This is a genomic window from Streptomyces sp. bgisy100 (assembly GCF_057709105.1).
Window position 1 is genome coordinate 228,168 of the sequence record NZ_JBYITE010000002.1, and the last position, 54,815, is coordinate 282,982.

Annotated in this window: 53 protein-coding genes and 4 pseudogenes (1 of these 57 only partly in view); 30 read left to right on the forward strand and 27 right to left on the reverse strand. The window is 72.5% G+C overall.

Annotated elements, in window-relative coordinates:
* On the reverse strand, positions 1-968 hold the 5' portion of the coding sequence (gene argC / locus AC3EQ1_RS02510) for an N-acetyl-gamma-glutamyl-phosphate reductase (protein WP_432092554.1). 61 nt of this gene lie to the left of the window's left edge; only the first 968 of its 1,029 coding nucleotides appear in the window; it begins with the start codon at positions 966-968; its stop codon lies off the left edge, out of view.
* 370 nt (positions 969-1,338) lie between these two features.
* On the opposite strand from argC, the gene AC3EQ1_RS02515 reads away from it, so the two are divergent.
* Positions 1,339-2,244 (forward strand): GNAT family N-acetyltransferase, encoded by a 906-nt coding sequence (locus AC3EQ1_RS02515; RefSeq protein WP_432092555.1) that lies wholly within the window; start codon positions 1,339-1,341, stop codon positions 2,242-2,244.
* Positions 2,245-2,587: 343 nt separating this feature from the next.
* Here the strand turns inward: AC3EQ1_RS02515 and AC3EQ1_RS02520 are convergent, their stop codons facing one another.
* Positions 2,588-2,959, reverse strand: coding sequence for a VOC family protein (locus tag AC3EQ1_RS02520; protein ID WP_432092556.1), 372 nt, complete (start codon positions 2,957-2,959; stop codon positions 2,588-2,590).
* Positions 2,960-3,040: 81 nt separating this feature from the next.
* Here AC3EQ1_RS02520 and AC3EQ1_RS02525 point away from each other — a divergent pair, with 81 nt between their 5' ends.
* The 4 genes from AC3EQ1_RS02525 (at position 3,041) to AC3EQ1_RS02540 (ending at position 6,964) form a co-directional block, all read left to right on the forward strand.
* On the forward strand, positions 3,041-3,520 hold the full coding sequence (locus AC3EQ1_RS02525) for a MarR family winged helix-turn-helix transcriptional regulator (protein WP_432092557.1): 480 nt from the start codon (positions 3,041-3,043) through the stop codon (positions 3,518-3,520).
* A 74-nt stretch (positions 3,521-3,594) separates the two neighbouring features.
* The gene (locus tag AC3EQ1_RS02530; RefSeq protein ID WP_432092558.1) at positions 3,595-4,338 is read left to right on the forward strand and encodes a VOC family protein; all 744 of its coding nucleotides are present in this window, start codon (positions 3,595-3,597) and stop codon (positions 4,336-4,338) included.
* Between the two features lie 188 nt (positions 4,339-4,526).
* Positions 4,527-5,972 (forward strand): glyceraldehyde-3-phosphate dehydrogenase, encoded by a 1,446-nt coding sequence (locus tag AC3EQ1_RS02535; protein WP_432092559.1) that lies wholly within the window; start codon positions 4,527-4,529, stop codon positions 5,970-5,972.
* 383 nt (positions 5,973-6,355) lie between these two features.
* On the forward strand, positions 6,356-6,964 hold the full coding sequence (locus AC3EQ1_RS02540; RefSeq protein WP_432092560.1) for a GOLPH3/VPS74 family protein: 609 nt from the start codon (positions 6,356-6,358) through the stop codon (positions 6,962-6,964).
* 13 nt (positions 6,965-6,977) lie between these two features.
* On the opposite strand, the gene AC3EQ1_RS02545 is transcribed toward AC3EQ1_RS02540, so the two are convergent.
* The gene (locus tag AC3EQ1_RS02545; RefSeq protein ID WP_432092561.1) at positions 6,978-7,286 is read right to left on the reverse strand and encodes an AzlD domain-containing protein; all 309 of its coding nucleotides are present in this window, start codon (positions 7,284-7,286) and stop codon (positions 6,978-6,980) included.
* On the reverse strand, positions 7,283-8,038 hold the full coding sequence (locus AC3EQ1_RS02550; protein WP_432092562.1) for an AzlC family ABC transporter permease: 756 nt from the start codon (positions 8,036-8,038) through the stop codon (positions 7,283-7,285). The genes AC3EQ1_RS02545 and AC3EQ1_RS02550 overlap by 4 nt, the downstream gene beginning before the upstream one ends.
* A gap of 49 nt (positions 8,039-8,087) precedes the next feature.
* Between AC3EQ1_RS02550 and AC3EQ1_RS02555 the strand changes: the two genes are divergently transcribed.
* Positions 8,088-8,651, forward strand: coding sequence for a helix-turn-helix domain-containing protein (locus AC3EQ1_RS02555; RefSeq protein WP_432092563.1), 564 nt, complete (start codon positions 8,088-8,090; stop codon positions 8,649-8,651).
* 34 nt (positions 8,652-8,685) lie between these two features.
* On the opposite strand, the gene AC3EQ1_RS02560 is transcribed toward AC3EQ1_RS02555, so the two are convergent.
* Positions 8,686-8,994 carry a DUF4326 domain-containing protein gene (locus AC3EQ1_RS02560; RefSeq protein ID WP_432092564.1) on the reverse strand — a complete coding sequence of 103 codons (309 nt, stop codon included), beginning with the start codon at positions 8,992-8,994 and terminating at the stop codon, positions 8,686-8,688.
* Between the two features lie 202 nt (positions 8,995-9,196).
* Here AC3EQ1_RS02560 and AC3EQ1_RS02565 point away from each other — a divergent pair, with 202 nt between their 5' ends.
* Both AC3EQ1_RS02565 and AC3EQ1_RS02570 read left to right on the forward strand, forming a co-directional pair.
* Positions 9,197-9,580, forward strand: a complete 384-nt coding sequence (locus AC3EQ1_RS02565; RefSeq protein ID WP_432092565.1) for an ArsR/SmtB family transcription factor — start codon at positions 9,197-9,199, stop codon at positions 9,578-9,580.
* Complete coding sequence (locus tag AC3EQ1_RS02570; protein ID WP_432092566.1) at positions 9,577-10,476, forward strand: SRPBCC family protein; 900 nt, start codon at positions 9,577-9,579, stop codon at positions 10,474-10,476. The genes AC3EQ1_RS02565 and AC3EQ1_RS02570 overlap by 4 nt, the downstream gene beginning before the upstream one ends.
* A gap of 254 nt (positions 10,477-10,730) precedes the next feature.
* Here AC3EQ1_RS02570 and AC3EQ1_RS02575 read toward each other — a convergent pair whose 3' ends face one another.
* On the reverse strand, positions 10,731-12,185 hold the full coding sequence (locus AC3EQ1_RS02575) for an aminotransferase-like domain-containing protein (RefSeq protein ID WP_432092567.1): 1,455 nt from the start codon (positions 12,183-12,185) through the stop codon (positions 10,731-10,733).
* On the opposite strand from AC3EQ1_RS02575, the gene AC3EQ1_RS02580 reads away from it, so the two are divergent.
* On the forward strand, positions 12,184-13,080 hold the full coding sequence (locus AC3EQ1_RS02580) for a DMT family transporter (protein WP_432092568.1): 897 nt from the start codon (positions 12,184-12,186) through the stop codon (positions 13,078-13,080). The genes AC3EQ1_RS02575 and AC3EQ1_RS02580 overlap by 2 nt on opposite strands.
* Before the next feature lie 155 nt (positions 13,081-13,235).
* Positions 13,236-13,442 carry a DUF1918 domain-containing protein gene (locus AC3EQ1_RS02585; RefSeq protein ID WP_432092569.1) on the forward strand — a complete coding sequence of 69 codons (207 nt, stop codon included), beginning with the start codon at positions 13,236-13,238 and terminating at the stop codon, positions 13,440-13,442.
* A 20-nt stretch (positions 13,443-13,462) separates the two neighbouring features.
* On the opposite strand, the gene AC3EQ1_RS02590 is transcribed toward AC3EQ1_RS02585, so the two are convergent.
* Positions 13,463-14,731, reverse strand: coding sequence for a glycoside hydrolase family 10-like protein (locus AC3EQ1_RS02590; RefSeq protein ID WP_432092570.1), 1,269 nt, complete (start codon positions 14,729-14,731; stop codon positions 13,463-13,465).
* A gap of 179 nt (positions 14,732-14,910) precedes the next feature.
* Here AC3EQ1_RS02590 and AC3EQ1_RS02595 point away from each other — a divergent pair, with 179 nt between their 5' ends.
* The 3 genes and pseudogenes from AC3EQ1_RS02595 to AC3EQ1_RS02605 all read left to right on the forward strand — a co-directional run bounded on the left by AC3EQ1_RS02595 (position 14,911) and on the right by AC3EQ1_RS02605 (position 17,703).
* On the forward strand, positions 14,911-15,771 hold the full coding sequence (locus tag AC3EQ1_RS02595) for a 3-hydroxybutyryl-CoA dehydrogenase (RefSeq protein WP_432092571.1): 861 nt from the start codon (positions 14,911-14,913) through the stop codon (positions 15,769-15,771).
* A 594-nt stretch (positions 15,772-16,365) separates the two neighbouring features.
* Positions 16,366-16,629: pseudogene (locus AC3EQ1_RS02600) on the forward strand (IS481 family transposase); the annotation flags it as partial.
* A gap of 90 nt (positions 16,630-16,719) precedes the next feature.
* A complete protein-coding gene (locus tag AC3EQ1_RS02605; RefSeq protein WP_432092633.1) occupies positions 16,720-17,703 on the forward strand; it encodes a BtrH N-terminal domain-containing protein in 984 nt (327 codons plus the stop codon).
* Positions 17,704-17,779: 76 nt separating this feature from the next.
* Here the strand turns inward: AC3EQ1_RS02605 and AC3EQ1_RS02610 are convergent, their stop codons facing one another.
* Positions 17,780-17,953: a hypothetical protein gene (locus tag AC3EQ1_RS02610; protein WP_432092572.1), complete on the reverse strand. Its 174-nt coding sequence runs from the start codon at positions 17,951-17,953 to the stop codon at positions 17,780-17,782.
* A gap of 127 nt (positions 17,954-18,080) precedes the next feature.
* On the opposite strand from AC3EQ1_RS02610, the gene AC3EQ1_RS02615 reads away from it, so the two are divergent.
* Positions 18,081-18,296, forward strand: a complete 216-nt coding sequence (locus AC3EQ1_RS02615) for a hypothetical protein (protein WP_432092573.1) — start codon at positions 18,081-18,083, stop codon at positions 18,294-18,296.
* 417 nt (positions 18,297-18,713) lie between these two features.
* Positions 18,714-19,121 (forward strand): annotated as a pseudogene (locus tag AC3EQ1_RS02620) (YihY/virulence factor BrkB family protein); the annotation flags it as partial.
* A gap of 551 nt (positions 19,122-19,672) precedes the next feature.
* Here the strand turns inward: AC3EQ1_RS02620 and AC3EQ1_RS02625 are convergent.
* Positions 19,673-20,302, reverse strand: coding sequence for a winged helix-turn-helix transcriptional regulator (locus AC3EQ1_RS02625; protein WP_432092574.1), 630 nt, complete (start codon positions 20,300-20,302; stop codon positions 19,673-19,675).
* Positions 20,303-20,383: 81 nt separating this feature from the next.
* Here AC3EQ1_RS02625 and AC3EQ1_RS02630 point away from each other — a divergent pair, with 81 nt between their 5' ends.
* Positions 20,384-21,136 carry an MBL fold metallo-hydrolase gene (locus AC3EQ1_RS02630; RefSeq protein ID WP_386680108.1) on the forward strand — a complete coding sequence of 251 codons (753 nt, stop codon included), beginning with the start codon at positions 20,384-20,386 and terminating at the stop codon, positions 21,134-21,136.
* A 23-nt stretch (positions 21,137-21,159) separates the two neighbouring features.
* A complete protein-coding gene (locus AC3EQ1_RS02635) occupies positions 21,160-21,804 on the forward strand; it encodes an NAD(P)-dependent oxidoreductase (RefSeq protein ID WP_432092575.1) in 645 nt (214 codons plus the stop codon).
* Positions 21,805-21,958: 154 nt separating this feature from the next.
* Here the strand turns inward: AC3EQ1_RS02635 and AC3EQ1_RS02640 are convergent, their stop codons facing one another.
* Entirely contained in the window at positions 21,959-22,804 is an 846-nt protein-coding gene (locus AC3EQ1_RS02640; protein WP_432092576.1) for a helix-turn-helix transcriptional regulator, read from the reverse strand.
* A gap of 139 nt (positions 22,805-22,943) precedes the next feature.
* Here AC3EQ1_RS02640 and AC3EQ1_RS02645 point away from each other — a divergent pair, with 139 nt between their 5' ends.
* From AC3EQ1_RS02645 to AC3EQ1_RS02675, 7 genes and pseudogenes are all read left to right on the forward strand, one after another.
* Positions 22,944-23,207: an Atu4866 domain-containing protein gene (locus AC3EQ1_RS02645; RefSeq protein WP_076972001.1), complete on the forward strand. Its 264-nt coding sequence runs from the start codon at positions 22,944-22,946 to the stop codon at positions 23,205-23,207.
* 145 nt (positions 23,208-23,352) lie between these two features.
* Positions 23,353-24,111, forward strand: a complete 759-nt coding sequence (locus AC3EQ1_RS02650; protein ID WP_432092577.1) for an SDR family NAD(P)-dependent oxidoreductase — start codon at positions 23,353-23,355, stop codon at positions 24,109-24,111.
* A gap of 103 nt (positions 24,112-24,214) precedes the next feature.
* Positions 24,215-24,328: pseudogene (locus AC3EQ1_RS02655) on the forward strand (3-hydroxyacyl-CoA dehydrogenase family protein); the annotation flags it as partial.
* Positions 24,329-24,872: 544 nt separating this feature from the next.
* Positions 24,873-27,122 (forward strand): protein kinase domain-containing protein, encoded by a 2,250-nt coding sequence (locus AC3EQ1_RS02660; RefSeq protein ID WP_432092578.1) that lies wholly within the window; start codon positions 24,873-24,875, stop codon positions 27,120-27,122.
* A gap of 83 nt (positions 27,123-27,205) precedes the next feature.
* A pseudogene (locus tag AC3EQ1_RS02665) lies at positions 27,206-27,327 on the forward strand (VOC family protein); the annotation flags it as partial.
* 208 nt (positions 27,328-27,535) lie between these two features.
* Positions 27,536-28,579: an SGNH/GDSL hydrolase family protein gene (locus tag AC3EQ1_RS02670; protein WP_432092579.1), complete on the forward strand. Its 1,044-nt coding sequence runs from the start codon at positions 27,536-27,538 to the stop codon at positions 28,577-28,579.
* A gap of 188 nt (positions 28,580-28,767) precedes the next feature.
* Positions 28,768-29,424, forward strand: a complete 657-nt coding sequence (locus tag AC3EQ1_RS02675) for a DinB family protein (protein WP_432092580.1) — start codon at positions 28,768-28,770, stop codon at positions 29,422-29,424.
* A gap of 131 nt (positions 29,425-29,555) precedes the next feature.
* On the opposite strand, the gene AC3EQ1_RS02680 is transcribed toward AC3EQ1_RS02675, so the two are convergent.
* Positions 29,556-30,587 (reverse strand): AraC family transcriptional regulator, encoded by a 1,032-nt coding sequence (locus tag AC3EQ1_RS02680; RefSeq protein WP_432092581.1) that lies wholly within the window; start codon positions 30,585-30,587, stop codon positions 29,556-29,558.
* 159 nt (positions 30,588-30,746) lie between these two features.
* On the opposite strand from AC3EQ1_RS02680, the gene AC3EQ1_RS02685 reads away from it, so the two are divergent.
* The 3 genes from AC3EQ1_RS02685 to AC3EQ1_RS02695 are packed head-to-tail and all read left to right on the forward strand — an operon-like array spanning position 30,747 to position 33,697.
* Positions 30,747-32,159 (forward strand): MFS transporter, encoded by a 1,413-nt coding sequence (locus tag AC3EQ1_RS02685; RefSeq protein ID WP_432092582.1) that lies wholly within the window; start codon positions 30,747-30,749, stop codon positions 32,157-32,159.
* Positions 32,156-32,575, forward strand: coding sequence for a carboxymuconolactone decarboxylase family protein (locus tag AC3EQ1_RS02690; RefSeq protein WP_432092583.1), 420 nt, complete (start codon positions 32,156-32,158; stop codon positions 32,573-32,575). Before AC3EQ1_RS02685 ends, AC3EQ1_RS02690 begins: the two co-directional genes overlap by 4 nt.
* Before the next feature lie 42 nt (positions 32,576-32,617).
* Positions 32,618-33,697, forward strand: coding sequence for a beta-keto acid cleavage family enzyme (locus AC3EQ1_RS02695; protein ID WP_432092584.1), 1,080 nt, complete (start codon positions 32,618-32,620; stop codon positions 33,695-33,697).
* 709 nt (positions 33,698-34,406) lie between these two features.
* Here the strand turns inward: AC3EQ1_RS02695 and AC3EQ1_RS02700 are convergent.
* A complete protein-coding gene (locus AC3EQ1_RS02700) occupies positions 34,407-35,105 on the reverse strand; it encodes an NADPH-dependent F420 reductase (protein ID WP_432092585.1) in 699 nt (232 codons plus the stop codon).
* A gap of 65 nt (positions 35,106-35,170) precedes the next feature.
* Here AC3EQ1_RS02700 and AC3EQ1_RS02705 point away from each other — a divergent pair, with 65 nt between their 5' ends.
* The gene (locus AC3EQ1_RS02705; protein WP_388848517.1) at positions 35,171-35,545 is read left to right on the forward strand and encodes a winged helix-turn-helix transcriptional regulator; all 375 of its coding nucleotides are present in this window, start codon (positions 35,171-35,173) and stop codon (positions 35,543-35,545) included.
* A gap of 421 nt (positions 35,546-35,966) precedes the next feature.
* Positions 35,967-36,224: a hypothetical protein gene (locus tag AC3EQ1_RS02710; RefSeq protein WP_432092586.1), complete on the forward strand. Its 258-nt coding sequence runs from the start codon at positions 35,967-35,969 to the stop codon at positions 36,222-36,224.
* A gap of 113 nt (positions 36,225-36,337) precedes the next feature.
* Here AC3EQ1_RS02710 and AC3EQ1_RS02715 read toward each other — a convergent pair whose 3' ends face one another.
* From AC3EQ1_RS02715 to infC, 11 genes are all read right to left on the reverse strand, one after another.
* Positions 36,338-36,868, reverse strand: a complete 531-nt coding sequence (locus tag AC3EQ1_RS02715; protein ID WP_432092587.1) for an NUDIX domain-containing protein — start codon at positions 36,866-36,868, stop codon at positions 36,338-36,340.
* 64 nt (positions 36,869-36,932) lie between these two features.
* Positions 36,933-38,270, reverse strand: coding sequence for an NsdA family TPR-like regulatory protein (locus AC3EQ1_RS02720; protein WP_432092588.1), 1,338 nt, complete (start codon positions 38,268-38,270; stop codon positions 36,933-36,935).
* Positions 38,271-38,403: 133 nt separating this feature from the next.
* Complete coding sequence (locus tag AC3EQ1_RS02725) at positions 38,404-39,033, reverse strand: hypothetical protein (RefSeq protein WP_432092589.1); 630 nt, start codon at positions 39,031-39,033, stop codon at positions 38,404-38,406.
* A 326-nt stretch (positions 39,034-39,359) separates the two neighbouring features.
* Entirely contained in the window at positions 39,360-40,772 is a 1,413-nt protein-coding gene (locus tag AC3EQ1_RS02730; RefSeq protein WP_432092590.1) for a PP2C family protein-serine/threonine phosphatase, read from the reverse strand.
* Between the two features lie 398 nt (positions 40,773-41,170).
* A complete protein-coding gene (pheT, locus tag AC3EQ1_RS02735; RefSeq protein WP_432092591.1) occupies positions 41,171-43,696 on the reverse strand; it encodes a phenylalanine--tRNA ligase subunit beta in 2,526 nt (841 codons plus the stop codon).
* On the reverse strand, positions 43,696-44,829 hold the full coding sequence (pheS, locus tag AC3EQ1_RS02740) for a phenylalanine--tRNA ligase subunit alpha (protein WP_432092592.1): 1,134 nt from the start codon (positions 44,827-44,829) through the stop codon (positions 43,696-43,698). The genes pheT and pheS overlap by 1 nt, the downstream gene beginning before the upstream one ends.
* A 150-nt stretch (positions 44,830-44,979) precedes the next feature.
* The gene (locus tag AC3EQ1_RS02745; RefSeq protein WP_432092593.1) at positions 44,980-46,134 is read right to left on the reverse strand and encodes a sensor histidine kinase; all 1,155 of its coding nucleotides are present in this window, start codon (positions 46,132-46,134) and stop codon (positions 44,980-44,982) included.
* A 37-nt stretch (positions 46,135-46,171) separates the two neighbouring features.
* A complete protein-coding gene (locus AC3EQ1_RS02750) occupies positions 46,172-47,026 on the reverse strand; it encodes a TrmH family RNA methyltransferase (RefSeq protein WP_432092594.1) in 855 nt (284 codons plus the stop codon).
* A gap of 118 nt (positions 47,027-47,144) precedes the next feature.
* Positions 47,145-47,528 (reverse strand): 50S ribosomal protein L20, encoded by a 384-nt coding sequence (gene rplT / locus AC3EQ1_RS02755; protein WP_351514516.1) that lies wholly within the window; start codon positions 47,526-47,528, stop codon positions 47,145-47,147.
* A gap of 116 nt (positions 47,529-47,644) precedes the next feature.
* Positions 47,645-47,839 carry a 50S ribosomal protein L35 gene (gene rpmI / locus AC3EQ1_RS02760; protein WP_014175142.1) on the reverse strand — a complete coding sequence of 65 codons (195 nt, stop codon included), beginning with the start codon at positions 47,837-47,839 and terminating at the stop codon, positions 47,645-47,647.
* A gap of 125 nt (positions 47,840-47,964) precedes the next feature.
* Positions 47,965-48,612: a translation initiation factor IF-3 gene (infC, locus tag AC3EQ1_RS02765; RefSeq protein WP_388849266.1), complete on the reverse strand. Its 648-nt coding sequence runs from the start codon at positions 48,610-48,612 to the stop codon at positions 47,965-47,967.
* Between the two features lie 354 nt (positions 48,613-48,966).
* On the opposite strand from infC, the gene AC3EQ1_RS02770 reads away from it, so the two are divergent.
* Positions 48,967-49,353 carry a DUF1844 domain-containing protein gene (locus AC3EQ1_RS02770; protein ID WP_351514520.1) on the forward strand — a complete coding sequence of 129 codons (387 nt, stop codon included), beginning with the start codon at positions 48,967-48,969 and terminating at the stop codon, positions 49,351-49,353.
* Between the two features lie 155 nt (positions 49,354-49,508).
* Here AC3EQ1_RS02770 and AC3EQ1_RS02775 read toward each other — a convergent pair whose 3' ends face one another.
* From AC3EQ1_RS02775 to AC3EQ1_RS02790, 4 genes are all read right to left on the reverse strand, one after another.
* A complete protein-coding gene (locus AC3EQ1_RS02775) occupies positions 49,509-50,276 on the reverse strand; it encodes an MIP family channel protein (RefSeq protein WP_432092595.1) in 768 nt (255 codons plus the stop codon).
* Positions 50,277-50,333: 57 nt separating this feature from the next.
* Positions 50,334-51,074 (reverse strand): SseB family protein, encoded by a 741-nt coding sequence (locus AC3EQ1_RS02780; RefSeq protein WP_432092596.1) that lies wholly within the window; start codon positions 51,072-51,074, stop codon positions 50,334-50,336.
* A 22-nt stretch (positions 51,075-51,096) separates the two neighbouring features.
* Positions 51,097-52,326 carry a type VII secretion-associated serine protease mycosin gene (gene mycP / locus AC3EQ1_RS02785; RefSeq protein WP_432092634.1) on the reverse strand — a complete coding sequence of 410 codons (1,230 nt, stop codon included), beginning with the start codon at positions 52,324-52,326 and terminating at the stop codon, positions 51,097-51,099.
* Between the two features lie 140 nt (positions 52,327-52,466).
* Entirely contained in the window at positions 52,467-53,207 is a 741-nt protein-coding gene (locus AC3EQ1_RS02790; RefSeq protein ID WP_432092635.1) for a hypothetical protein, read from the reverse strand.
* Positions 53,208-54,815: the final 1,608 nt, after the last annotated feature.

Genomic DNA, 54,815 nt, shown 5'->3' on the forward strand with positions numbered 1-54,815 from the left:
ATGCTCTGCACCGCGCCGCCCGCGGTGCCCTTCGTCAGGTTGTCGATGGCCCCGATGACGACCACGCGGCCCGCCGCGGCGTCCAGGGCGACCTGGAGCTGCGCCGCGTTGGAGCCGTACACCGCGGCGGTCGACGGCCACTGGCCCTCCGGCAGCAGGTGCACAAACGGTTCGTCGGCGAGCGCCTTCGCATACGCCTCGCGCAGCTGCGCCTCGGTCGTGCCGGGCTTCGCCTTCGCCGTACAGGTGGCGAGGATGCCGCGGGGCATCGGCGCGAGGGTCGGGGTGAAGGACACCGAGACCGGCTCACCGGCCGCCGCGGAGAGGTTCTGGATCATTTCGGGGGTGTGCCGGTGGACGCCGCCGACCCCGTACGGGCTCATGGAGCCCATGACCTCGCTGCCCAGCAGATGGGGCTTGGGCGCCTTGCCCGCGCCGGAGGTGCCGGACGCGGCGACGATCACGGCCTCCGGCTCGACGAGCCCGGCCGCGTACGCCGGGAAGAGCGCGAGGGAGACGGCGGTCGGATAGCAGCCGGGGACCGCGATGCGGCGGGTGCCACGCAGCGCGGCGCGGGCGCCGGGGAGCTCGGGGAGGCCGTAGGGCCAGGTGCCCGCGTGCGGGGAGCCGTAGAACTTCTCCCAGTCCGCCGCGTCCGCGAGCCGGAAGTCCGCGCCCACGTCGATGATCAGCGCCTCGTCGCCGAGCTGCTCGGCGACGGCGGCGGACTGCCCGTGCGGCAGCGCCAGAAAGACCACGTCATGACCGGCGAGGGTGTCCCCGGTGGTCGGCTCCAGCACCCGGTCGGCGAGCGGCAGCAGGTGCGGCTGGACGGCGCCGAGCCGCTGACCTGCGTTGGAGTTCGCCGTCAGGGCGCCGATCTCGATCTGCGGGTGCCCGAGCAGAAGGCGCAGGAGTTCCCCTCCCGCGTATCCGCTCGCTCCGGCCACCGCTGCCCGCACTGCCATCGAAACCTCCTCATCGATGGCATGACTATACGGAACGCGGCAGCTTTATGCAATGAATATGCGATGACCCCTCGGGGCCGGGGGCCGCCATCACACCCGCTGGGAATTGTCGGCCAAAGCGTCAGGCCCACATCAGGAGCAATGCGAGGGTGGACCGCCGCCTTGCAGGTCTCGCTGGTCTTCTCGTAGCGGGCGCGATGCCGCGCCATTGCTGGAGTCGGCTGAAGCACCGTTCCACCACGTTGCGCGGGTGGGGCCACTCGGCCACAACCGCCCCTGAGCGAGAACCCGTTGCTCGATCCCGGTGACCATGATGAGGATGGGCGGCAGCACAGACCGGCCATCCCCCTTCACCAGGAGTCTCCGAGCCATGCCGTTACTCACGGAGGTCGCCCTACGGCCCTACGGCCCCGCGGACGAGTCCGCGGCTCTGGATTTGATCAACGCCGACCGGATGCCGGGGCAACCACGGGCTACGGCCGCCATGCTCGCCGAGGCTCTCGTCGGCCGCTCCCGGGCCGACATCGACTGGTGGGCCGAGCTCGACGCACCGAGGACGGACGTGGCCACGGGCCCCGGCGGGGAGGTGCTCGGCATCGTCTCCTACGCCTTGCGGCGCCAGGACGACACCGGGCTGATCCTGTGGGCACACTGCCACGAGAACCCGGTGGTCGCCCGCGCGTTGATCGACCATGCCACGAGCGCCTTCGCCCCCCGCGCCGTGGACGCCTTCCACCTCACCTCGGCACTGACGCTCGGCCTGGAGGCGCTACCGGTGGGGTACCGTCCGGCCACCCGCACGGCGCTGGAGCGGTCCGGGTTCGTGGGCGAGCGGCGATGGCGCTACCTGCACCGGGGACTGCCGGCCCCAGAGCTGCCGCGCGCCGACGGCGTGACCGTCGGGCCGGGAACGGACGATGACCCGTTCTCCCGCTATCTGATCGCTCGGGAGGCGGGGGCGGTCACGGCGGAGGCGCTGATCGGCACCTGGGACGGTTGCGGCGCCCTGTGGTGGATCGGCGTGGAGGAGCATGCGCGCGCTCGCGGGCTCGGCCGTCGGCTCCTGGGCAGCGCCCTGGAAACGCTCGGGGATCTGGGCGCGACGCAGGTGATCCTGCTTCTCGACGACGCCGACGAGGCCACCGCCCAGGAGGTGCAGGACCGCACTGCCGCCGGCGCACTCTACGACCGGGCAGGGTTCGCCGAGACCGACCTGCTCCACGCCTACACACGCCCGGCCATCAGGACACCCGCGGGCCTGGCACCGACTTCATGACACAGCCCTCAGGACCGCGTCGCCCTCCCGCACCCGTCCCCAGCGGGCCCGCCCCGCCGGACCGGCGCGCTGCGGTCGTACGGGTCGGCCTCCGCGCCGACCCCCGTCCGCCCGGCGGTCCGCGCCGAAGGGCGCGGTGACGTAGCCCATGGGGGGGAGAGGGTCGTTCTTCTCGCTCGGGGCCCGGAAGGCGGTCCGCAGAAGGTGTTGGACGCCCTTGGGTGCTGGCAGCGAGGCAGGCCGAACCGTGCGGGCGCGCTCCCCGTCCCGACCGCCCAGGCGAAGCGCCCAGCCGAACCGGGCGTGACCGAGCGTTCGCCCGAGGGGAGGGCGGCGGTTCCGGTCAGCCGCCGTGCGCGGTGAGCACGTACCCCTCCGGACCCTCGAAGGAGAACTTCGGCCCGAAGGGACTGTCCGCCATCGGCTCGAGGATCTTGACGCCGGCGGCGACGAGCCGGTCATGGAGCCGATGGGCGTCCGGAGTCCGGAACCAGAGCACCACACCGAGTCCCGGCCGCGGGACATCGGCGAGGTCGACACCCGGAAGGAGCTCGCGGACGGCGAACGGGGTCGGCTCGGTGTCGAACACGACCGCATGCGGGGGCGAGACCGCGGCCCGGCGCAGCCCCAGGTGCTGCTCACAGAAGGACGCCGCGGCTTCCAGGTCGTGGACCTGCAGGGCGACGAAGTCGGGGCCGTCGATGGCGAATGACACGAGCTTCCCTCACTCTTCTATGTCAGGACTTTGACATAGGGGAGCCTAGGGCGCCGGGCTCGACTATGTCAAAATATTGACATGAACGAGAGTGTGCCGACGGAGCCGTTCCGTCCCGCGGACGACGTCACCCACCACGTGGGGTATCTGCTCAAGCGCGCCCAGGCCGCCCTGCGCGGCGCCATGGACAAGGTTCTGCGCGAGCACGGGCTGACCGTGCCGCAGTACGCCACCCTCGAACTGCTGGCCCTGCACCCCGGCATGTCGAACGCCGACCTCGCCCGCGCGACCTTCGTCAGCCGGCAGTCCGGGAATGTCGTCCTGCGGGGATTGCAGGACGCGGGACTGCTCACCCGCCCCGCCACCGCCGATCACGGCCGGGCCCGGCCCGCCCGGCTCACCGAAGAGGGCCACACGCGTCTCGCCGCGGTCCAGGCCGCCGTGTACGCCGTCGAAGAACGCATGGTCGAAGCGATCCCGCCCCAGCGCGTGGCGACGCTCCTCACCGACCTCGACCGCATCGCAGCCGCTCTGGAGGACCGACCCGCCGAGCCGGCGTGACGGAGCCCGGAAGTTGATCTCTGTTCGGCGATATCGCCCGCGTCGCCGCAGGGCGGCTGCATAAGATCGCCGGCATGGCTCTGCGACCTGTTCAGGTGAACATCAAGGCTCTTGACGACTCGGCCGTCGGCCGGTTCTGGGCGGAGGCGCTCGGCTGGGGTGTTTCCAGCGAGGGTCCCGGAGTGACCAATGTCGAACCCGGCGACGGCTACGTCTGGCCGGACCCGGTCGCCGTCTGCATCGACGTCGTCGCCGTCCCGGAACCCAAGACGCCGACGAAGAACCGTGTGCACCTCGATCTCGCCACCACCTCCCCGACCCATCAGGCGGAGCTGGTCGCGCGCCTGAAGGCGCTCGGCGCGACGCCCGTCCACGTGGGCCAGGGCGACGTGCCGTGGACGGTCCTCGCCGACCCGGAGGGCAACGAGTTCTGTGTGCTGGAGCCTCGGGAGCTCTACCGGGACACCGGGCCGATCGCCCGGGTGATGGTCGACTGCGTGGATCCGCGGGACATGGCCCGGTTCTGGGGCGAGGCGACGGACTGGAGCCTGCACGAGGTCACCGACGACCATGCGGTGCTGCGGTCCGCCAAGGGGGTCGGCCCGTATCTCGAGTTCCTCCGCGCGCCCGGCGCGAAGACCGTGCCGGACCGCGCCCATATCGACCTGCTGCCGTACCCCGGTGACGACCAGGAGGCGGAGGTGACCCGGCTGCGGGCCCTCGGCGCCACCGACCTCGACCTCGGCCAGGGCGACGTCTCGTGGCGGTGCCTGTCCGACCCGGAGGGCCACGAGTTCTGCGTCCTCGGCCGGTCCTGACGCGGAGCTTCGACGACCGGGAGCCGGTCCCGGCTCCCCCGGCCGCGCCGCACCGGCCCCGATCGCGGCATCCCACCCGCCCCCACCTGCACCCCGGCCCCGCGGCACCCACCCCCGCGGCACCGCGTGACGGCCCCGGATAGCGTGGCGCTAGCATATGAGCACCGCCTAGCTCGAAAGATACGCCTGTGACTGTCAACGAGGACTCGTTCACCAACTGGAAAAACCGCGAGGAGATCGCGGAGTCGATGATCCCGATCATCGGGAAGCTGCACCGGGAACGGGACATCACGGTCCTGCTCCACAGCCGCTCCTTGGTGAACAAGTCGGTGGTCAGCATCCTCAAGACCCACCGATTCGCCCGTCAGATAGCCGGCGTGGAACTCTCGGTCACCGACACCCTGCCGTTCCTCCAGGCGCTGACCGCGCTCGATCTCGGCCCCTCCCAGATCGACCTCGGCCTGCTCGCCGAGACCTACCGGGCCGACGACCGCGGTCTGACGGTGGAGGAGTTCACCGCCGAGGCCGTCGCCGGTGCCACGGGCGCCAACAGGATCGAGCGCCGCGAGCCGCGCGATGTCGTGCTCTACGGCTTCGGCCGCATCGGCCGCCTCGTCGCCCGCCTCCTCATCGAGAAGGCCGGCTCCGGCAACGGCCTGCGGCTGCGCGCCATCGTCGTCCGCGGGGGCGGCGAGCAGGACATCGTCAAGCGCGCCTCGCTGCTGCGCCGCGACTCCATCCACGGCCAGTTCCAGGGCACGATCACCGTTGACGAGGCGAACAGCACGATCGTCGCCAACGGCAACGAGATCAAGGTGATCTACGCCAACGACCCGTCCGAGGTCGACTACACGGCGTACGGCATCAACAACGCCATCCTCATCGACAACACGGGCAAGTGGCGCGACCGCGCCGGCCTGTCGACGCACCTGCGTCCCGGTATCGACAAGGTCGTCCTGACCGCCCCGGGCAAGGGCGACGTCCCGAACATCGTGCACGGCGTCAACCACGACACGATCAAGCCGGACGAGCAGATCCTGTCCTGCGCCTCCTGCACCACCAACGCGATCGTCCCGCCGCTGAAGGCGATGGCGGACGAGTACGGCGTGCTGCGCGGCCACGTGGAGACCGTCCACTCGTTCACCAACGACCAGAACCTGCTGGACAATTACCACAAGGCCGACCGTCGCGGCCGGTCCGCGCCGCTCAACATGGTCATCACCGAGACCGGCGCCGCCTCCGCCGTCGCCAAGGCGCTGCCCGACCTCGACGCGCCGATCACCGGCAGCTCGATCCGGGTCCCGGTGCCGGATGTCTCGATCGCGATCCTCAGCCTGCGGCTCGGGCGCGAGACCACCCGCCAGGAGGTCCTCGACCACCTGCGCGACGTCTCGCTGACCTCGCCGCTGAAGCGCCAGATCGACTTCACCACGGCCCCCGACGCGGTCTCCAGCGACTTCATCGGCTCGCGCCACGCCTCGATCGTGGACGCCGGCGCCACCAAGGTCGACGGCGACAACGCGATCCTCTACCTCTGGTACGACAACGAGTTCGGCTACTCCTGCCAGGTCATCCGCGTGGTGCAGCACGTGTCCGGTGTGGAGTACCCGACCTTCCCCGTCCCGGAGGTCTGATCGGGCACCCTGCTCTCCACCGCCGCGGACAAAGCCGCGGACGAAGCGGTGGATGAGCAGCCAACTGCTGTACGCGCCAGGGCCGCAGCCGGGATGTTCCGGCTGCGGCCCCGGCCGTTCCGCGGGCGCCGACGGCTGCCGGACGGCTCCCCCCGGCCGGCCGCGATGAACGGGCCCGGGCACGGAGCCGCCCTCGTAAGGAGCGGCGCGGCGCACCCCGGAGCTGTCGGGCCGGGGCACGGGCGGAGGCCGGCCCGGTGCGGTATGGCAGGTGTCACCCGTGCTCCGTAGGCTCGGAGAAGCAGCAGGGGGCTCGGTGCCCCCGGGTGCCGGACCGCAGGCGGCGACGCGCCGCCACCGCCGCCTCCGACGGGGAGTCTTCGATGACCACACCGCGCGACCTCTCGATCGCCGCCATGGACGAGGAGCCTCGCCGCCCCGTAGAACAGGGCGACCTGTCGCTGGCGCTCGCGGGAGCCGAGGTGATCGACCTGCTCGGAGCGGGGGCCGTCACCCTGGACGACGACCGCATCGTGCCGGGCGGCCACCGGCCGGCCCTGGCCGACCGGCTGCTGGACGAGGCGGCGGACTCGCTTGTCCGGGAGGCGCCGTACGAGTCGGTCGACGACTGGCTGTGGCGCCGGGGGCGCGGTCTGCACGCCGCCTATGTGGCCGCCCTGGAAGCGGACGGGCAGCTCACCCGGGAGCGCCGCCGCGGGCTGTCGTTCCGGGCCGGCCGGACGCTGGCGGCCGACACCCCCGAGCACCGGCAGGCGACGGAGCGCTGGGCCTCCGACGAGCCCGTCCTCGCCGCCCTCGGGGCAGCGCTCGGAATCCGCGACGAGCCGGCCGAGGACTCCCTGAGCACGGCCGACGAGGCAGTGGTGACCGTGCTGGCCGGCGTCCACGACGCCCTGCGGGAGCTGGAGGCGGTACGGCAGCGGCGGGCCATCGAGGACGCGGCGTTCGACAACGTCTGGCGCGGCCCGTGACGTGAACGGCCCCTCAGGACACGCCGAACCAGCGGAGCACCGCGGTGGTGGCCGCCGCCGCGACCACGGCGGCCAGGAAGGGCGCCCGCCGCAGCGCGAGCGCGCCGCCCACCAGGACCCCGGCCGGCCTGGCCCACCCGGCGAGGCTCTGTCCGTCGGCGACGGCCGAGGTCGCGACGAGGGCGAAGAGCAGCACGGTGGCGGACACCGTCAGCATCCGCCGGGCCCGTTCGGACGGTTCGAACCGACCGTGCGACAGCGGTCCGGCCATGCGGAGCGCGTACGTTCCGACGGCCAGCACCAGGACGGCCCATGGCGTCATGCCCGGCTCACCTCCTTCGATCCGTCTCCCGTGCCGGGCTCGTCCCCTGTGCCGGACCCGTCCCCCGTGCCGGAACGGACGAGCACCATCAGGCCCGTCAGCGCCAGCAGCACCGGTACCCCCGGCGGCAGGAAGGGCGTACCGGCCAGGGCCACCACCGCGCCGACCAGCGCCGCGCCGCGGGCCACCGGATCGCGCAGCGCCGGGAGCACCAGCGCCAGCAGGACCACGGGCGAGGCGGCGTCCAGACCGAGGGCGGCCGGGTCGCCGACCACCCCGCCGGCCAGCACCCCCAGCACCGTGCCGAGGTTCCAGACCAGGAACATCAGGATTCCGCAGGTGAGGTAGACGGCCCTGCGGCGTGCCGGGTCGCGCTCCGCCATGACGAAGGCCACGGATTCGTCGATCAGCAGATGGGAGGCGGACCACCGCCCGAGCCGGCGCAGGTCCAGCACATCGGCGACCGCGAATCCGTACGGCAGGAGCCGGGCGTTGAGCACCAGCCCCATGACCACGGCGGCCACCGCTCCCCCGCCGCCCAGCACCACACCGAGCGCCGCGAACTGGGCGCCACCGGCGAACACCGCCAGGGACATGACCACCGGGACCCAGGGCGGCTCGCCTCCGGAGACGGCCAGCGCGCCGAAGGACACCCCGACCACCCCGTCGGCCAGACACACCAGCCCGATGTCACGCAGGAGCGGGGGTTCGAGTATTCGCCAGAACGAACGCATGGCCGATATGGTGAACACCTGGCAGACTGTTCGTCAAGCCGAACGCAGCGACCGATGGAGCGAACAGATGGTGGAGCAGGCCCCCCGCCCCCCGCTGGACAAGATCGCGGCGGCGATCCGCCGGGAGCGCGGGCGCACCGGACTGTCCCTGTCCGAGCTGGCCAAACGGGCCGGCATCGCCAAGTCCACGCTCTCCCACCTGGAGTCCGGCACCGGCAATCCCAGCGTGGAGACGCTGTGGGCGCTGAGCGTCACCCTGGACGTGCCGTTCAGCCGGCTCGTCGATCCGCCGCGCCCGCGGGTGACGGTGCTGCGCCACGGCGAGGGCGTCGCCGTACCGTCCGAGCGGTCCGACTACGTGGCCACGCTGCTGTCGTCCTGCCCGCCGAACGCGCGCCGCGATCTGTACCTGGTACGTGTGGAGCCCGGCGTTCCACGCAGCTCGGACCCGCACATGCCGGGCACGATGGAGCATGCGGTCATCTGCTCCGGGCGAGCGCTCATCGGCCCCGACGACGACCCCGTCGAGCTGGGGCCGGGCGACTACATGGCCTACCCCGGCGATGTGCCGCACCTCTGCCGGGCCCTCGAACCCGGCACCTCCCTGCTGCTCGCGATGGAGCACAGCTGACAACACCGCTGATCACCGGATCGCCCGCGGTGCGTCACTCCGCGTCGGCGAGCTCCGCGATGACCTGGGCGTGGCAGGGCAGCGGGACGCACCAGCACCCCAGCCTGCGGCCCCGCAGTTCCGGGAGCAGGGCGAGGAGGTCGGGGCGTTCCAGGAGGTAGGCCCGGTACTGCTCGAGGACCTCCTCCCGGGTGCCGTCCGGCCCCGGACGGAAGGGGCTCGCCAGCGGTGACCCCTCCAGGTGCCAGCCGCCGCGGTGCATCGCGCGGCCGACGTACACCACGTCCGCGTAGTCGGGGTCGTCCCGGTGGCCCTTGAGATTGACGACGGTGGTCCTGCGCATATCCCCATCCTCCGGCCTCCGCCCGCGCGGAGCAGCGCCAGGCGGACGCAGCGGGGGCGGCGGGCGCTCGGACCGCCGTCGCCGCCCCGCCTCACCCCTCGCCTCGTGCGGCCGACCGGACGACCGGCCTGCGGGAAGGCGGCACGGCGCCTGGACCATGCATTCCCTTGCGGCTATATAACCAGGGAAGTATGTTCGAGAGGTGTCCCCGCCCTTCGATGTCCTCGCCGAACCGGCCCGTCGGCAGATCCTCGATCTGCTTCTGGACCGTCCCCGCCTGGTCGGGGAGCTGACCGAACACCTCGGGCTGAGTCAGCCCGGCACCTCGAAGCATCTGCGGGTGCTGCGCGAGGCAGGGCTGGTACGGGTCCGCGCCGAGGCCCAGCGCCGCTGGTACGAGCTGTGTCCGGAGCCGCTGGCGGAGCTGGACGCCTGGCTCGCTCCGTACCGGCGCCTGTGGGCGGAGCGGCTCGACGCCCTGGAGCGGCATCTCGACACCATGCCGGACGAGCCGGGGGACGCCCCGCCCGGCGCCGGCCCGCCCGGCGGTCACCGGCCGGGCCACGACCGGAAGGAGCAGTCATGAACGAGACCCTCACCACGGCGGACGGGCGCCCGGCGCTGCGTATCGAGCGGCGGCTCGCCCACCCGCCCGGGAAGGTGTGGCGCGCCCTGACCGAACCGGAACACCTCAGCCGGTGGTACCCGTTCACCGCCACCGAACTCGATCTGCGCCTCGGCGGCCTGATCGCATTCGACGACGGCCGGGGCACCGTCATGGACGCGGTGATCACCGAACTGGACCCGCCGCGGCGCTTCGCCTTCAGCCAGCGCGCACCCGAGGGGATGGCCCGGGAGAGCGAGGACCTGGTGCGCTTCGAGCTCCACCCGGAGGGAGAGGGCTGTGTGCTGGTCTTCACCCATGTCTTCGACGACCGGTTCGCGGCGGCGAGCTACGCCAGCGGCTGGCAGGTCTGTCTCGACGCCCTGAGCGCCGAGCTGGACGGCGCCCCTCCGGAAGTGCGCCGTCCCAGCGCCGAGTCGCACGACGCGTACATCGAACGCTTCGGCCTGGACGCGGGCTCCGCCGAGGAGACCGCCGACGGCTGGCAGGTACGTTTCGAACGCCAGCTGACCCGGCCCGCCGAGACCGTGTGGACGCTGCTGACCGGCGGGAGCCGAACGGACGCCCCGGAGCCGGCCGTCGGCGGCCCGGTACCGCGGGGGTTCACCGCCGAGGACATCCCGCCGGGCGAGGTCACCGCGGCCGAGCGGCCGGCCGTCCTCGTGTACACCTGGCAGTCGGCGGGCCGCACGGCCGGCCGGGTCCGCTGGGACCTCTCGCCGGGCACCGGTCACGGTGCCCGGCTGGTGCTGACCCAGACCGGGCCGGAGGAGGCGGACACCGAGCGCGGCACCGCCCTGGCCGCCTGGCGCCGCCGCATCGCCGAACTGGCGGCGCAGTTGCGCGAACTGCCCTGACCACCACGGAACCGACCGCCACGGAACCGCGCCCAGACGGAACCGGCCCCGGACCCGACCGGCCCCGACGGAACCGCCCCGGGACCCGACCGGCCACGACGGAACCGACCGGACCGGCCTCGCGCGGCCGACCACCGGGCCGGGCACCGGGGTGCGGCCGGCCACCGGCGGGGCGAGCGGCGAAAGGCCCGCACCCGGTGCCGGGCTCGCGTCACCAACCGGCTCCGCACCGCCGGTGCGAGAGGCGCCCGGTGTCAGACCGCCGCCTCCGCGCACGCCGTACGGAGCCGGGTCACCCCTTCGGCGATCTCGGCCGGGCCGGCCACCCCGGCGAAGCTCAGCCGCAGCCGGGGCGCCGGTGGCTCCGCGGCGTAGTACGGCCTGCCCGGCGCCACGGCGACCCCGGCGCGCAGCGCGGCGCCGGTGACCGCACCCTCCTCCGTGCCGTCGGGCAGCCGCGGCCACAGGTGGTAGCCGCCGGAGGGGACGTGGTCCACGGTGAGGCCCGGCAGTCGGCGGCGGAGTTCGGCGGCCATCACGTCCCGCCGGGAGCGGAGTTCGGCGGCGACGGTCCGCAGGTGACGGCTCCAGGACGGGGCGCCGACGAGTTCCAGGGCCGCCTCCTGGAGCGGCCGGGGGACGAAGAAGCTGTCGACCACCTGGATCGCCCGCAGCCGGGACTGCACCGGGCCCCGCGCGGCGAGCGCGCCGACGCGCAGGCTGGGTGAGGCCACCTTGGTCAGCGACCGGAGGTGGACCACGACGCCGTCCGGGTCCTCCGCGGCGAGTGGGGGCGGCAGCGGTCCGGCGTCCTCGTGGGCCAGCCGGCGCGCGAAGTCGTCCTCCACCACGAAGGCGCCCGCTTCACGCGCCACCCGCAGCACCTCGGCCCGGCGCGGCGGGGACAGCACGGCGCCGGTGGGGTTCTGGAAGAGCGGCTGGCAGACGAAGGCCCGGGCGCCGGTGGCCCGGAAGGCCTCCGCGAGCAGATCGGTCCGCACCCCCTCGGTGTCCACCGGCACCGGCACCGGGCGCAGCCCCGAGGCCAGCGCCACGGCGAGCATCCCGGGGTAGGTGGGCGACTCGACGAGCACGGGCGCACCGGGCGGGGCCAGCGCGCGCAGCGCCGTGGTGAGGGCGCTCTGGCCGCCGGCCGTGACCAGGACGTCCGAGGCGCCGATGGGGCCGCCGGGGCCGCCGATCTCACGCGCGAACCACTCCCGCAGGTCGGCCAGCCCCTCCACCGGTGGGCGGCCCCACGCCCCGGGTCGGCGGCCGGCCCGGGCCAGGGCGGCGGCCAGTGCGCGCTCCGGCTGCAGGGCGGGGTGCAGATAGCCGCTGTTGAACTCGATGGCGCCGGCCGGGGGTGTCGCGAGGGTGGCGAGCACTCCCGAGGCGTCCACGGCCCGGGGCACGGGTTCTCCGGAGGCCGCCGCGGATTCGGCGCTGAGCGAGAGCTCCTGCCAGGAGGTGTCCCCCGGCTGCGGGGGCCGGTCGGGCGTCCGGGCGCGGAAGGCCCCGGCCCCCGGACGGGTGACGACGAGCCCCTCGGCGGCCAGGACCGCCAGGGCCCGGGCCACCGTCACCGGGCTCACCCGGAACCGGTCCACCAGGGCGCGACTGGAGGGCAGCTTCTCACCGGGCGAGTAGCGGTTGACCTCGTCCCGCAGGTTTCTGGCCAGGTCGGCCACACTGCTACGCTCTTGCATGACAGCACAGGATAGCGCTACTGCCCCGTTGACGATAGCGGCCGGGAGCGGAACCGCCCTCGCGGCGCTCGGCGTGGGCGCCTTCTCCCTCACCTTCCCGGCGACCGCCTGGGCGCTGGAGGGCCTCGGCCCGTGGACCGTGACGACGCTCCGCGTCACGCTCGCCGCCCTCATCGCGGGCGGCAGCCTCCTCGCGCTCCGCGTTCCGTTCCCCGAGCGCCGTCACGTGGCCGGGCTGCTCGTCGTGGCGGCGGGCGTCGTCATCGGCTTTCCGCTGCTGACCACGCTCGCCCTGCAGACCTCGTCGACCTCGCACTCCGCCGTCGTCGTGGGGCTGCTCCCGCTCACCACGGCCGCCTGCTCGGCCGTGCGCACCGGCACACGGCCCTCCCGCACCTTCTGGGCGGCCGCCCTCGCCGGAGCGGCCGTCGTGATCGGGTACGCGCTGCTGCAGAGCGGCGGCACCCCGACCAGCGGCGACCTCTACCTCTTCGCGGCGCTCCTGGTGTGCGCGGCGGGCTACGCCGAGGGCGGCCGGCTGGCCCGGCACCTCCCCGGGTGGCAGGTCATCGGCTGGGCCCTCGTCCTGTGCCTGCCGCTCGCCGCGCCGGTCGCGGCGGTGGCCGTCTCCGTGGAACCCGTCCGGCTCACCGCACACGCCGTCACCGGGGTGCTCTGGCTCGCCGTGGGCTCCCAGTTCCTCGGCTTGGTGGTCTGGTACCGCGGCATGGCCGAGATCGGCGTGGCCCGGGCCAGTCAGCTGCAGCTGGCCCAGCCCCTGCTCACCCTGGTCTGGGCCGTGCTGCTGCTGGGCGAACACCTCACCCCCGCCGCCCTGCTCACCGCACTCGCCGTACTGGTGTGCATCGCGGTCACCCAGCGCGCGAGGAGCTGAACTCCGCACACGCAGGGAGGCCCCGCCCGCGCGGAGATGCTCCCCGCACAGGGATGCAGGGCGCGCTCCCGCCCGTAGACTTGACGGCACGAAGCGCCGCATTCCGAGCATTCCGCCCCGCAGGCGCGCCCCTCCCCGCACTGGAGGTCCCGTAGATGGAAGCCAAGAAAGGCGACATGCTGGTCGTGCACGGCCGGACCGTCGGGCATCACGACCGGGAAGCGAAGATCGTCGAAGTCCTGGGCGACCACGGCGAGCCGCCGTACCGGGTGCGCTTCGAGGACGACGGCAAGGAGTGCCTGGTCTCCCCCGGCCCCGACTCGGTCGTACGGCACAAGGGCGCGCCCCACCCGGGCCGCTGAGCCTCCCCGCGCCCGCCGGCTCAGCCCGGCGGGCGCACCGGTGCGGGATAGTGGTCGGCGACCACCCGGGCCATCGCCCCGATCCGGTCGACGGCCACTTCCTTGCCGGAGAAGAACACATGGCCGCGCACCTGCGGCCAGTCCCGGTCGAAGGTGAGGTGCCGGGACAGTTCGGCCGGGTCCTGCCAGGGCGCGGGCTGCGCCGGGTCGCCCGCCTTGTAGAGGGCCTCGCCGATGTAGAGGTCCACTCCGGTTCCGTCGACGGTCGCCGACCACCAGGGGACGAGCTTCGCGTAGTCGGCCGCGGCGAAGCCGATGTTCCAGTAGACCTGCGGCACCACGTAGTCGATCCAGCCCGCGCGGACCCACCGGCGGGTGTCGGCGTACAGATCGTCGTAGGTCTGCACCCCGGCCCGGGTGTCGGAGCCGGCCGGGTCGGTGGCGCGGTTGCGCCAGACGGCGAACGGACTGATGCCGAACCGGGTGCGGGGCCTGAGCCGTTTGATCCGTAAGGCGGTCTCCAGGACCAGGCGGTCGATGTTGTGGCGGCGCCAGGCGGCCCGGTCGGGGAAGCCCGCGCCGTACCGTTCCCAGGCCGCGTCGTCGTCGAAGACCTGGCCGGCGACGGGGTAGGGGTAGAAGTAGTCGTCCCAGTGCACGGCGTCGACGGCGCAGTGCCGTACCGCGTGCAGCATCGCGTCCTGCACGAAGCGCCGGACCTGGGGCAGTCCCGGGTTGTAGTAGAGCTTGCCGCCGTAGGGCACGACCCACTCCGGGTGGACCCGCGCGGGGTGGGTGGGGACGAGCCGGGTCGGGTCGGTGTGGTTGGCGATCCGGTAGGGGTTGAACCAGGCGTGCAGCTCCAGGCCGCGCCGGTGGGCCTCGTACACCGCGAAGCGCAGCGGGTCCCAGCCGGGGTCCCGGCCCTGCTGCCCGGTGAGGTACTGGGACCAGGGCTCGTAGGGGGACGGCCAGAGGGCGTCCGCGGTGGGCCGGACCTGGAGGACGACGGCGTTCAGCCGCCGCTGGACGGCGACGTCCAGGTAGCCGGTCAGTTCGACCTGCTGCTGGGCGGCGGTCAGGCCCGGCCGGGACGGCCAGTCCCGGTTGGCGACGGTCGCCAGCCACATGCCCCGGAACTGGCGGCCCGGGCGGCCCGCCGCCCCGGTGCGGCGCTGCGGACGGTGACCGGGGCCGATGGCGTACGCGGTGGAGCTGCCCGCGGTGAGCAGCGCGGACAACGATCCGGCGGAGACTGCGGTGAACCCTCTTCGGGTGATACGCGGCATTTGTCGCCCCCTGTTGAATGGGTACGTCCCGTCGTACGAGCTCAGCATGCCCGCCCCGGCCCGCTCGGCACAGGAGGGCGCGGAGTAACGTCTGAGGCCGAGGCGGGCGCCCGGACCTGTGACGAGGGCCGGGAGCAGGGGACGCCGGCCGGCCGAAGAAGAACAGCGAAAGGCACGATGTGACCGACATCGAACGCGTCGGAGTGGTGGGCTGCGGCCAGATGGGCGCAGGCATCGCGGAGGTGTGCGCCCGCTCGGGACTGGACGTCATGGTCGCCGAGACCACGGGCGAAGCCCTGGAGATAGGCCGCACCCGCTTGACGAACTCCCTGGGCAAGGCCGCCGAGCGCGGCAAGATGACCGAGGAGGAGCGCGACGCGGCGCTGGACCGGCTGAGCTTCACCACCGACCTGGGGGAGTTCGCCGACCGGGACCTGGTCATCGAGGCCGTCGTCGAGAACGAGCAGGTCAAGACCGAGATCTTCCAGGTTCTCGATCAGGTGGTGACCCGCCCGGACGCGATCCTCGCCTCCAACACCTCCTCGATCCCACTGGTGAAGCTGGCCGTCGCCACCTCGCGGCCGGACCACGTCATCGGGATCCACTTCTTCAACCCGGCGCCCGTGCAGAAACTGGTCGAGCTGATCCCGGCACTGACCACGAGCGACGAGACCATCAAGCGGGCCGAGGAGCTCGTCACGGGCGTGCTGGGCAAGCACGCGATCCGCGCCCAGGACCGGTCGGGCTTCGTGGTCAACGCCCTGCTCATCCCGTACCTGCTCTCCGCGATCCGGATGTTCGAGTCGGGCATCGCCAGCCGCGAGGACATCGACAACGGCATGGAGATGGGCTGTGCCCACCCGATGGGCCCGCTGAAGCTCTCCGACCTGATCGGCCTGGACACCGTGGCCTCCGTCGCGGACTCGATGTACGAGGAGTACAAGGAGCCGCTGTACGCCGCTCCCCCGCTGCTCGCGCGGATGGTGGACGCGGGCCGGCTGGGCCGGAAGTCCGGCTCGGGCTTCTACCCCTACGGGTAGTCCGGCGACGCAGCCAACCGGCGCTGTTCAAGGGCGACTTCACCCAGGACAGCGCCTACGGCGGCGCCGCGTGCGGGTGGCCGTACGGTGCTGCCGAGCCCCCGTCCGCGCGTCCTCGCGCGGCGGGGCACGCTCGGCGCGGGATACGACTCGGCGAGCGTCGTCCACTGGCAGAAAACCGGCTCTGACCTGGAGATTTGAGTCTTTCAGAGCTGTCAGGGCCTTGCCCTCCTACTCAGCGGAAAGTCCCTGAAAAGTCCCTGAGACAGAGCCGAAAGTCCCCGAGAAATCCCTGGGGAGTGCCTGGTTCGGAGCGGCCCGACCAGGGTGGTCGAGCCTGCATCGGCCGTGCAGGCGACGAGACTCGAATCCGCGATCTAGGTGTATTGATCACGAGCGTTGTCAACAGCTGGCTCGGTTTGATCTATGGCGAAGACCTCCGGTGTGGTGGAGGTGTCTAGGCTTCACCACAACGGAGGTCTTCGCGTCCCACCGTAATGCCCGGCTGACCGTTCATGGCAGGCGGCTGCTGGTCCAACGTGTCTGTTCGGGACGTCCCGTCGCGCACGTCGCCGCCGAACTGGGTGTCTCCCGAACGCCTTCTTCGCCGCCCACGGCATCACCGTCGAACGCGTCCTGACCGACAACGGCGCCTGCTACAAGTCCAAGCTGTTCACCCAGACCCTCACCGCTGCCGGCATCACCCACAAGAAGATCCGGCCCTACCAGACCAACACCGAGCGGACCCAGGCCCTGACAGACTTCCTCCACACCTACAACCACCACCGCTGCCACACCGCACTCGACGGACACCCGCCCATCAGCCGCGTCAACAACCCTGCGGGTCAATACAGGTAGGCCCCTGTCCGACGGATCTTGTCTGGGAAGCGGTGGTCTGGCATGCCCATCTGCGACGTTGTCGTCAGGTGAGGGAGGAGAATGAGCAGCATGACCATGGTGAAGGACATCGATGTCCGCGGTATGCAGCACTGCGAGACTACGACGCTGGGCGTGCTGCTGCGGCATGAGGGACTCGACTTGTCCGAGCCCATGCTGTTCGGGCTCGGCTCCGGGCTTTCCTTCGTCTACTGGGACAGCAAAGGCATGGATTTTCCCTTCCTGGGAGGCCGGGTCAAGCCGTTCGAACTCACCCGGAACCTGGCCGCCGCACTCGGGCTTGGGCTGCTGGTCGAGGAGACCGCCTCCCCGCGCAAGGCATGGCAGAACGTGGCGGCATCCATCGACGCCGGTCGGCCGGTCGGCCTTCAGCTCGACAGCTACCACCTGGACTACTTCAGCACCAGGGTGCACTTCGGCGGGCACGTCGTGGCCATGTACGGCTACGACGAACAGGACGCGTACCTGGTGGACACAACCCCGCAGGGCGGAGCCGTCTCCACCAGCCTCGCCAGTCTGGCCAGGGCCAGAGCCGAGCGCGGCCCCATGACCGCCAAGCACCGCTCCTTCACCATCACAGCGCCCAACAGCCTGACGTCACCGCAGGACCAGATCATCTTCGCGATCAAGACCTGCGCCGACGCCTTCCTGAACCCGCCCATCGCGAACCTGGGCCACCGGGGAATCGAGAAGACCGCCAAGCAAGTGCCGAAGTGGCCGCAGCGCAGCGACAATCCGCAGGAGGACCTGCCGCGAGCCGCCGTCCTCATGGAGAAGGCCGGCACCGGCGGCGCCCTGTTCCGCAATCTCTACCGGGACTTCCTCGCCGAGTGCACCCAGCTGATCGACAGCAGCCACCTGCGCACCGGCCACAGCCTGTATACCGAGGCCGCCACCCTCTGGACAGGGGTGGCCGGACTCATCGCAACAGCAGGCGAATCCGGCGACGCGAAGCACCTCGCGCAGGCCGGCTCCGTCCTCCACGAGCTCTCGCGCATCGAACGCGATGCGATGCAGGCACTCAGCCTGCTCTAGCTAGGAGGGGTCGTCGGCGTCTCTGCAGGACGGGCGCCACGGGGCGTGCTGTGGGGCAGCCCGGACGGCGGCGACCTCAGGCAGGGTGGGCAGGCGTCCGAAGGATCCATGCCGTCCCCTGGCAGCCGGAGGGAAAGGGCGGGAAGGTGTTGCCCTTCACATCGGTGCTGTACTGGTGCTCCTCACTGCAGTCGCAACGGTAGATGCCGCTCTGAGGGACCTTCTCGCCCGGGTGGTAGCTCTTGCTCATACTCCCGATCTACTCCCGTCCCCGCTCTGGGCAGCCCCTATAAGACCCCGTCTCGCCCCGTGTCCACGCCACCGGGCCAACCGTGCACGCGGAGGGGAGGGACCATGGGGGGTGGAAGGTGGACCGGATGGGCGTCTACGTCTACGAGATCACCTACTGGGACCCCGCCGGTGAGCGGATGCGAACCTTCCGGGTGCACTGCCCCCGGCCCCTCTGGGGCGAGGGGGAGGACATCGTCTTCCTTACCGAGGACGACACGCAGGTTCGGGTGCCCTGCGAGGAGATGCGGCTGCGCCTGGTGAGCCGTGGGCTCCCGTCGGCAGCCCAGGAGCCCCCAGGGTGAGCTGGGCCTGGGGGCCTCCGCCCGCTGGAAGGGCGCGGGAAAGGCAGGTGGCACGCGTCGACAGCACCTGCTGACGGACATTCTCCCCAGCCCCCGGCCGAGGTTCGTCACCCCCCGCCGTGGCAGGCCCATTCTTCACCCGGCCGGGCCCTCCCCACAGGCCGGGCCCGGGCCCGCTCGGGGCCGGCTCCGGATGCGGTGGCAGGCGGGCATGAGGAAGATGCGTTCTGTGAGCACCGGCCCGGGAACGATGTCGGCGGCCGAGCGCCGCCTGCGGTCCGGGGAACGGCCCCAGCCGGCGATCCGCCCTCCGGACCCCTGCCTCGTGCCCGAGGGCCCGAGGTCTCGGCACGGTGGGCAAGCAGGTGGAGAAGCATGGCGCGAGAGACACCGGATGAGGGTGCTTCCCGGCGGACCGGAGCCCTCCTGGGGGTCGGCGACACGGCCGTCACGGTGTGGAACATCGCGAAGTGGCCGGTGATGGTCCTGCTGTTCAGTCTGATCCTGGCCCTGCTGTACTGGGCGTCCCCGAACGTCAAACGCGGCTTCCGCTGGGTCACGCCCGGCAGCCTCGTGGCCGTGGCCATCTGGCTCATCGCCTCGGCCGGATTCGCGGTCTACGTGGCGAACTTCGGCAGCTACGACAAGACTTACGGCAGCTTCGCGGCCGTCATCATCTTCCTGATCTGGCTGTGGATCTCCAACATCGCCGTCCTGCTCGGCCTGGAATTCAACGCGGAGCTCGAACGCGGCCGCGCCATCGACACCGGCCACCCACCCGACGAGGAGCCCTACGCGGAGCCCCGCGACACCCGGAAGCTCTGAACCGGCGCGAAGGGACCGCCGCGATGCTCGAACGCGCGCACCACTGGGAGCAGCGGCAGGTCCGCCGGATCGCTTCCTGGAGCTCACCGCCGGCCCGCAGGGTGCTGCCCGCCGTGGGAGCCGCGGCCAAGGGGACCAGGCTGTGGTGGGGGACGGCAGCGGTCATGGGGGCTGTCGGCGGCCCGGCCGAGCGCACCGCGGCGCTCCGGGGCCTGGCCTGCATGGGGCTGGCGAAGCTGCTTGCCGACGCCTTCGCCAAGCAGTTCCTCCAGCGGCACAGGCCACCGGCGCGCCTGGTCGGCAGCCAGGCAGTCCGGGACCGGCCGGAGAGCTCTTCTTTTCCCTCCGGCCACACCGCCGCCGCGGTTGGGCTTCGCTACTGCGGTCGCCCGCCGCTCCCCCCTGTGGGGAGCGGCCGTGGCCGTTCCGGCGACCATGATCGCCGTCCAGCGCCTGCACACCGGCGCCCACTACCCCAGTAATGGACTGTTTTTGAGACCGGCGCAGACTCGGTAGAGCTTGAGGTCGCAGTCTCGCGAGCGGCCGGTCGTTCAGCGGGGCAGGATGCGCAGTACTGCCTCGTGTTCGCCGCTGAGCCGCAGGCCTCGCTGTACTGCGGCGCTCAGATCGAGGTCGCCGAGCAGGGTCGCGGCCAGCAGGTGCGGCGGTCCGGTCAGGGACGCGGTGGGGTGGTCGACCCGGCCGGCGTGGGTGTGCACCGAGCCGTCCTTGACTTCGATGACCAGGTCTTCGTTGCCGTCGGCGTGCAGTTGCAGGGCGATTGCCGGCTGGTCGGGGCGGTGGTCGGTCAGTGCCCGGGCGGGCATGTCCAGCCAATGGGTGCGGAAGGTGTCGCTGCCGGCCGGCTCACGCAACAGCGGAATTCCCCATCGGCTCAGCTCCCGCAGCACCGGCTCCAGCGCGCGGCCACGCTCGGTGAGGGAGAACAGGGTGGTGGCCACCGGCGGCGGGGCGGCCTCGCGGTGGATCAGGCCGGCTTCCTCGAGTTCGCGGAGCCGGTCGACCAGCAGGTTGCTGGCGATCCCGGGCAGCCCGTTGCGCAGGTCGGTGTGCCGGCAAGGACCCAGGGCGAGCAGTTCGCGGATGATCAGCAGGGTCCATCGGTCGCCGATGGTGTCCAGTGCTTTCGCGATGCCGCAGTACTGCCCGTAGGTGCGCATGCCACCACCCTACATCGTGGTGTTGAGATTCAAAACTCCCTTGTTGACTTTCTCAACAACGTCGGTCTAGCGTCGCTGCCCATGACCCCCACCCTTTCCGTGCGTCGGCTGGCCTGGGCCGGCGTCGAAATCCGTCTCGGCGACACCCGCCTGCTGATCGACCCGCTCGAGAACGTCGCTCCGCTGGCGCCGGTGATGGGGCCGCCGCACCGGCCGGTCGACCCGGTCGACACCCCGCCCGGCACCCACGCCCTCATCACCCACCTGCACCCCGACCACTACGACCACGACCTGATCGCCCGGATCGCGGCCACCGGCACGATCGGCTGCCACACCCCGAGCGCGGCGGCGCTGCACGAGGTGGGCATCACCCCCGTTGCCCAGGACCTGGGCCAGTCACGCCGCATCGGAGAGCTGACCGTCACCCCGGTGACCTCGCTGGACTGGCGCGGCAACGACTGTGACCAGGTCGCCTGGGTCGTCGAAGGCACCGGCCGGCGGGTCATCCACTGCGGCGACACCCAGTGGCACGGCAGCTGGTGGCAGATCGCCCGCGACCACGGCCCGTTCGACGTCGCGTTCGTCCCGGTCAACGGCGTCATAGCCCACTTCGAGGGCTACGCGGCCAACGTCCCGGCGACCATGACCCCCGAGCAGGGCGTCGAGGCCGCCGTCGCACTCGGCGCCGGCACCGTCTGCGCCATGCACTACGGCCTGTTCCACAACCCGCCGTTCTACACCGAACAACCCGACATCGAGCAGCGCTTCCAGCACGCCGCCGACGAGCGCGGCATCACCGCGGCCATCATCGCCGACGGCCAGCCCGTCCTCTGACCATCAGAAACAAGGAGCAACACATGAAGATCGTCCTGTTCGGTGCCAGCGGCAACATCGGCCGGCCCACCACCGAGGAACTACTGCGTCGCGGCCACACCGTCACCGCGGTCACCCGAGCCGGCCACGTCGACGGCCTCGAGCACAAGGCCCTGACTGTGACCACCGGTGACGTCACCGACCCCGCGGCGGTCGCCGGCCTCGCCGCCTCCCACGACGCCGTACTGTCGGCCGTCGGCCCCCGGATCGGCCAGGAGAACGACCGCGCCACGATCGTCGGTGCCGCCCGTGCGCTGATCGACGGACTCCGCCGAGCCGGCGTCACCCGCCTGGTCACCATCGGCGGTGCCGGTAGCCTGCGCACGCCGACCGGTGCCCGGGTCATGGACGACCCGGACTTCCCCGCGCTGTGGAAGGCCAACGCCGAGGCCCAGTCCGAAGCGCTCGACCTCTACCGCGGCGTGCACGACCTCGACTGGACGTACGTGTCGCCCGCCGCGGCCATCGGAGCGGGCGAGCGGACCGGGGCCTACCGCAGCGCCGGGGACACCCTGCTCACCGACGACGACGGCAACAGCCGTATCTCGTACGCCGACTACGCGATCGCCTTGGCCGACACGATCGAGAGCGGCACCGCGATCCGCCGCCGCATCACCGTGGCGTACTGAGCCATGAGCAACGACGCCGCCGGCCGGCAAACCCGATTCATCGATTGCCGCAGGTGGGCCGCCGGGCGGCCGAGTGTTTCACGAGCGACCACCTATGAAACGCGCTGAGGTGAAGTCGCACTACCGGTGCGGGTCTCCGGGTTGTGTTGGCTGATCAGCTGTGCTGGGAGCGGTCTTGGCGCCGGGTGGCGTGGAGGGAGCCGAGCAGGTGGAGGGAGTGGGCGCTGGGGCTGCCCGGTTCGGCGTGGTAGATGACGAGCTGCTGGCCGGGTGCCTCGCGTACGTCGAACGCCTGGTAGGTGAGCGTGAGCGGGCCGACATCCGGGTGGAGGAAGTGTTTGGCGTCCTGCGTCTTGCCTCGCACGGTGTAGGACTGCCACAGGCGCGCGAAGTCCGCGCTGTGCTCGGTGAGGGTGCCGACGAGTTCGCGCAGCCGCGGGTTGTCCGGTTCGAAGCCGGTCGCCTCGCGGAGGTTGGCGACGGTGGCTTGTGCCGCCCGGTTCCAGTCCGTGTGGAAGGTGGGGCCGGCCGGGTCGAGGAACGTCATGCGGGCGAGGTTGTCCGCCGGGGTGAACGCCGAGTAGAGGGCTTGGGCCAGCGCGTTGACCGCGAGGAGGTCGAGGGTCCTGTTCATGACGAACGCCGGGGTGTTGGGGTAGCCGTCCATCAGCTGTCGCAGGGCGGGGCTGACGCGCTCGGTGCGGCGAGGCGACAGCCGGTCGGCGGGGGCGGCCCCGGCCAGCCGGTACAGGTGCGCCCTGGCATCCTCGTCGAGGTGCAGCGCATGACTGAGAGCGTCGATCACCTGGGGTGAGGGGTTGCGTTCGCGCCCCTGTTCTAGGCGGGTGTAGTAGTCGGCGTTCACTCCGGCCAGGACGGCGACCTCCTCGCGGCGCAGCCCGGCGACTCTGCGGGTCCCGTGGCTCGGCATCCCGACGTCGTGCGGGCGCAGGGCGGCGCGGCACGCGCGCAGGAAGTCCCCCATGCGGTTGTCGTCCATGTCCTCAGGCTAGGCGGCACGCCGCCGTGCTGCCTGGGTGTGGTGCACCCAGGCAGCAAGCGTCCTGGTCGGTCATCGCTGACCTGCGCAGACTCGGTGGAGCGGGAAGGACCGCACCGTTCGAGGAGAGGAGGCCGCCATGGCCGCGATCGAGGACGGCCACGTGGACGTGGTCGGTATGTGGGTGACCGAGGACGGGCACATCCGGCAGGAGCTGCTGCCGGACGGCCGTTACGACGAGGCTCGCGGCGAGCGGGCCAGTGCGTACACCGGCCGTTACACGGTCACCGGTAGTCACCTGGACTACGTCGACGACACCGGGTTCACCGCCACAGGGGACATCCGCGACGGAGTGCTCTACCACGAACACCTCGTGCTGTACCGAGAGTCGAGCCCGTCGTAGCGGGGCGGCGAGCGTAGCGGGACAACGGGGTTCGGGCAGCAGCTGCTCCGGTCGGGGAGACCGACTCCTCGTGAGAGCGGACCGACTGCCGAGGCAGGCAGCAGTCGCTGACAGACGTATCAAACGCAAGGGAAGGACCGTATTCATGACCGGACGACGTCTTGAGGGCAAGGTGGCCCTGATCACGGGCGCGACCGGGGGGATCGGTGCGGCGACCGCCGAACTCTTCGCCCAGGAGGGCGCCCGGCTGGTGATCACCGATGTGGCCCGGGAACCCCTCCAGAAGCTGGCGCGGCGCATCGAGGCGGGTGGCGCGGAGGTGGCGACCGCCCACCTCGATGTCTCCTCCGCCCGGGAGTGGGAGGAGGTGACGGCCCTCGTACGCGATCGTTTCGGAGTGCTGGACGTGCTGGTGAACCTCGCCGGAATCCTGGACTGGCCGGGTATCGAGGACACGCGGGAGGAGGTGTGGGACCGCGTGATCGACGTGAACCAGAAAGGCACCTGGCTCGGTATGAGGGCGGCGATGCCGCTGCTGCGAGCGAGCGGCAACGCGTCGGTGATCAACACCTCGTCCGTGCTCGGCCTGGTGGGCAGCGGCGCGGCCGCGGCCTACCAGGCGTCGAAGGGCGCGGTGCGCCTGCTGAGTAAGACGGCCGCGGTCGAGTACGCACGGCAGGGCGTACGGGTCAACTCGATACATCCCGGAGTGGTCGCCACACGGATGATCCAGGACCTCCTGGACGAGCAGGGCGACCAGCAACCGGACATCCAGCGCACCCCCATGCGCCGAGCCGGCCGCGCGGATGAGGTCGCCCCCGCGATCCTCTTCCTCGCCGGCGACGACTCCTCCTTCGTCACCGGCTCGGAACTCGTCGTCGACGGCGGCCTCACCGCACACTGAACAACCCGCCCGCCGGGCGTCCACGGCGCCTCCTGTGCGCACCGCAGGCCGCGAGCCGAGCGTGAAACCGCAGGCCAGAGCGGCAGCAGGGCACACTGGCGGCATGTACGAGGAGTACAAGGAGCCCCTGTACGCCGCTCCCCCGCTGCTCGCGCGGATGGTCGACGCGGGACGGCTGGGGCGGAAGTCGGGGTCGGGCTTCTACCCCTACGGGTAGTCCGGCGACGCCGCCAACCGGCGCTGTTCAAGGGCGAATCCACCCGGAACAGCGCCTGCGGCGGCGCCGGAGGCGGTGGCCGCGGTGCCTGCCGAGCCCTCGTCCGCGCATCCGCACCCGGTCGGCACGCCCGGCGCGGGACACGGCTCGGCGAGCCCGTCCACGGGCAGGAAGTCCCTGGGAGTCATCGCTTCCGCTGGTGCGACACCCGGCCCGAAGCTGCCCCGGTCCGAGAAGCGTTGCCGTCAGTCAGGGCATCGTGCCGGCAGTCGGAGCCCGTGCACATCAGGTTCTGGGCAGGGTGGCCGGCCTCGGTGCATCTCCGCGGAGGCGGAGCAGAGTTGAACTTGCGCGGAGCCGACGCCATCCGCAACGCAACGGACTTCCCCTCGGCGGGGCATCGTCGTGTGCGGCACAGGAGCAGCCTTGGGTCCTGTTCGTCACCCGCTGTGCTCTGCTGTACTGCCCTGCGGCTAATTTGTGTGCAGGACAGGTACGCAGTCCGTAGGGGCAGAGGTGCACGAGGGGCGGGAGGTCGGGAAGGGTGTCGCTGCGCGCAGGTGATCCAGCCGAAATCGGCGGATATCCGCTTGAGGCGCGACTCGGCTCGGGTGGCATGGGCACGGTCTTTCTGGCCCGTACGAGTTCGGGTCGCCCTGTCGCGATCAAACTGATCCACCCGCAGTTCGCCGCGGACGACGAGTTCCGCATCCGCTTCCGGCAGGAGGTGGCGGCGGCAAGGCGAGTGAGCGGCGCGTTCACCGCCGCCGTGGTCGATGCCGCCCCTGAGGCCGAGCAGCCGTGGATGGCGACGACCTACATCCAGGGGCACACGCTCGCCCGGCGCATCGCCACGAAAGGCCCGTTGAGCGGAGCGGAGCTGCGGAGGCTCGCCATCGGGCTGGCGGAGGCGCTGCGGGACATCCACCGGGTGGGGGTCGTCCACCGTGATCTCAAGCCCTCGAACGTCGTACTCTCGCCCGAGGGCCCACGCGTCATCGACTTCGGCATTTCGCGCGCCGTGGACCAGCAGACGCTGACGATTACCGGGCGGGTCATCGGTACGCCGCCCTTCATGTCGCCGGAGCAGTTGCAGGCGCCGCGCGATGTGGGGCCGCGGTCCGACGTCTTCTCGCTGGGGACGCTGCTGGCGTACGCAGCGACGGGCCACGGGCCCTTCGACGCGGACAGCCCGTACATATCCGCGTATCAGGTGCTGCACGAGGAGCCGTCGCTGGAAGACGTGCCGGCGGCCTTGCGCACGGTCGCCGAGTCGTGCCTGGCCAAGGAGTCCGACGGGCGCCCCTCGGCGGACGAACTCCTCGTACTGCTTCGGGACCTGCCGGCCGACCTCGGCCAGATCGACATGAGGGGAGCCGGCGCGGGCCGCACCCGCGACACGGTCACCGAGCATCACTTCGCGACGCCGGCCACCCCGACGCCGGCAGCCCCGACCACCACCCCGGCCGACGCCGATACGGGGAACGCCGACACCTCCACCGGCCGCCGATTGCGTCCCCGATGGCGTCCCGTGTTCGCGGCCGCGATCGCGGTCGCGGTGGCAGCGATCGGTGGAGGAGTCGCCGCACTGACGGCAGGCGGTTCCGGGGGGAACAGCGGCGGCGACAAGGGCAACAGTCGTGCAGCGCCGGGTGCCGCGCTTCCGGACGGTTTCGAGCCGTGGCACAAGGCCGTGCCCGGCGGTCGCCCCGACGTCCCCGACGAGCTGCGTTGCGTCGTGCGCGGCGACGCGCTGTTCTGCGGGGGCGGCAGTGTTGTCGCGACCCGTATCAGGGCCAGGGACGGCTCGCGGGTGTGGACGGCGAAGAGCCCCGGCGTCCCCGTCGACGGCATGCACCTGGTGGGCGCCACCGACGACACGGTGCTCGGTTACCGCTTCGCCGCCCAGGACGCCCCGCAGGACCCTCCGAGCGAGGTGGTGGCCATCGACGCGAACAACGGACGGGAGCTGTGGTCCGCGCCGTCCGGCGCCCAGTCGACGGCCGTCACGGGGCGGAATCAGGACGCCATTGTGGTCGGTTCCGACGTCGTGACGGTCGACGCTTCCAACTCCCGCTTCGAGGCCCGCAACGCGCACAGCGGTCAGGTCACCTGGACGTCGCCCTTCCCAGCGGGTACGCAGTGCGCCCCCGTCCCGGCGGGCCCCCGGCTCGTCGCGATGTGCGCGACGGATACGGAGGTGGATGCCTTGGCAGTGCGCCACCCCGCCCTGTACTTGGTCGACCGCACCTCGGGGGCACTGGGCAGGCCCATCGCGGTCAACGGCCCCGCCGTGCCGATGGGCGTCGCCAACGGCAGGCTCGTACTCCTGCAAGTACACAGAAAGGGAACGGAGCTGGCCGGCTACAACGGGGTGGCGCGGGTCGACCCGGCCTCGCGGAAGGTCACGTACTCCCGACTGGCCAAGACATACGCGGGGACGCCCGGCATGGCGGACAGCACCGTATACGTGAGCGGGCAGACCGGTCTCGTCACAGCACTCGACCCCGCGACCGGCCGGAAGAAGTGGTCGCGGCAGACTGGCGTAGAGGGCGCGTCGGGTCCTGGTGCGGGAGCGGGCGCACTGTATTTCAGCTCGGCCACCGGCCGGGTGGTCGCGCTGTCACCGGACGACGGCAAAATCCGGTGGACAACAGATCCGCAGGTCGATGGTTTGACGGGCGAACAGGGCGCGAGCCCACGTGTGACTCTTGCGGGGCGTGCGGTGATCGTGGCCGCGGACAAGAACACTCTCTTCGCTTTCGACGCGCAGAGGCCGCCGAAGTCGGGCTGACCCGGTGACTGGACGGCAGCAGGGCCGACGCGACGGACCCGCACGCGTATGCCGCCTTCTGGGCCGTCACCCTCGACTGCCACCGCGATGAGGAGGTCGCCCGCCTGGAGTCCCTGGGCGCCGCCCTCGTCCGCGAGGTCACGGACAGGGCGGCTCCTGGACGGTCATGACGGACCCCGAAGGCAACGAATTCCGCGACCACTGACCCCGGTCGCCCCGTTTCGCGCGCGCGATAGTAGCAGTCTGCGCCGGGAGTTGACGCGAAAAATCCGAAATTAGCCCGATCGGGTGAAGGCGGACCGTTTCACCGGACAGGACGGGGCGACGGCGCGAATGATCTCGGCTGAGGTGCGTTCCGCCCCGGGCGTCGTGTTCCGGCCGTCCGGACGTCTTCCACTGATCCTGGAGGATCCATGCGACACCCTGTCTCCCGACCGCGCACGCGAGCCCTGGCTGTCGGGCTCGCGCTCGCCGCGGCCACGCTCTTACCCTCCGGCTCCGCCGGTGCGGCCGACCAGTACGAGTGGGCCGCGCTCGGCGACTCGTACACCGCCGGCGTCTTCGTCGGCGACCCGCAGCCCCCGCTGGGGGATCCGTCGCAGGACGGCTGCGCCCGGACCAGCAACTCCTACCCCAGCGTGGTCGAACGAGAGTTCGCCGAGTCCCCGCCGGGCAAGTCCGTCCACCTGACCAACGTCGGCTGCAGCAGCGCCGTCATCGCGAACATCGCCAAGGTCAAGCAGACGCCGATCAGCCCGGTCCAGACCCCTCCCGGCGGCTGGCCCGCGGTGGACACGCAGATCAAGCGGGCCGGGCTCGACGACGAGACCGACGTCGTCACCATCGCCATCGGCGGCAACAGCCTGCCCTTCGGCGACATCTTCTCCAAGTGCCTCGACCAGGGCACGATCGGCAAGTCCTGCCGCGAGTACTTCACCGACCCGCCCGAGGGGGAGGAGAGCGTCCGGGAGAGGCTCGCCCGGGTCCGGGCCGAGTACACCGAGATGCTGGCCGAGGTACACCGGGCCGCGCCCAACGCCGAGGTGATCACCGTCGGATACCCGGCCATCATGCCGGCCAAGGCCAGTGACTGCGACCGCAGGTCCGTCACCGAACTCGGCGCGACCACCCACGCCGACATCGACTGGCTTCGTGACGACGTCCTCAAGCCGCTGAACAAAACGATCAAGCAGGTCGCGTCGTCCGTCGGCGACCGCTACGTCAACGTCGACTCCTCCAGCCAGGGCCACGACGTCTGTCAGCCCGAGGGCACCAAGTGGATCGAAGGAATCTGCGGCGACGCCGCGGACTACTGGCCCGCCACGTTCCCCGGCACGTCCGTGGACTGCGCTCCCATCAAGAAGCGCGCCACAATGATCCACCCCAACACCGCGGGACACGCCAACACCGCGGTCCAGGTGGAGCGAGCGATCCGCATCGCCCTCCGCCAACACTGACCCACCGGCCCGCACCCTGACGCCGGAGCCCGGCCCCCGGCCGACGGCTCCGGCGTCGGGGCGTCCACGCGGTCACGCCGAGTTCGAAACGGCCATGGGGCTACGTGTCCGTCTGCCGTGGCAATACGAGAACCGGGCCATGCAAGGGATCTTGAGCCCACGAGCGGCCCATGGCAGGCTCATGCCGCATGATCGATGCATTCGCGAAGGACAACCTGCACGGGAGGCTGCGGCGGGACCGCAAGGCGCTGCTCTGGAAACTCGACGGCTTGTCCGAATACGACGCCCGCCGACCTTTGACAGCGACCGGGACCAACCTCCTCGGCCTGGTCAAACACGTGGCCACCGTCGAGGCCAGGTACTTCGGCGAGGTCTTCGACCGGCCTTCCCCGGAACCGCTCCCCCGGTGGCAGGACTCCAACGGCAGCGATCTGTGGGCGGCCGAGGACGAGACCCGCGATCAGATCACCGGGTTCTACCGGCGCACATGGGAACACGCGGACGCGACGATCAACGAGCTTCCCCTCGACGCCCCCGGCCACGTGCCGTGGTGGCCGGAGCCTTGTCCCAACACGAACCTGTTCGCCGTCATGGTCCATGTCCTCGGCGAGTCCATCCGGCATGCCGGGCACGCCGACATCCTGCGCGAGGGCCTCGACGGCCGCACCGGGGTGCGCGCCGAAAACGAGAAGCCGATCGACGAGGAAGCCCGTGCGGCCCACTGCGCGAAGATCGAGCAGGCCGCCAGGTCGGCCGCACCAGTCAAGGCTCAGTCAGACATACCAGGCAGCCTGACATCAGCTCCCCTGCCGGCGCTTGCGATTTCCGAGCACCCGGCCACCTGATACGCCCGCGTCACCCGATGCGGGCGTTCAGTCCACGCCTTCGTCGTCCTCGTCCAGCTCACCGTGGTGGTAGGTGCCAGTGACGTCGGTCAGCCGTTCCCGCCGGAGCCGGATCAGTTCCTCCTTCTTTCTCAGGTCGTGTGCGGCTGCCCCCTCGACCGTTCCTGACGAGCTGCGGCAGCTCGCCAGGCGGTCGGGCTGGTGCCGAACTCATCGCGGAACCAACGGGAGAAGGCGCTGGGTGCGGAGAAGCCCAGCAGTGCCGCGACCTGAGTGAGGGGCCGGGCATGACTGCCGACGTACTGCTGCGCGAGCTGCGCGCGAAGTGAGTTCAGCACCGAGGAGAACGTCTCACCGGACCGTGCGAGGTGCCGGTGGACGGTCTTGCGGTCGACGCCGAGGCTGTGGGCGACCTGGTGGAGAGAGCAGCGGCCGGTGGGAAGCAGGGCCTCGATCAGATCGCGGACGCGGTCCACGCCGGCCGCGGTGCGAGGCGCCGCGATCGCCTCGAGGTACTGGCGGGCGTAGGGACGCAGCAGCGGGTCGGAGAGCTGGTTCGGGGCGTCGAGGTCGCTCGCGTACACGACGATGCCGTTGAGGTTCTGGCCGAACCGGACCGCGGGGCCCAGGACACGGTGGTGGGCGGTCGCGTCATTCGGTGCGTCGTGGGCGAACAGCACGGCGACCGGTCGCCAGCTTCTGCCGACGAGGTTCTGCAGGTAGCGGTGGAGGGCGCCGATCAGCAGCTCGGTGGTCTGGCGTCGGCGCGGGGTGGGCAGGTCGAGGCCGAGCTCGATCGTGGCCAGACCGTTGGTCTCGGTGATCCGGCTGTGCAGCGCCTCGTTGTGCAGATGCTGGTATCGCATGATCACCCCGAGCGCGCTGCGGACGTCCGGCTCCTCGCGGGCGACGAGGCTCACCGGCCCCAGGACCGAGAGCCTGCGGCTCTCCGCGAGCCGTAGACCGAAGTCGTCATGGCCGGTTGCGGCGGCCGAGAGCTCGACCAGGTCGGCGGCGGCGGCCACCGGGATCCAGGTGTGAGGGACGGCCAGATCGGAGGCGTCCAGGCCCGCCGAAGCGAGCAGCGCCGACAGGTCGCCGCCCAACGAGCGCACCAACTCGACGTATCCGGTGAGCACGGCGTTGCGGACGAGGAGTTTCACGTCCGGTGTACCTCCCGGTCGGCAGCCGAAGGAGCACGGGCAGTGCCACAAACTGTCAAGCATTGTGCCACGTGAGGCAAAGCACCGGTGCTTCTGCCGACCTACTCTTCCGGCACTCGCAGCGACACAGGGCGTGAGCCTGGAGGTGGGCAGGTGGGCATGAGGAGAGGGCCGGGACCCGGTGAACCACCGCTGGTTCTGGACGCTTCGGGCTCCGTCGCGCATCTTGTGCCGCGGCGCTACGCCTGGGGCGTGGCGCTGATGGTCGTCGCACTGGCGGTGACCGACTACATCGACCGGCAGATCGTGGTGTCGACGTTCCCCTACCTGAAGAGGGAATGGGGTCTGTCCGACACCGCCCTGGGGGCCCTGGTCACCACCGTGTCGGTCACGATCGCCGTCTTCGCGCTCCCGGCCGCGCGGCTGGCCGACCGCTGGGGCCGGGTGCGGACCATCGCCGCGATGGGCAGCGCGTGGAGCCTGGCCGCGCTGGCGTGTGCGGTCTCCGGGAACTACGCGCAACTCTTCGCCGCCCGGTCGCTGCTGGGCGTGGGCGAGGCGGGTTACGGCCCGGCGGGGGCGGCGCTGCTCTCCGGCTACTTCCCGCAGCGGCTGCGGGCGACTGTGCTGAGCGCCTTTCAGGCGGCGGGGCCGCTGGGCGCGGTGCTCGGGGTGCTGCTCGGAGGTGTGATGGCCGAGCGGTTCGGCTGGCGGGTGACGCTCGGCGCGTTCGGCGTGCCGGGGTTGCTGCTGGCGCTGGTCTTCCTGAAGGTGCGCGACTACCGCACTCCCGGCGTGTCCTGCGCGGGCGGAGCGAGCAGGGCCGGCGCGGGCGAGGGGCTGACGGCCGACCGGGCTCACTCCGGGCAGCGGGCTCACTCCGGGCAGCCGGGCCTGGCGGCCACGGTGCGCGAGCTGTTCCGGTCGCGGACGGCCGTGTGGTGCTACCTCGGCGGTGCCCTCAACCTGGTGGTGCTGTCCACCCTCTACACCTGGCTCCCGAGCTACCTGGGCCGCGCCTACAGCCTGTCCTCCGCGCAGGCCGGGATGCAGACCGCGCTGTTCATCCTCGCGGGCTTCGTCGGCGCGATCGTCTTCGGCCACCTCGCCGACCGGTGCGCGGCCGGACGCCCGCGGCGCAGGCTGATGGTCCCGGCAGTGCTCGCCGCAGGCGCGTGGGGCCTGCTGTTCACCGCCTTCGGCGTGCTCGGGCCGGGCGGTGGGCAGTACGCGCTGATCGTGACCGCGGGGCTTCCCACGGCCGCCGCTCTCGGCACCGCCCCGGCGGCGGTGATCGACGTGGTCCACCCGAGCGTGCGGGCCACGGCGGTCGGGATGGCGGCGCTGGTGCAGAACCTGTTCGGGCTGGCCGTCGGGCCGGTCCTCACGGGACTGCTGTCGGACGCCTTCGGTCTGGGGACAGCCCTCGCGGTGATGCCGCTGTGCTGCCTCGCCGCGGCCGCCGCGTTCCGGCTCGGCTCACGCAGCTACGAGAAGGATCTCGCCGCCGTGTCCGGCGGCGGCCCGGAGGTGACGCCTCCGGGCACCCACGAGAAGGAGTTGAGCCCATGACCATGCATGACCCATCCACGCCCGCTCCTGCGGCGGGGCGTCCGCCGACCCCGGTCGTGGACCGGATGCGGGCCCAGGGGGCATGGAACCCGCTCTGGGACGGCCTGCAGGAGATGGACCCGGCCTGGACCGAGCAGTTCATGGCCACGGCCATGCGGCCATGGACGAGCGGCGTGCTGGAGCCGAAGTTCATCGAACTGCTCTACATCGCCCTGGACGCCTCGGCCACACACATGTACGGGCCCGGCGTACAGCGTCACATCCGTACCGCGCTGGATCTCGGGGCGACCCCCGAGGAGATTCTGACAGTTCTCCAACTGACCACGCTGGTGGGCGTCCACGCCTGCAACATCGGCGTGCCGCTCCTGGTCGAGGAACTCGCCGCACGCGAGAAGCCTGCCGACGACGCCGGCTGACCCGACAACACCATCCCGTTCACCCTCACGCGGAGGCACGACATGCACTTCCTCGACGACTCACTACTGCCCGAGAACCAGGAGAAGCTGGTCATTCAGGTCGCCCCCTACGGGCCCGAGTGGCTGCCGGGCGACAGCGACGACATCCCGGTGACCATGGACGAGCAGATCCAGAAGGCCGTGGACTGCCACAACGCCGGCGCGCAACTCCTCCACATCCACGTACGCGAACTGGACGGCCACGGCTCGAAGCGGCTGTCGATGTTCAACGAGATGATCGCGCGGCTGCGCGAGGCCGTGCCGGAGATGATTCTGCAGGTCGGCGGTTCCATATCGTTCGCCCCCGAGAAGGAGGGCGAGGCGGCGAAGTGGCTGGACTGGGACACCCGCCACATGCTGGCCGAGCTCGACCCGAAGCCGGACCAGGTCACCATCGCGATCAACACCGTCCAGATGAACATCGTCGAGCTGCTGACCCAGGAGGACATCGCCGGCACGTCCCTGCAGAACCCGCTGCTCCACACGGCGTATCGCGACCTGGTGAGCGAGGCGGGCCCGGAGTTCTACCTGGAACACCTCAAGCGGCTGACCGACAACGGCATCCAGCCCCACTTCATGCTCGCCAACGTGCCGCAGCTGGAGACCGTCGAGCGGCTGATCCGCGCGGGCGTCTACACCGGCCCGGTCAACCTCAACTACGTCGCCATCGGCGGCGGTGCCTCCGGGGTGCACCCGGCCGACCTTGTCGAGTTCGCCCGCCGCACCCCCGACGGCGCCGTGCTCACGATCGAGAGCATCATGCGCTCCACGCTCCCGATGAACGCCATCGCCCTCGCGCTGGGCCTGCACGTCCGCGTCGGTATCGAGGACAACCTCTGGTCCCCGCGCAAGGAGCGCTTCACCTCCGTCCAGCAGGTCGAGCAGATCGTCCGGATCGCCGACGAACTCGGCCGGGACATCGCCACCCCGCAGGAGGCCAAGCGCATCTACCGGATCGGCGAGTACTGGACCGACGCCGACGAGACGCTGGACCACCTGGGCCTGCCGCCCAACCGCCGCCCCGGCCGGCGCGGCGTCCCGCTGCGCCACCCGGCTCCCTCGCCGGCCGACACGCTCGTCTGACGACACGCACGTCCGGCGACGACTGCCAGGGAGAAGGCCCCGCCCCTGAGGTGGGGCTGGACCAGTCTCCAGACGCACCCGCGCCTTCTCGGCAGGCTCCGAATCCGGAGCAGAGCCAGCGGAGATCACTGCCCTTGGCCCGGTGGCCCGATTGCCGCTGTTCGACGTAGCCCTCCGGGTGAAACACAGTCACCTGCCCCGGGAGGCACCGGCGACGCGGCGTCAGGATCGGTGCCGTGCATAGCAAGGGGCCGGAGAGCCCTGGTAGCTCCGCTACCAGGGCTGTTCGGCATCGTGGCGAGGGTGCGGTGCCGACCTCGACGCCGGGCGGGCATGGTGCCGAACACCTCGGCGACAGCCGACGCACACTCCACTTGAGCCCGGCACGCCAAGGGCGGAAGCGTTGTGCCGTACCCTTCACACGCGTTGCCGGCCCCGGCATGACGAGTCACCTGCCGGGGATGGCACCGGGGTCGGCGCCGGTCAGGTCACAGCTGGTGTCCCCAAACCGCGCCGTGACGGAAGGCTCGGCGAGGTGGTTCCACATCCACGGTGCCGGGCCGTCCCCGCACCATGCCGGTGAACCTCACGTCGGCCAACCGGAGTCGGACGGCGTACGGCCTCGCGACCCAGCGCCCGCACGGGTCGGACGCAGACCGTCCCGCCCCCCATGACCACGGTCGAGCCCCCAGCGAAACGCTGCTGGATTCTAGGGTTCGTCGTCGACGGCTCCGAGGGCCAGAGCGGGGGCGGGGAAGACATGCCGGGTCTCGCCTCCGGACCACCACACGCCGACGGCGAACACCGCGGCCCCCTCCAGCAGCGCCGCGCGGTCCAAGCCGCCGCACGGCAGCGGGGTGCAGCCCATGGACGTGATCAACTCCGCCACCACGGCGGCCGCAGCCGGTGTGTCCGTGCAGAAGGGTACGGCCAGCGGCGCACCTTCGAATGCCGGTCGTCGCAGGGTCCAGACACTCTCGTGGCAGATGCCGAACACCTTGGCGACGCGGGCGTCCGGTGCTGCCTCGGCCAGGCGCACGGCGACCGAGTCCGTGCCGCCGGCTGTGGTGATGGCGGGGCCGTCGGCGCCGGGAACCATCGGCACCGTGCAGTCGAGCACGGTCCGTCCGGCGAGCACCGAGGCGAGTTCCTTGGTCAGCCGCGGTGCGGCCTCAGCGGGTACGGCGACCAGCACGGCTTCGCCGTAGCCCGCCGCCTCGGCCAGGCTGCCGTGCCCGGCGGCCCCGATTCCGGCCGCTGTCCCGGCGGCGGCCGCGGCGTCCCGGCCGCCCACCATGACCTCGTGCCCGGCCTGCACCCACGCTCCGCCCAGTGCCGCCGCCATCTGGCCGGTACCGAGAATGCCGATGCGCATCGTCCTGCTCCTGTTCCCCTCGTGAAATGTCATGCCCCGGACGCTAGGCGGGTCGATGCACACCACGTGGTAGGCATCGGCCGAGGCAGGATGTCCGCATGGGAGAAGTGGACGACATGGGCGGAGATCCGTTCGCCGCGGACTGCCGGGCCCGCATCGCCTTCGAGGTGCTGGCCAACCGCTGGGACAGCGTGGTGGTCTTCGTCCTCGGCGAGAGCGGCCCCAAGCGGCCCCGTGAGCTGCTGGCCAGGATCGGCGGGATCAGCCCCAAGGTTCTCAACGAGGCGCTGCGGCGCCTGGAGTACAACGGCCTGGTGGAGCGCCGCCGTTACGCCGAAGCTCCACCCCGCGTCGACTACACCCTCACCGAGGCCGGTACCGCCCTGATCGTCCCGATCCGTGCGCTGGGCGCCTGGGCCGCTGTCCACGCGGACGATGTCCTCTCGGCCCAGGACCGCTTCGGCCGGTCCTAGCACTCCCCTCGCAGTCCGCTGTCCCTGCTGTCCCTGCTGTCCCTGCTGTCCCTGCTGTCCCTGCTGTCCCTGCTGTCCAGGAGCCTGTTGCCGCGCATGGAGAGCTGACGGGGCGCCAGATTGCGGGAAACCGGTCGAGGACGTCGACCACGTCCTGGCCCACGCTCTCGAACGAGATTATCCGTGGTTTTCGGCGGCCGAGTCGTTGAAACAGTCAACCTCTTCGCGGAGCGGCCCGGCAGGGTGTGCGCGCCGGTACCGCGAGTGCGCGGTTCACACGGGGTGCGCGGCCCGCGCCTGCATATGTCCCCCGCACACGCTCCCGCCGCGCAGGGCACGGCTGTTGACTCGCACTGTACGGCTGTCAGGCGGGCCGCACCTTCGTGCGGCCGCGTGGAGACGACTCCTGCCGAGGAGCGGAATGACCACCGAACCGGAGCAAGCCGTGGTGGCGGCGGAGTTCGCCGAACTCCGCCGCGTACTCGATGTGGGCCTCGCCCGTATCGACGGCCAACTCGCCCTGCTCGCCCAGCGCAGCGATCAGACCGATCGCGATCTGGCCGAACTGGCCGTGCGTGTGGCCGCATTGGAGCACGGCCGCTGGCCGCTTCCGTCCGTCGCCGCGCTCACCGGTCTGTGCGCGCTGGCGGTCTCGGCCTGGCAGGTCACCGGCCACTGACGGGACGCCGGGGCGGTACGGGGGGGCGCCGTCCCGGCCCGGGGATCCGCGGCACGGCCACGGCGACGGCCGCACCCCCCGGCCCGTCCCCGGGGCCGTGGACGACGGACCGGTCAGCCGAGCCGGATGTGGTGCAGGAGCAGCAGCGCGGCAGCCATGTTCGCCGCCGGGACCTCGCCCCGCGCCACCATGTCGGGCACCTGCTTCAGCGGGACCCAGGCCCGCTTGTCCGACTCGAAGGCGTCCTCCGGGTGCCCGATGTACGCGGCCTCGTCGGACCAGTAGATGTGATGCCGGGCGTCGGTGAGTCCGTTGGACGGTTCGACGGACAGCAGGTGCCGCAGCCTGCCGGGCCGCCAGCCGGTCTCCTCCTCCATCTCCCGGGCCGCCGCGGCCGCGACGTCCTCGCCGTCCTCGACGACCCCGGCGGCCAGTTCCCAGCCCCAGGTACCGGTGATGAAGCGGTGCCGCCACAGCAGCAGCACCTCGTTGGCGTCGTTGACCGCGGTGGCCGCGGCCACCGGCCGCAGCCGGATCACGAAGTGGTCGAGGTGCCTGCCGTCGGGGAGTTCGACATCGGCGAGATTGACCCGGAACCAGCGGTTCTCGTACACGGTCTGCTCCCTGAGATTCTTCCATCGCACGCGACTGCCACCTTCCGCCGGGTAGAGGGCAACAGTCGCAACATCTCAGCGGCAGAGCGAGCGCTCACAGGGGCACGCGCAGCGCACTGTCGATCAGTTCGGCGGCCCCGGCGGTGGCCGCGCACTTGCTGGCGACGAGGTGGGTGCGCACCGCCCGGAGCCGGTCCCGCAGCCGCCGGGACTCCATCCCCCGGGCCTGTTCGGTCATTTCCACCGCGGTGGCCACCGCGCGGTCGGCATCGCCCTGGCGCAGCTCGATATGGGTGAGCATGGCCAGCCGGTGGACCCGTCCCCGGTCGTGGGCGGGGGTGCCGACCGCGGCGGTCGCGTGCTCCCGTGCCGCTCCCAGATCGCCCAGGCTCAGCAGCGCCTCCGCCACCTGGACGTTGACCAGGCCGGGCTGCACGTACCCGGTCTCGGCGGGCTCCTGGCCCCGGCGGATCCGGTCGGCCGCGGACTCCGCGCTCCGGATGCAGGACAGCGCCCCGGCGCCGTCACCGAGGCGGGCGTATGCCTTGGCCTGCATCGCGTACAGGTCCGCGGTCAGCGCCGGAGTGATGTCGCCGCCCGCGGCGCGCAGCGCGGACTCCGCGAACGCGACGGCCTGCCGGTGCTCCCCCAGGAACAGCGACTGGTTGACGATCAGCGCGATCACATAGGCGCCGAGCCCGCGGTCCCCGCTGGCCTTGGCGAGCCGCAGGGCCTGGTGGAAGTAGCGCTGCGCCAGGCCGTGCGCGTCCGAGTCGTAGGCGCAGATGCCGGCGATGGCGACCAGACCGCCGGCCGCCCGGTGCAGCTGCCGTCCGGTGGCGTCGGTGTAGCCCCCGCGCAGCAGCGGCGCCGTCTCGGAGGTGAGGAAACCGACGATGCGGGCCCGGGTCGCCACCCCGCCCGCCTTGCGGTAGAGGAGCTCGTAGTGGGCGCGGGCGGCCCGCAGCATGTCGATGTCGGCGAGGCCGACGCTGGTGTGGCCGCGCCGGGAGACATCGGCGTCCTCGGGCGGGTTCTCCCACTCCCACACCGGGATCACGGCGGGCGTGCCGGTGACCGCGGGGGCGCCGACGACATCCGGGCGCCGCTGTTCGTCGGAGCGCCAGAGTGCGGTGGCCCGGTCGACGAAGCCGGACAGCGGGGTGCCGGGGCCGTGACCGCTGCCGGAGATGCCGAGGCCGATGTCGTCGAGGGTCACCGCACGGTGCAGCCGTTCGCCGAGGACCTCGCAGATCAGGTCCGGCACCCGGCCGCGGGGACGCTGGCCCTTCAGCCAGCGGGCGACGGCCGTGTGTTCGTAACGCAGCGTCATGCCCCGGGCCTGCCCCGCCTCGTTGACGTGAGCCGCCAGCCCGGCGTGGGAGATGCCTGCTTCGTCGAGAACGGCGTCGAGCAGGGTGTTGGGCTCCATCGTGCCCTCCCGATGTGCTCAATGAGTCCACAGCGTAGTGGAACCGGGCGCACACGGGGTGTGAACTCCCGCCTTGCGGGGACGGGTTCGGGATCCCGGGCCTCGGGCCCGCGAACGCGCGGCGGGGCCGCCCTCAGCCGAGGCCGGTGCGGTGCGGCAGCAGCACGGTGCGGTGGGCGTAGCGCCCCGCCGTGCCGACGGACCGGCAGCCGGCGAGGACGGAGAGGCCGGACTCGGCGACGCGGCGCAGTCCGGCCCACACCCGGCGCCGGCCCACGAGGTCCGGTCCCGTGTCGGCGGACTCGACGAGTACGGCCGCGGGCCGTTCGGCCAGTGCCACCGTCAGGGCGAGCAGCAACCGGTCGGCGGGCGGCAGCTCCGCGTAGCGGGTGTCCGGGTGCGGCCCGCGGCCCGCCGCTGTGCCGTACGTCTCCCCCTGCACCGACCCGGCGAGCACCCGGTACGCCGGCCCCGCGGTACGGAGGTCCGCGAGCAGCTCACCGACGCGGCGGCCCGGGTCCGGAGCCCCGTCCCCCCGGGTGCGCACCTGGGCCACGGGTCGGCCGACGGCCGGAAGGGCGCCGAGGGCGTGGAGCAGCGTGGTGCGGCGGGTCCCGTCCGGCCCGATCACCGCGACGAGTTCGCTCCCGGGCGCCCGCAGTACGGTCACGCGCCCCGGGGCGCCGCCGACGGGATACGCGGGACCGGGCTGCGTGCGGTGGGTGGTGAGAGCGGCTCCCTGCCCGGTCGTCGGTGCGGCCATGTCTGCCCTCTTCTCGGACCTGAGCTGTTCGGGCCCCTACATCTACCAACGGCGGAGAGAAACGGCGGCGCGGCGCTCCGGGGTCCGGCCGGGACGCGCTCGGTCGGCGGCGTACGGCGGACGGCATGCGGGGCACGCACCGGGGGCCGCGGGCGACGGCTGCAGCCTGGGCGGCGGGATCGGGCGCGGGAGCCCGGGAGGCGCAGCGGAACGGAACACGGGGGAATGGGGAACGGAGCACGGGGGCGGGGGCACGAGGCGCAGGCGTCCGGGATCACGGGACACACGGGCTCGGCAGCACTCATCGGCCGGGAACACGGAGGCGCTCAGGGGACCGGCTCGGCCCCCGCCGCGCGCCCCGCGCCGGCGGGCGCGGGAACCCGCTGCCGGTCCAAGCGCAGCACCAGCAGCGCGGCATCGTCCCGGAGCCTGCCGCGGGCGTGCCGCAGCAGCGCGGAGCACACCTGCTCGACGATGGCCTGCGGACCGGCCACGGCGCCGGCCCGGGTGTCGGTGGGGGCCCGGGAGCCGGTGCCGGTGCGGGTGCCGGTGCCGGTGCCGGTGCCGGTGCCAGTGCCAGTGCCAGTGCCGGCATCGGAGCCGCTGTCCGCCGGGCAGGCGCCGCCGGCCGCGGCCAGCAGCGCGCTGCCCAGGGGAAAGAAGGCCCCCGACGCATCCCGCGCGTCCTCCGCACCGTCGGTGTGCAGGACCAGGGTGTCCCCGCCCCGCAGGTGCCGGCAGGACTCGACCGGCAGTTCGGCGGGGAGCGGGAACGCGCCCAGCGGCGGCAGCGGGTCGGCCTCCGCCAGCCGTACGGCCCGCATCGCGCGCGGCCCGTGCCCGTCCCGGCTCCCCGTGGCGTCCGGGTGACCGGCACCGTCCACCGCGGCGGTGAGCAGATACGGCCAGGGGTGACCGCAGTTGAGCGCGGTCGGCCGGCCACCGGGGCGCAGCTCCAGCAGGAGCACGGTGACGAACTCCTCGGCGAGCGGACCGTCCGGCTCCCCTGCGTCCGTGGCCCGGCCCCGGACGCAGGGGTCGGACTCCCGGTCCGAACGCTCCCGCAGGTGCCGCTGCATCGCACGGTCCAACCGCCGCAGTACGCCGGAGAGTTCCGGCTCGTCGTGGGCCGCTTCCCGGAAACTGCCGAGCAGGGCCGCGACGGCGCCGATGGCCGGGAGGCCGTGGCCGCGCACGTCGCCGATGACGACGCGGACGCCGTACCGGGTGTCCAGCGCCTCGTAGAGGTCACCGCCGATCAGGGCGCCGCGGGTGGCGGAGAGGTGACCGGCCGCCGCCGTCAGCCCGTCCAGGCGCGAAGGCGGCGGGCGGAGCAGGACCTGTTGTGCGGCGGTGGCCGCTTCCCGGGTGCGCTCCAGCTCGCGCATGAGCCGGAGGCGGCGGCCGGTCGTGAGATAGCCGGCCACGACCACCGCGAAGATCGCGCCGCAGGTCCCGGCGCGGATCCCCATGCCGTGCTCCTCCTCGACGGAGCCCAGCGGGACGAGGGCGAACGCCGCGCAGACCCCGCCGAGCACCACACAGGGACGGCGGCCGCTGCCGGCGCAGGCTATCGCGGGCGCGGCGGCGAGGAGTTGGACGGCCGGGATGCCGGTCGGGTGGGTCAGCTGCCAGGAGACGACGCCCAGGATCCAGAGCCCCGGAAGTGCGAAGACCAGCACGCGCCAGACCTTCGGTACGCCTCGGGGCGCACCTAGCCACCCCCTGGAACGGATCATGCCCACGCCTCCCCTGGCAGGTCCGGAGGCGGCCGACGGGCCCACGGCCCGCGACCGACCTCCGTACGGTGGTCAGAACTGCCGTGACGACCGCGCCGATTGTGGCAACCATGAGCAATCAAGTAACCACCATCCGCGATTTGCCACCCGATGGAGTGACCCCCCTCTTGCAGGTGACGCCCTCGGGGCGGGTGCGGCCCGGCGGTACGCCCGATCGCCCGCCCACGGCTTGCACCTCACGCACTCGCACCCCCGCCGGGACACCCGATCGCACCGTGACCCCGCGGAGTGCTCCCGCCCCGGCCCCGTACCGGCCGTGAAAAGCGGGTGGACGGAGACCACGAAGGGGTGCACCCGGAGATCCGGGTGCACCCCTTCCACGGTTGGGCGGCGGGCGGTTACGCGCCGCGCAGCGTGGCGCCCGTCCGCTCGGCGGCAGCCGCGACGGCGGCGTCCCGGGCGGCGGAGGCCTCCTCGACCGTCAGCGTCCGGTCGGAGGCGCGGAACCGCAGCGCGTACGCCAGCGACTTCTTGCCCTCGCCGATCTGCTCGCCCGTGAAGACGTCGAACAGCCGCAGCGATTCGAGGAGTTCACCGGCACCGGCCCGCAGCGCGGACTCGACATCGGCGGCCGGGACCGAGGTGTCGACGATCAGCGCGACATCCTGGGTGGCCACCGGGAACGTCGAGACGTGCGGGGCCTCGACCGGACCGGACGCGGCCCGCTCCAGCCGGTCCAGCTCGATCTCCATCGCGCAGGTGCGCTCCGGCAGGCCGAGGGCCTTGATGACCCGCGGGTGGAGCTCCCCGGCGTTGCCGACGAGCACCTCCTCGCCGTCGACCTCGGCCAGCAGCGCGGCGCAGCGGCCGGGGTGCCAGGGGGCGTGCTGGTCCTGACGGACGATCAGCTCGACCCCGGCCTCGTGGGCCACCGTGCGGCCCGCCTCGACGGCGTCCGCCCAGTTCGCCGGGCGTCCCTTGCCCCAGCGGCCGGCCTGCTCGCGAGCCCCGGCGAGGACCACGGCGACCCGCCTCGGCTGCGCGGGCAGCGCGGCGTTCAGCCGGGCGATCTCCTCGGCGGTCGGCCGTCCGTCGACGTCCGGCCGGCCGGGCTCCTGCTCGGAGCCGGTGGGCCGGAACACCAGACCCGTCTCGAAGAGCGCCAGGTCGTGCTCGCCCCGGCCGTGGTTGCGGTGCAGCGCGCCCAGCAGACCCGGCAGCAGCGTGGTGCGCAGGGCCGGCTCCGTGTGCGAGAGCGGGTTGACCAGGCGCACCACCGAGCGGCGCGGGTCGTCGTCCTCCAGACCGAAGTCGTCGAAGACCTGCTCGCCCAGGAACGGGTAGTTCGGTGCCTCGACGTAGCCCGCCCCGGCGAGCGCCCGGCCCACCCGGCGGTGCAGCCGCTGGCGCTCGGTCAGCCCGCGGCCGGCGGGCGGCCGCGGCAGGGTCGACGGCAGGTTCTCGTAGCCCTCGAGCCGGATGACCTCTTCGGCGAGGTCGTTCGGGTCGGTGAGGTCGGGCCGCCAGCTGGGCACGGTGACGGTCAGCCGGTCCTGGCCGTGGACGTCGCAGCCGACCTCCTGGAGGCGGCGGACGACGGTCTCCCGGCCGTAGGCGACGCCCGCGACGCGGTCCGGGTGGTCCGCGGGGATGGTGATGGTGCGGGGCCCGCCGGGGGTGACGGCCTCGGTGACGCCGGCCTCGGCGCTGCCGCCCGCGAGCAGCACGAGCAGGTCGACGGTCCGCTGGGCCGCCGCGGAGGCGGCCTGCGGGTCGACGCCCCGCTCGAAGCGCTTGGACGCCTCGGAGGACAGCTTGTGCCGGCGGGAGGTGCGGGCGATCGCGATCGGGTCGAAGTGCGCGGCCTCGACCACGATCTCGGTGGTGCCCGTGACCGCGCCGGTCTCCGGGTCGGTGACCGGGTCGGCGATCTCGGTGTGCGCACCGCCCATGACGCCCGCGAGCCCGATGGGCCCGGAGCCGTCGGTGATCACCAGGTCCTCGGGGTCCAGAACGCGCTTGGTGCCGTCGAGGGTGGTGAACTTCTCCCCCGCCGTGGCACGGCGCACCCCGATCGGCCCGTCGACGCGGGACCGGTCGTAGGCGTGCAGCGGCTGCCCGAGTTCGAGCATCACGTAGTTGGTGACGTCGACGGGCAGGGAGACCGGGCGCATCCCGGCCTTCTCCAGCCGGCGCGTCAGCCAGATCGGCGAGCGCGCCTCGGGGTCGAGGCCGGTGACGGTGCGCGCCGTGAAGCGGTCGCAGCCGGCCGGGTCCTCGACGACGACCCGGTAGCCGTACTCGTTGGGCGACGGCACGTCGAGCAGGGCCGGGTCCCGCAGCGGCAGCCCGTAGGCGGTGGCCGCCTCGCGGGCGACACCGCGCATCGACAGGCAGTAGCCGCGGTCGGGGGTGACGGCGATGTCGAGGACCTCGTCGTCGAGCCCGAGCAGCTCGATGGCGTCGGTGCCGGCCTCGTGCTCCGGGGGGAGCACGATGATGCCGTCGTGCTCGTCGGACATGCCGAGCTCGCTCGCGGAGCAGATCATGCCCTCGGAGGTCTTGCCGTAGGTCTTGCGCGCGGAGATCCGGAAGTCCCCGGGCAGCACGGCGCCGGGCAGCACCACGACGACCTTGTCGCCCACGCTGAAGTTCCGGGCACCGCAGACGATGTTCTGCTGCTCGCCGGTGCCGTTGGCGTCGCCGACGTCCACCTGGCAGTACCGGATGGGCTTCTTGAACTCCGTCAGCTCCTCGATGGCCAGCACCTTGCCGACCACCAGGGGGCCGCTGAGGCCGACGCCGAGCTGCTCGACGCGCTCGACCTCCAGCCCCGCGGCAACGAGCTTGGCCTGTACGTCACGACCGGTCTCACCGGCCGGCAGGTCGACGTACTCCCGCAGCCAGGAAAGCGGGACCCGCATCAGATCTCCATCCCGAAAGGCCGGGTGAAGCGCACGTCACCCTCGACCATGTCTCGCATGTCCTCGACGTTGTGGCGGAACATCAGCATCCGCTCGATGCCGAACCCGAAGGCGAATCCGCTGTACCTCTCAGGGTCGATGCCCGCGGCGGCGAGCACCCGCGGGTTGACCATGCCGCAGCCGCCGAGCTCGATCCAGCCCTCGCTGCTGCAAGTGCGGCAGGGCCGCTCCGGGTCGCCGACCGACGCGCCCCGGCACACGTAGCACGCCATGTCCATCTCGGCGGACGGCTCGGTGAAGGGGAAGAAGTTCGGCCGCAGCCGGGTGCTCATGCCCTCGCCGAACAGCGCCTGCACCATGTGGTCCAGCGTGCCCTTGAGGTCCGCCATGGTCAGGCCCTCGTCGACGGCGAGCAGCTCCACCTGGTGGAAGACCGGGGTGTGGGTGGCGTCCAGCTCGTCGGTGCGGAACACCCGGCCGGGGCAGATCACGTAGAGCGGCACCTCGCGGTCGAGCATGGCGCGCACCTGCACCGGGGAGGTGTGGGTGCGCAGCACGACCCCGGACTCCTCCTTGCCGTCCCGGGAGCCCTCGGGCCCCTGGACGAAGAAGGTGTCCTGCATGGCGCGGGCGGGGTGGTCGGGCGGGAAGTTCAGTGCGTCGAAGTTGAACCACTCGGCCTCGACCTCGGGGCCCTCGGCGACCTCGTAGCCCATGGCCACGAAGACGTCCTCGATGCGCTCGGAGAGCGTGGTCAGCGGGTGCCGGGCGCCGGCGGGTACGCGGTCGTACGGCAGCGTGACATCCACCGCCTCCTCGACCAGCACCCGGGCGTCGCGCTCCGCCTCCAGCTCCTCCTGGCGTGCCTTGAGTGCCCGGTTGACCTCGCCGCGGGCGCCGCCGACGCGCTTGCCCGCGTCGGCCTTGGCGTGCGGCGGGAGGGCGCCGATCTCGCGGTTGGCCAGGGCCAGCGGCGAGCGGTCGCCGGTGTGGGCGACCTTCGCGTCGTGCAGGGCCTCGAGGTCGCCGGCCGCGGAGAACGCGGCGAGCGCCTCGTCCCGCATCCGGGCGATCTCTTCCGGTTTCAGTGCCTCGACCTCAACAGGGTCGTACGACTTATTGGGTGCCGACATCTCTTCCCGTGTTTCCGAATTGGCTGGATGGCGCTGCCCACGCTCGGTGGCAGGGCGGCCGAGGCTGCCCGGGGTGCCAAAAGCCGAGTCTACGGGGCGCGCCGTGGGGGTGCCCCCACCGGAGGCAGGGGGGAGGAAGCCCGTGGTGCCTCAGGCCATGAAGGCCGGGGCCGCCACGGGCAGGGTAAATCGGAACTGGGCACCGCCGCCGGGGGCGCGGCCGACCTCGATCGCCCCGCCGTGCGCCTCCACGATGCCCTTGACGATGTAGAGGCCCAGCCCGGTGCCGCCGCGCTTGCTGCCCCGCCAGAAGCGGGTGAACACGCGGCTCATCGATTCCTCCGGGATGCCGGAGCCCTCGTCGCTCACGGTGACGGCCGTTCCTTCTTCCAGGCTGCGGGTGGGGGCGGGTGCCACCTCGATGGTGACGGTTCCCTCGCCGTGCCGCACCGCATTTTCCAGCAGGTTGCCCAGCACCTGATCGACCTTGTCGGGGTCGGCCCACAGCGCGGGCAGCGGGTGCACGGTGCGGACGTCGAAGCGGTCGCCGGGCTGTCCGGTGCCGGTGAGCGAGGCCACGTGCCGCTGGACGGCGGCGACCATGTCGACCGGCTGGCGGCGGACCTCCAGCCGGCCCGAGTCGATCCGGGAGATGTCGAGGAGCTCGGCGATGAGCCGGGTCACCCGGTTCGCGTCCGCGTCGACCGTCTCCAGCATCAGCCGCTTCTGGTCGTCGGTGAACCGCTCCCATTTGGCGAGCAGCGTCGCGGTGAAGCCCTTGACCGAGGTCAGCGGCGAGCGCAGCTCATGGGCGACGGTGGCGATCAGCTCCGCGTGGCTGCGCTCGGTGCGGCGGCGGGCCTCGGTGCCGCGGAGGGTGACGACCAGCCGGTGGAGGGGCCCGGTGGGGCGGCGGCGCACGTAGCGCGCGGAGACCAGGACCTCGCGCCCGCCGGGGAGCAGCAGATTCCGCTCCGGCTGGCCGATGCGGATCGCGAGGCCGCCGTACGGGTCGGTGACGGTCCACCACCGGCGGCCCTCGAGGTCCTCCAGCGGCAGCGCGCGCTCCAGCGGCCGGCCGATGGCCTCGGACGGGCACAGCGCGGTGATCCGGGCGGCCGCGGCGTTGAAGCAGAGGATCCGGCCGGTCTCGTCGGCGACGACGAGACCGTCGGGCAGGTCGTCGGGGTCCAGGCCCAGTCCGTCCGTGCCCAGTCCGGCGAGTGGGGAGCCGTGGCCGGGGAGGGCACCGGTCGGGGGCGCAGCCGCGCTCCGTGCGCACTCGGCCGCAGTCCTGGCGTCCATCCCCACACCCCCTGGTCGCACCCCCGCGGCAACCTTACTAGCTCGGAGTGACGGAGCGGCACCCTCCGGATGCGCGCTGCGCACGGGCCGATGCATAGAGGCACACGGCGGCGGCCGTTGCGAGGTTGAGGCTCTCGGCCTGTCCGTGAATGGGGACGCGCACCACCTCGTCCGCCAGCGCGCGGGTCTCCTCCGGGAGGCCCCAGGCCTCGTTGCCGAAGATCCAGGCGGTGGGACCGCCCAGGACGCCCTCGTCGAGCTCGGTGTCGAGGTCGCGCTCGCCCGCGCCGTCCGCGGCGACGATCCGTACGCCGGTGCCCCGCAGCCCGTCCACCACCCGGTCGACGGGGACGCCGACGGCCACGGGGAGGTGGAAGAGGCTGCCGACCGAGGCCCGGACGGACTTGGGGTTGTAGAGGTCGACGGAGGCGTCGGTGAGGACGACGGCGTCGGCTCCGGCCGCGTCGGCGCAGCGCAGCACGGTCCCGGCGTTGCCGGGGTCGCGGACGTTGGCGAGGACGGCGACCAGCCGCGGCCGGGCCCGGAGGATCTCGTCGAAGGGCAGGTCGAGGAAGCGGCAGACGCCGACCAGGCCCTGCGGGGTGACGGTCTGCGAGAGCTCGGCGACGACGTCGTCCGGAGCGGTGTGGATCCTCGCCCCCGCGGCCCGGGCGGCCTCGACGATGCCGGTGTGCCGCTCGGCGGCCTCCGCGGTGGCGAAGAGCTCGGTCAGGGTCGGCTCGCCGTCGCCGCGGTGCAGGGCCGCCTCCCGGACCGCCTGCGGCCCCTCGGCGAGGAACCGGCGCTCCTTGACCCGGAAGTTGCGCCGGGAGAGCCGGCGGGCGGCGGCGACGCGGGGGGAACGCGGGGAGATCGGCTCGGCAGGGCCCATGGACGGCGGCTCACTTCTCTGGGGCTCGGGCGACGGGGTGTACGGGAGCGGGGGCAGACAGCGACGGACCCGCAGGCCGGGGGCCTGCGGGTCCGTCTGACGCTGTCAGGCTGCCGGGTCAGGCGGCCTTCGGGGCGTTGACGTCGCTCGGCAGCGCCTTCTGGGCCACCTCGACGAGCGCGGCGAAGGCGTTGGCGTCGTTCACCGCGAGCTCGGCCAGCATCTTGCGGTCCACCTCGATGTTGGCGGCCTTCAGACCCTGGATGAAGCGGTTGTAGGTGATGCCGTTGGCGCGGGCAGCGGCGTTGATCCGCTGGATCCACAGCTGACGGAAGTCGCCCTTGCGCTTCTTGCGGTCGTTGTAGTTGTAGACCAGGGAGTGGGTGACCTGCTCCTTGGCCTTGCGGTACAGGCGCGAACGCTGACCGCGGTAGCCGCTGGCCTGCTCGAGGATCGCCCGGCGCTTCTTGTGAGCGTTGACTGCCCGCTTGACGCGTGCCACTTGTTAACTCCTTGTACGGGGCCGCGGGTGACTCACACGGCCCGGAATCGATGAGGTCCCGGTGGGTGACGTACGCCCCGGCCTGCAGCGTCGGTCCGACGCCCGGGGCGGCTGGGTCACTTGCCGAGAAGCTTCTTGATCTTCTTGGCGTCGGCCGGGGCCATCTCGGTCTTGCCGGCAAGGCGGCGCGTCAGCGTGGACGGCTTGTGCTCGAGAAGGTGGCGGCGACCGGCGCGCTGGCGCATCACCTTGCCGGAGCCGGTGAGCTTGAAGCGCTTGCTGGCACCACTGTGCGTCTTGTTCTTCGGCATGTCGCCGTTCTCTCCTCGTCGGTGGCGCTTCCGTCGGCGAGCCGGTGAAACCGGCACACGGAAGCGTCAGCTGGTTCGGTTGGTGTCCGGGGCCGGGGCCCCGGGGTTCCCGGAGCGATCCGGGATCAGGCCTCGACGTGCTCCTCGGCAGCCTCGGCAGCCTCAGCGGGAACGCCGGTGCGCTCCGCCTTGCGGGCGGCCTGCGCCTCGCGGGCTTCGGCCATCGCCTCGGTCTTCTTCTTGTGCGGACCGAGAACCATGATCATGTTTCGGCCGTCCTGCTTCGGGTTCGACTCGACGAAACCGAGGTCCTGGACGTCCTCCGCGAGACGCTGCAGCAGTCGGTAGCCCAGCTCGGGGCGGGACTGCTCACGGCCACGGAACATGATCGTGATCTTGACCTTGTCGCCCTGCTTGAGGAACCGGACGACGTGACCCTTCTTGGTGTCGTAGTCGTGCGGGTCGATCTTCGGCCGGAGCTTCATCTCCTTGATGACCGTGTGCGCCTGGTTCTTGCGCGCCTCACGGGCCTTCATGGCCGACTCGTACTTGAACTTCCCGTAGTCCATGAGCTTGCACACGGGCGGGCGGGCGTTCGCCGCGACCTCGACGAGGTCGAGGTCGTACTCCTGCGCAAGCTCCAGTGCCTTGGCAAGCGGCACGATGCCGACCTGCTCGCCACTGGGACCGACAAGTCGCACCTCGGGGACTCGGATCCGGTCGTTGATGCGGGGCTCGGCGCTGATGGGGCCTCCTCGGTTGCACCACGCGATTGCCTGGCGGACAGCCGCGTCACGTCTGTTTCTGTCGACCCCTGCCCCGGACGTGAAAAACGCCCCGAACGGGACACAGGCGGGGCTCCTCGCATACCGGAGCACCGCCGCGGTGACCGCGGGGCGCATCGGACAGATCCGTCGTCCGTACGGAACGACGGGCTCTGTCTGACCGGTGACCCGCCGATCCGGGGGATCGGTCAGGTGGGAGTTCGGAGCCTCCACTTGTGGGCCGGGCACAGGCGTGTCCGGCCGGTCGTCAGCAAGCATACCAGCGTTCGGGCCGGTCACCCACCGCGTGGGCAGGGGCCATAGGCTGATGTCAACTGTCCAGCCGAAAGTGAAGTCCTGAGTATGAGCGACGCCACCCCGCAGCAGCCGACGCCCGAGCCCACGGGGCAGTCTCCCGACTTCGACACGATGACCCGCGACATCGCGGACGTCCCCGCGGTCGAGGTGATCACCACCGTCGCCGTGCACCTGATGAGCGCGGCCGCGGTCAACCTGGGCCTCGCCGAGGACGGCTCCGACCACAAGGACCTGGACGAGGCGCGGAAGCTGATCACCGCGCTGGCCGGCCTGGTCACCGCGAGCGCGACCGAGGTCGGGTCGTACCACGCCTCCCCGCTGCGCGACGGCCTGAAGTCGCTCCAGCTGGCCTTCCGTGAGGCCTCCGTGGTGCCGGACGAGCCGGGCCAGGGGCCGGGCGAGAAGTTCACCGGTCCCGTCTACGGGAGCTGACGGGCCGGGGGCCCGGTCGTCGGGTCCGGGCTCGGTCAGGTCCGGGGCTGAGCGGCCGGTCCGGCCACGGGTAGGCGGACCGGGCTCGCAGGGGCCCGCTCCGCTGCGGATCCCGTCCGGCCCGGTCCGGACGACGCCGGAACCGGGCCGGGCGGTCACTCGGCGGTCTCGGTGGCCGTCCGGGCGACGCCGACCGGCTCGGCGGGGTGCGTGACGCCGTGCACCAGCGCGGCGAGCGCCCCGCCCACCAGCGGCGCGATCAGGAACAGCCAGACCTGGGTCATCGCCTCCGCCCCCGCGAAGAGCGCCGGGCCGAAGCTGCGCGCCGGGTTGACCGAGGCGCCCGTCAGCGGGATGCCGACCAGGCTGACCACGGCCAGGCACAGACCCACCGGGAGACCGGCGAGGCCGATCAGCACCAGGTTCCGGGTGACCGCGAGGTAGACGTAGACCAGCAGGAAGGTCAGCAGGATCTCGGCGACGAACGCGCCGAAGATGTTGATCCCCACGGCCGAGCGGTATCCGTAGCCGTTGCTGCCGAAGCCGCCGGACGTCTCCAGGCCCGGCACCTGCTTGGCCACCAGGAAGAGCAGGGCCGCGCCGACGATCCCGCCCAGCAGCTGCGCCACCACGTACTCCAGGGCGGTGCGCGGGGTGATGCGCCTGGCCATCAGCATGCCGAGGGTGACCGCCGGGTTGAGGTGGCAGCCCGAGATCTGGCCGAACGTGTAGGCGAGGGCCAGCAGCACGAAGCCGAACGACAGGGCGATGCCGACGGTGCCCACGTACTCGGCGCCGAGCACCGCCGAACCGACGGCGAAGAACACGAGCAGCAGGGTGCCGAGGAACTCCGCCACGACCGTGCGCACGTCGATGGACTCGAGGACGGTCCTGCGTGGCGCCGTCTCCGCCGTCTCCGCCATCTCGCCCTCCAAGCAAAGATCACAAAGCCTCTCTGCATTGTGGGGCGGATCAGGGCATCACGCCTGCCGGGCGAAGAGCGGCTCCCCCGGGACCGTGGCGGCGGCCGGCAGCAGCGCCAGGTCCAGTCCGCGGACCAGCCGGGCCCGCAGGGTCTCGTCCCCGGCCAGCGCGGTCGCCACCCGCTGCGCCACGTCGCGGGCCGGCGCCTCGGGCGCGAGGCACAGCGCGAGGGTGCCGTCGGCGCTGCCGCCGGGCGCCAGGTGGGCCCGCAGCACCGCGGGCTCGTCGGCCAGGACCGTCCGTACGGCGTCCGCCACGGCGGGGTCGGCGAGCGGGTCGGTGCTCTCCCGGCCCTCGGCGAGGGCGAGCAGCGCGGGCCCGGTCAGCTGGTAGGGCACCGGACCGGCGAGGTCGAGGACGACGGTGTCGGCCTGCTCGTGCGCGGCCGCCTGGAGCGCCTGGTGCAGCGGGACCGCCACCGGGCGGGCCTGCGGGTCCCAGCGGGCCAGGGACTCGGTGGAGGTGAACGCGGGCAGGGCACGGCGGCCGCCCGGGCCGGTCAGCGTGGGCACGGCCATGTCGCTGGACTTCTCGCGGCGCAGCCCGTCCGGCCCGGTCTCCGCCTCGCCGAGGACCGCGACCACGGGCACCAGGAGCCGGGCGCCGGGGAGCGCGGCGAGCACACCGGGCTCCGCCGCGGGGTCGTCGGCGTAGGCGGCCAGGGCCGCTGTCAGCCGGGGGTCGGCGGTGCCGTCGTCATCGGAGAACCCGGAGTCCGGGATGTTCTTGAGGGCCACGCCCCGAGGGTATCGGCCCGGCTCAGCGGGGCTGCGCGGGCGTCCGGCCGCGGCGCCACAGCACGACGGCGGCGCCGAGCAGGAGCGCGCCGACGGCTCCTGCGGCAGCGGCCGGCAGCCCCGTCACCGGGTCCTCACCGGCGTCCGCGTCGGGACCCGCGCCGAAGTACTGCCGCCCGTACGGAGCGGCGTCGGGGCGCTGCGGCCGGGGCCGGAGCTTCTCCCCCGCGCCGATCGCCGCCGGGACGTCGACCAGCCCGGCGCCCCGGTCGTCGCTGTGCCCGCCCTCCGGCCGGTCCCGCGCGGTGTCGGCGAGCAGCTTCTTGATCTGGACCGGGGTCAGCTCGGGGTGCGCGGAGCGCACCAGGGCGACGGCGCCCGAGACGAAGGCGGCGGCGGCGCTGGTGCCCCAGCCCTTGTAGTAGTGCCGGTCGGGGTCGGCGATGACCACGTCCACGCCGGGCGCGGCGACCGTGGCGTACCAGCGGCGGGTGGAGAAGGCCGCCCGGTTGCCGTAGCGGTCCACCGCGGTCACGGCGATCACTCCGGGATAGGCGGCCGGGTAGGAGGCCCGTTCGCCCTTCTCGCCGCCGTTGCCCGCCGAGGCGACCACCACCGCGCCCCGGCTCAGGGCGTACTGCACCGCGGCGTCCTCCTGCGGCTCGGGGTGGGCCGACTTGCTGTCGTCGCCGAGCGACAGGTTGATCACGTCGGCGCCGTGGTCGGCCGCCCAGCGGATGCCGTCGGCCAGGGCGTTGCCGCGGGCTCCGCGGGCCCGGGTGCGGGCCGGGTCGGAATCCTCGAGGATCACCCGGACCGGAAGGATCTTGACGCGTGGGGCGACGCCGATCACGCCGTCCTCCCCGCCTGGGCCGTGACCGTGCCCGGCGATGATCCCGGCCATGGCGGTGCCGTGCCGCGCCCAGGCGCGGTCGCCGCGTCCCGCGCCGAAGCCGATCAGGTCCTTGCCGGTGAGGACCTGGTCCGCGAGGTCCGGGTGCCGGTCGTCCACCCCGGTGTCGAGGACGGCGACGGTGACGTCCTCGCCCTTGGTCGTCCGCCAGGCCTTCTCGACCCCGAGGGAGTCGAGGGCCCACTCCTGGGACCGGATGCCGTCCGCCTGCGCGGGGACGGCGGGGAGCACGGCGAGGGCGGCCGAGGCGGTCGCGAGCACGAGCGTCCGCAGGGCACGACGCGGGCGGCAGGCCTTCCGCCGCGAACGGGGCCCCGGAGTTCCGCCCGATTCCCCCATTGCGTCCGGGCCCGACGGCGCGTGGCGCAGCGGCCGAGGAGCGGTCATGGGGTGCCCTCCGGGGGCGCGGTGGCGGCGCTGAGCAGGCTCCGTTCCGTCCGGGCCCGACGGCGACGCGGAGCGCTGCGGCCCGGAAGCGGTCATGAGGCGTCCTCCGAAGCCGCGGTGGCGGCGCTGAGCAGGCCGCGTTCGATGCGGTCGGCCACCCCGCGGGCGTCGTGCCCGAGGCCGGACTGGGCGGGTGCCGTGGTCGCGCCGGTGGCCGTCGCCTCGTCCGCGGGTTCCGGGGCCTCGACGGCGCGGCCGTCGGTGAAGCCGGTGACGGCGTACACCACGACCGGCGCATCGGTCAGCACCCGGACCACCCAGCTGCCGCGCTGGCGCGCGCCGAAGGTCGCCGCGGCCGTGCCCCCGGCCGCGTACGGCCGGGGCATGAGATCGGGGCGCCGGCCGAGCCCCTCGGCGGTGAAGCGCCGGGCCGCGGCCCGCATGCCGTCCGGGTCCGCCTTGGTGAACATCAGGCCGACGGTCGTCACCGTGCTGGTGGTCGCGTCGGTGTAGGTGGCGCGCAGCAGCCGGGTGCAGCCGACCGGGGAGAGCGCCTTGGCGAGCAGCCGGTCGAAGGCGTTCGCGCAGCCGCTGTCCGGGGCGACCGCGATCCGGATCCACTCGCGGTCGGCGCCGCCGGGGCCCGCTGCCTTGCCGTGCAGGGTGCGGGGGAAGAGCTCGTCGACGGGGCGGTTGTGCCACAGGCCGCGGGCCCGGTGAAAGGCCTCCCCTGTCGCGGCGGGTACCTCGGATTCGCCGGTGAGCCAGCTCCCGGCCGCGGCTCCGCCGAGGAGCCCGAGGCCGAGGACGAGACAGGCGGCGACGGCCGCCATGCGCACCGGCGGGGGTATCCGCCGGTGCGCGGGGACCGCCGGGACGCCCCAGAGCCGCTGCCCCTGCTGCGGAGCGGTGTCCGGGCCGGGGCCGTGCCAGGTCGCGGACGGTACGGCGGGCGGGGGGAAGTTCGGGGGCGGGGTGGTGGGGGCCGAGGTGGAGGGGACCGACGGGGCTGAGGTGGTGGGGGCCGACGGGGCCGAAGAGGAGGGGGCCGACGAGGCGGCGCGGGCGGAGGCCGCCGGAGGGGTGGTGCCCGCCGTGGTTCGGGGAGCGGGGGCAGGACGGGCGGGGGCCCCGGTGCGGGGCGCCGTGCTCGGCGGGGCGTCGGCGGCGCGCGTGGCCGAAGCGCCGGCACTGCGCGTGCCCGGGGTTCCGGCGGCAGGCGCCTCCCCGGGCCGCGGCCGTGGGCCGACTCCCCCGGCATGGGGCTGCGGGGCCGGGGCGGGCCCCGGTACGGCCGAGGGAGCGGGCCCGGGTTCCGCCGCGGGAGCAGGCTTCGGTTCGGCCGCGGGAACGGGTCCCGGCAGGCGGTCCCCCGGAGCCGGCGGGAGCAGCCCGCGCGCGTCCCGGTCCGGTACGGGACGGGAGGCGGGACGGTTCTGCGGGGGGCGATTCCGGGCGGGACGGTTCCAGGAGGGCTGGTCCTGGGCCTGCCGGTCCTGGGCCGCCCCGGCCAGGGGGGACCCGTCCTGGGCAGGCCTCTGCGCGGGGCGGTCCTGGGCCGGGCGGTCCTGAACGGGGTGGCCCTGGGTGGAGTGGTCCTGGGTGGGACGGTTCTGCGCGGGGTGGCCCTGGGTGGGGCTCTGCGCGGGCCGGTCCTGGGCGGGCCTCTTCTGGAGCGGGTCCTGGGCGGGAGGAGTTGCCGGGGCACCCGAGGTGCGCCGCGTTCCAGGAACCGCGGTACCCGCCGGGCGCGGCGCGCCGTCTGCCGAAGGGCGCGACCCGGTTCCCGCCGAGGGGCGCGCGGCGTTCGGACGGCTGCCGGCCGCTCCTTCGCGCTGGGTCGTCGCGACGTCGCCCGAGGTGGTGTCGGCGCGAACGGTGGTGTCGTTCGGCAGCGCCTCGTCGCCGGTACGGACGGGGCGTCGGCGCGAGGTGTCACCGGTGCCCGCTCCGCGGTCCGTTCCACCCCGGGGGCCGGTGGCCGGCGGGGCCGCGGGACGGGGCGGGACCCGGTGCGCGGAGGGACCGGGCGGAGTCGCGGCGCCGTTCCGTGGCTGCGGGGCGGCCGGTTCGCGGACCGGACGGGGCGGATGCGGTGGCCGCGGCGGTACCGGCCGGGCCGGCGGTCCGCCCGCCGGCGGGTGCTGCGGGGCGGAACCGGAAGCAGGAGCGGTGCCGCGCTGCTGGGGTACTTCGGAGGAGCGGGGCGAGGCCGCGCGCGGCGCTTCAGCGCTCATCGGCCCCCCTCATATCGTGCGCTTTCACGGCCGACCGGCATGCGCGGCGGGCCAGTTCGCCGATGGGAACCGTCCGGCGACAGCCGGCGGCCCACGACGTGCGCGTCACTTTACGTGCTGCCGAGGGCGGAGCGGCAACTGGATCGGACACATGACCGGGTTTGCCCGAACCACCCCACTACCCAGCGGTAACGGCGTTCTGGC

Bases quoted from the DNA above. Each gene is read 5' to 3' on its own strand.
- AC3EQ1_RS02545 (WP_432092561.1), bottom strand. From the start codon at position 7,286: ATGACGCCATGGGCCGTCCTGGTGCTGGCCGTCGGAACGTACGCGCTC.
- AC3EQ1_RS02630 (WP_386680108.1), top strand. From the start codon at position 20,384: ATGACCCCCACCCTTTCCGTGCGTCGGCTGGCCTGGGCCGGCGTCGAA.
- AC3EQ1_RS02605 (WP_432092633.1), top strand. From the start codon at position 16,720: ATGACCATGGTGAAGGACATCGATGTCCGCGGTATGCAGCACTGCGAG.
- AC3EQ1_RS02700 (WP_432092585.1), bottom strand. From the start codon at position 35,105: ATGACATTTCACGAGGGGAACAGGAGCAGGACGATGCGCATCGGCATT.
- AC3EQ1_RS02575 (WP_432092567.1), bottom strand. From the start codon at position 12,185: ATGCAAGAGCGTAGCAGTGTGGCCGACCTGGCCAGAAACCTGCGGGAC.
- AC3EQ1_RS02585 (WP_432092569.1), top strand. From the start codon at position 13,236: ATGGAAGCCAAGAAAGGCGACATGCTGGTCGTGCACGGCCGGACCGTC.
- AC3EQ1_RS02675 (WP_432092580.1), top strand. From the start codon at position 28,768: ATGATCGATGCATTCGCGAAGGACAACCTGCACGGGAGGCTGCGGCGG.
- AC3EQ1_RS02610 (WP_432092572.1), bottom strand. From the start codon at position 17,953: ATGAGCAAGAGCTACCACCCGGGCGAGAAGGTCCCTCAGAGCGGCATC.
- AC3EQ1_RS02790 (WP_432092635.1), bottom strand. From the start codon at position 53,207: ATGGCGGCCGTCGCCGCCTGTCTCGTCCTCGGCCTCGGGCTCCTCGGC.
- AC3EQ1_RS02555 (WP_432092563.1), top strand. From the start codon at position 8,088: ATGGTGGAGCAGGCCCCCCGCCCCCCGCTGGACAAGATCGCGGCGGCG.
- AC3EQ1_RS02650 (WP_432092577.1), top strand. From the start codon at position 23,353: ATGACCGGACGACGTCTTGAGGGCAAGGTGGCCCTGATCACGGGCGCG.
- AC3EQ1_RS02745 (WP_432092593.1), bottom strand. From the start codon at position 46,134: ATGGACGCCAGGACTGCGGCCGAGTGCGCACGGAGCGCGGCTGCGCCC.
- rpmI (WP_014175142.1), bottom strand. From the start codon at position 47,839: ATGCCGAAGAACAAGACGCACAGTGGTGCCAGCAAGCGCTTCAAGCTC.
- AC3EQ1_RS02685 (WP_432092582.1), top strand. From the start codon at position 30,747: ATGAGGAGAGGGCCGGGACCCGGTGAACCACCGCTGGTTCTGGACGCT.
- AC3EQ1_RS02690 (WP_432092583.1), top strand. From the start codon at position 32,156: ATGACCATGCATGACCCATCCACGCCCGCTCCTGCGGCGGGGCGTCCG.
- AC3EQ1_RS02640 (WP_432092576.1), bottom strand. From the start codon at position 22,804: ATGGACGACAACCGCATGGGGGACTTCCTGCGCGCGTGCCGCGCCGCC.
- AC3EQ1_RS02770 (WP_351514520.1), top strand. From the start codon at position 48,967: ATGAGCGACGCCACCCCGCAGCAGCCGACGCCCGAGCCCACGGGGCAG.
- AC3EQ1_RS02625 (WP_432092574.1), bottom strand. From the start codon at position 20,302: ATGCGCACCTACGGGCAGTACTGCGGCATCGCGAAAGCACTGGACACC.
- AC3EQ1_RS02750 (WP_432092594.1), bottom strand. From the start codon at position 47,026: ATGGGCCCTGCCGAGCCGATCTCCCCGCGTTCCCCCCGCGTCGCCGCC.
- AC3EQ1_RS02775 (WP_432092595.1), bottom strand. From the start codon at position 50,276: ATGGCGGAGACGGCGGAGACGGCGCCACGCAGGACCGTCCTCGAGTCC.
- AC3EQ1_RS02695 (WP_432092584.1), top strand. From the start codon at position 32,618: ATGCACTTCCTCGACGACTCACTACTGCCCGAGAACCAGGAGAAGCTG.
- AC3EQ1_RS02720 (WP_432092588.1), bottom strand. From the start codon at position 38,270: ATGGAGCCCAACACCCTGCTCGACGCCGTTCTCGACGAAGCAGGCATC.
- AC3EQ1_RS02705 (WP_388848517.1), top strand. From the start codon at position 35,171: ATGGGAGAAGTGGACGACATGGGCGGAGATCCGTTCGCCGCGGACTGC.
- AC3EQ1_RS02540 (WP_432092560.1), top strand. From the start codon at position 6,356: ATGACCACACCGCGCGACCTCTCGATCGCCGCCATGGACGAGGAGCCT.
- AC3EQ1_RS02570 (WP_432092566.1), top strand. From the start codon at position 9,577: ATGAACGAGACCCTCACCACGGCGGACGGGCGCCCGGCGCTGCGTATC.
- AC3EQ1_RS02560 (WP_432092564.1), bottom strand. From the start codon at position 8,994: ATGCGCAGGACCACCGTCGTCAATCTCAAGGGCCACCGGGACGACCCC.
- AC3EQ1_RS02615 (WP_432092573.1), top strand. From the start codon at position 18,081: ATGGGCGTCTACGTCTACGAGATCACCTACTGGGACCCCGCCGGTGAG.
- pheS (WP_432092592.1), bottom strand. From the start codon at position 44,829: ATGTCGGCACCCAATAAGTCGTACGACCCTGTTGAGGTCGAGGCACTG.
- AC3EQ1_RS02515 (WP_432092555.1), top strand. From the start codon at position 1,339: ATGCCGTTACTCACGGAGGTCGCCCTACGGCCCTACGGCCCCGCGGAC.
- mycP (WP_432092634.1), bottom strand. From the start codon at position 52,326: ATGGGGGAATCGGGCGGAACTCCGGGGCCCCGTTCGCGGCGGAAGGCC.
- AC3EQ1_RS02645 (WP_076972001.1), top strand. From the start codon at position 22,944: ATGGCCGCGATCGAGGACGGCCACGTGGACGTGGTCGGTATGTGGGTG.
- AC3EQ1_RS02590 (WP_432092570.1), bottom strand. From the start codon at position 14,731: ATGCCGCGTATCACCCGAAGAGGGTTCACCGCAGTCTCCGCCGGATCG.
- AC3EQ1_RS02530 (WP_432092558.1), top strand. From the start codon at position 3,595: ATGGCTCTGCGACCTGTTCAGGTGAACATCAAGGCTCTTGACGACTCG.
- AC3EQ1_RS02725 (WP_432092589.1), bottom strand. From the start codon at position 39,033: ATGGCCGCACCGACGACCGGGCAGGGAGCCGCTCTCACCACCCACCGC.
- AC3EQ1_RS02670 (WP_432092579.1), top strand. From the start codon at position 27,536: ATGCGACACCCTGTCTCCCGACCGCGCACGCGAGCCCTGGCTGTCGGG.
- AC3EQ1_RS02730 (WP_432092590.1), bottom strand. From the start codon at position 40,772: ATGATCCGTTCCAGGGGGTGGCTAGGTGCGCCCCGAGGCGTACCGAAG.
- AC3EQ1_RS02710 (WP_432092586.1), top strand. From the start codon at position 35,967: ATGACCACCGAACCGGAGCAAGCCGTGGTGGCGGCGGAGTTCGCCGAA.
- AC3EQ1_RS02635 (WP_432092575.1), top strand. From the start codon at position 21,160: ATGAAGATCGTCCTGTTCGGTGCCAGCGGCAACATCGGCCGGCCCACC.
- AC3EQ1_RS02525 (WP_432092557.1), top strand. From the start codon at position 3,041: ATGAACGAGAGTGTGCCGACGGAGCCGTTCCGTCCCGCGGACGACGTC.
- pheT (WP_432092591.1), bottom strand. From the start codon at position 43,696: ATGCGGGTCCCGCTTTCCTGGCTGCGGGAGTACGTCGACCTGCCGGCC.
- AC3EQ1_RS02580 (WP_432092568.1), top strand. From the start codon at position 12,184: ATGACAGCACAGGATAGCGCTACTGCCCCGTTGACGATAGCGGCCGGG.